This is a genomic window from Ruegeria sp. BB5 (genome assembly GCF_056539405.1).
In genome coordinates this window covers 1-49665 of sequence record NZ_JBQFUX010000013.1, presented here as the reverse complement: position 1 = coordinate 49665, position 49665 = coordinate 1, and the positions used below count along the sequence as shown (strand labels likewise).

The following is a 49665-nucleotide window of genomic DNA, read 5'->3' as shown; positions in this document are numbered from 1 at the left end:
AAAAACCGACCGTCACCAGCGGCATCCGCCTGGGCTCGCCCGCCGGCACCACCCGCGGCTTTGGCGAGGTCGAATTCCGCCAGATCGCCGACTGGATCATCGAAGTGGTCGACGGGCTGGCCGCTAATGGCGAAGACGGCAACAGCGCCGTCGAAGCCAAGGTCAAAGCCGAGGTCGCGGACCTCTGCGCGCGCTTCCCTCTCTATCCGAACCTGTAAGACGAAGGACCCTTACCCATGAGCTTTCATAACATCGACCAAGCCCCTGCTCGCCTGAACCGCAGCGAACTGGCCGTTCCGGGCAGCCAACCCGGAATGTTCGAAAAGGCCGCACAATCAGATGTAGATGTGATCTTCCTCGATCTGGAAGACGCGGTCGCGCCTGATGAAAAGGAACAGGCCCGCAAGAACATCATCGAGGCGCTGAACGATATCGACTGGGGCAACAAAACCATGTCGGTGCGGATCAACGGGCTGGATACGCATTATATGTATCGCGACGTGGTGGATGTGGTCGAACAGGCTGGCGAACGGCTGGACCTGATCATGATCCCCAAGGTTGGCACCGCTGCGGACGTCTATGCTGTCGATATGCTGGTAACGCAGATTGAGGACGCCAAAGGCTACAAGAAACGGATCGGGTTCGAACACATCATCGAAACCGCGCTTGGGATGCAGAATGTCAGCGAGATTGCGGCAGCTTCCAAACGCAATGAAAGCCTGCATTTCGGAGTGGCTGACTATGCGGCCTCGACCCGCGCACGAACCACGATCATCGGCGGCGTGAACCCCGATTATTCCGTGTTGACCGACGCAGATGCCGATGGTGGCCGTCTGACCCATTGGGGTGACATGTGGCACTATGCGCTGGCGCGCATGGTGGTTGCGGCACGCGCCAACGGACTGCGTCCAATCGATGGGCCATTTGGCGACTTTCAGGATCCCGACGGCTATCGAGCGGCTGCCAAACGCGCGGCGGTTCTGGGATGTGAAGGCAAATGGGCCATCCACCCCAGCCAGATTGCCCTGGCCAATGAGGTCATGTCGCCATCCGAGGCCGAAGTCACCAAGGCACAGCGCATTCTTGTCGCCATGGCCGAGGCTGAATCGGCGGGCAAAGGCGCGGTTTCTCTGGATGGCCGTCTGATCGACTATGCCTCAATCCGTCAGGCCGAAGTGCTGGTCGAAAAAGCAGGCCAGATCGCAGCAGCTTGATCCGAAGGGCTTAGGCTACCTAAATAGGTCAGCGCCAAACGGTTTTGTGGATCGGCCACTGGTACAGTTTGGCGCTGCGTTTTTCTGGTCACTCAGCGAGAAGACTTGAAAGTTTGTCCGCGCCCTGCCGCAGTGTTTCCAGAAACGACATCAGGCTGCCGACATCATGGCGTTGGGTCGGGGCGTGAACCGATAGCGTCCCTACCAACCTGCCCTGCCCGTCCTGAACAGGCACCGCAAGCGCGGACATTCCGGTCATGAATTCCTCATCATCGGTAGAATACTGATTGTCGGAAATGCGTTGGACTTCGGCCTTTACTGCCTTGGGGTCCGTCAGCGAACGCTCGGTCTGCGGTTGCAATTTTCCGGCCGAAAGAAACCCGTCCAGCGTTTTCTGACGCAGCGTGGACAGGTACATTTTGCCACTGGCCGTGCAGTGAAACGGAACCTGCGTGCCCACGGGCAACTGAATGCGCAGGGGCCATTTGGTTTCGACCCGGTCCAGATAGATCATCCCCTCGCGGTCGGGAATGGCGAGGTTGCAGGTCTCTCCCACCTCCTCGGCCACGCTGCGCAATATGGCTAGGCGTGCAGTCCGCAAATGTTCGGCAGACATGGTGTTGACGGAGAGCAGTCGCAAACGACGGCCAGGGCCAAAAGACCGACCGTCCAGATCGCGTTGCAAAAACCCCTCGGCCTCGGCCGTTTGCAGCAATCGGTGAACAGTGGGTTTTGCCAGACCCAATGCATCGATCAGGTCTGACGGCTTAACAGCTACCCCGCGCCGAGCCACCTCTTCAAGGATCAGCAAAAGGCGCAGGTTCGTTGGGATCTGAGTTTCTTTTTCTTGTGTTTCCGTCTCGGCCATCCCGCAACATTCTAGTTATTTGGCAGCAGGATCAAGGCCAGATCGGGGACCAGCGACACCAAAATCCAGACCGACAACAGAGCCACCAGATAAGGCACCGTATACCGCAGCAGCCGGAAATAAGGCACGCCCGTCACACCCGACGCCACATACAGGTTCAGCCCGTAAGGTGGCGTGATGAACCCGATAGAAGCACCCACAAGGAAAATCACCGAGAAATGGATCGGATCAATGCCAACCGAGGCGGCAATCGGCGCCAAGATCGGGGCGAGGATAATCGTGACCGGAAGGCTTTCCAGTACCATGCCCGAGAAAAAGACGATCACCATCGAGGTGAACAGCACCGCATGATAACCCCCCATCGAGGTCACGAAGTTCCCGATGGTCTCTTGCGCGCCGAGCAGCGACAAGATTTGCTGCATCACAACCGAAATTGCGATCAGCGGTGCAAGGATGCCAGTGATCTGGGCCGAGCGGATCACGATCGAGGGGATCTCGGGGATCGTGAAGCCTTCGACCACGAACATCTCGGCATAGCTTTTCTCGGTCGGTGGAATATCGTTCCGGGCACCCATGATCCGGTTGATCGGATAACTAAGCAAACCGGCGATGACACAGAAGCCCACGGTCACACCCGCCGCCTCGGTCGGGGAAAACTTGCCCGTGTAGATGCCCCACAGCACCAACCCGATGGCGAAAAAGCCCAGCCATGCACCAAACGCGGTTTTCAACACCCGGTTCAGTTGCAACGGGATCAAATATCCCCAGCCGTTGATCCGGCAGATGATCCAGCAGGCAAATTGCATACCAAACACCATCAATGCGCCGGGCAGGATACCCGCCACAAACAGCTCGGAAATCGGCAGGTTCATCAGGAACCCGTAAACGATGAAGATGATCGACGGTGGGATGATGATCCCAACTGTACCACCCGCCGCCGCTGTTGCGGCGCTGAAGCGTTCATCATAACCGCCCTTGACCATCTCAGGGTGCAGCATCGACCCGATTGTCGCGGTTGTTGCCGAGTTTGAACCCGAGATCGCTGCAAAAAGCCCGCAGGCCCCCAGCGATGCCATTGCCAGCCCGCCGCGTATCCAGCCCAGACAGGCATATGCAAAATCACTAAGCCGCCGCGCGATGCCGGATTTGTTGATCAGGTCGCCAGTCAGGATGAACAGCGGCATCGCCAGCAGGGCGAAGCCTTTGTTGAACACATTCAGCAGCTCGGCCCCCATATTGTCCAGCGTCAGGCCCAGCACAAACGAGCAGCCAATAACCCAATAGCCGATGACCAGAAGCACTGGCACGCCCAGCATGAACAGAAAGGTGACCCCAAGCGAGATCAGTGTGACCATGGTTCCGTCTGTCATCAGTCTGCTCCAATCACGGCCTGCTTGATCAGCGGCTCACCTGTTTTCCAGTTGTGCAGATCGTCGGCGAGGTTCTGAAACACCCGCCCGACCATCAAAAAGAACGACAGCGGTGCGGCCAACAGGAACCACCACTGCATGATGTTGTCAGTACCCAGAACGATCTGAAAGTTTGATGCCGACAGCGCCACCAACCGTGTGGTGGTCACAATGACGATCACTGCGAAGATGAACCAAAGGACAGCATCTAGGAACAGGCAAGCCAATTGCCCGCCGCGCGGCATAGAGGTGCGAAATTCGCTAAAGCTTAGATGCGTGCGTAGCCGCACGTTATAAGACGCGCCGAACCACGCCATCACCATGAACAGCAGCGGCGGGATCGTTGTTGACCAAGGCTCCTGATCGTTGAACACGAACCGGTCAATCACGCCCCAAAAGATGATGAAGGCAATCGCAAGGTAGGAATAAACCATCACGGCACGTTCAAAGTGGCGTTCGACAAACGGCACTTTTTGGTAAATCCACATGATGAGGAGCCCACCCAGGGCCGAGACGATTGCGCCTACGACCCATGTTGCGTCGGATTCCAGCGCGGATTGAATCTCGAATGAATCGAAGGTGAGTAAAGCACTGAATATCGCGCCGACATCTGCCCAAAATGACATGAACCCCGTCCTCCCAGTCGGTGTTTAGTGGAACCGGCCCACCCGGGCCGGTTCGTATTAAGCTTAGGTTAGGCTTCGCCTCTCCACCAACGGCGTGGCTCGACGTTTTCCGCAATTGTATCAGCGGGAATCTCACGCGCGATGTCGTAGATCTCTTGATAGGTGTCGATACCACCGGCCCATTTGTTAATGCGCTCGCGCCATTGCGCCCAAGGCTCGGGGTTGTAATTGGGGGCACACATTTCTTCGGCCAGTTTAATTTGGTCGTCCGCCAGGAAGGCCGGGCGTACGCCGTTTTCGGCGAAGATCGTATGCGGCAGTTGCGGTTCCGAGAAACCCACGGTGTTCAACAGTGCGGCTTCGTTCGCACCTTGGATCAGCGCCTGCGTGAAGTATGAAGACTCCATCACCGCATCCTGCAACTCACCGCCCAGGCTGTCGAAGACCTTCGAAGACATGGACGTATGCTCGGTACCGCAGAAGAATTTCAGGTTCACCGATTGTGACACCACAGGCGCCATGTTGGCGTAGGCCACAGCCGATGCCCAAGTTTCGGCGCCGTCGATCAGGCCGGTTTTCAGCGCGTCCAGCGTTTCTTCCCACGCGACAGGTACCGGATTCAGGTTCAGCAGTTGCATGGCGATACGGCCAAGTTGCGTGCCCGTCACACGGTTCTTGGTGCCAAATAGTTCTTCCAGCTTTGTGACGGTTGGCTTGTCGGCAAAGTTCGCGCCCATCTGCAGACCGCGCAGCTCACAATGAGTGAACAGGAATTTCAGACCGTGCCGTTTTTCCAGCGGATCGCGCAGGATGCGCTGGCTCGCCGGACTGTAGAAGAAGTGGTACTGCGCCGCGCGGCTGGGGAACATATAGGCATAGTCCAACACGTTCAGATACGGCGCACCACCGGCCGAGTTCTGGGTCGAGGCAGCATAGATATCGACAATGCCCTGCTGGGTTTTCTCTACACAGCTCAGCTGACCACAGATCTGGTTGTCGCCGATGAACTCGATGCGAATCTCGCCATCGGTGCGCTCTTCCAGGTCACGCGCAAATTCGATTGCACCCGCACGCTCGATCAGCAGGTTGCGGGTATTAAAGCCCGATGCGCCGAATTTCAGCGTATGCTTCGGCTCTTTCGAAAAGCGCTTTTCGTAGGTTGATTCGGCTGCCTGCGCTAGATTCGCAAGGCTCATCGCCCCACCGAACCCACCTGCAGCCAGTAGAGTCGAGCTCATACCGTAACGGCCTGCCACGCGGAAAAAATCCCGCCGTGAAATACCACTTAGTTTCCGTCCGATCTCCATTGCTTACCTCCCTGATCGCAAATAATGAGACGTTTTGTATCAAAAAAGGCTAGTATATTTCTCATCGTTTGGCTAGAACTTTTTGAAACCAGTTTCAGGGAGGTGATCATGGAAGTAGACTATGCAGTTGTCGGGGCCGGGTCTTCGGGCTGTGTCATCGCCAATCGCCTGAGCGCCGACCCAAACGTGACCGTTGCTTTGCTCGAGGCCGGCGGTCGCGATACCAATCCGTGGATTCACATCCCGGTGGGCTATTTCAAAACCATGCATAACCCTTCGGTCGATTGGTGTTATCGTACTGAACCTGATCCAGGGCTGAATGGGCGCTCTATCGACTGGCCGCGTGGCAAGGTGCTGGGCGGGTCCTCGTCGCTGAATGGGTTGCTGTACGTGCGCGGCCAGAAAGAGGATTACGACCGCTGGCGTCAGATGGGCAACGAAGGTTGGGGGTGGGAAGACGTTCTGCCCCTGTTCAAACGTTGCGAGGATCAGGAGCGTGGCGAGGATGAATTCCACGGCGTTGGCGGGCCATTGTCGGTGTCAAACATGCGCATCCAACGGCCCATCTGTGACGCGTGGGTCGCAGCCGCGCAGGCCGCAGGGTATCCGTTTAATCCAGACTACAATGGGGCTGAGCAAGAGGGTGTGGGGTATTTCCAGTTAACCACGCGCAATGGCCGCCGCTGTAGCGCTGCCGTGGCGTATCTGAAACCCATCCGCGACCGACAGAACCTAAACATCATCACAAAGGCCCTGGTGACACGGATCACGTTGGAGGGCAAAAAGGCAACCGGTTTGGTCTATCGGGATCGTTCGGGCACCGAGCAAACCCTGAAGGTTCGTCGCGAAATCATCCTGTCCGGTGGTGCGATTAACTCGCCCCAAATCTTGATGCTGTCGGGGATCGGCGACCCGGACCACCTGAAGGAAAACGGCATCGAACCGCTGCACGCCCTTCCCGGTGTCGGCAAGGGATTGCAGGACCATTTGCAGGCAAGACTGGTGTTCAAATGCAATGAACCCACGTTGAATGATGAGGTCCGCAGCTTGTTCAATCAGGCGCGTATCGCTCTGAAGTACGCCCTGTTCCGTGCCGGTCCGATGACCATGGCTGCCAGCCTGGCGACGGGGTTCATGAAGACCCGCCCCGACGTTGAAACTCCGGACATTCAGTTCCACGTCCAACCATGGTCCGCCGACAGCCCCGGCGAGGGTGTGCATCCGTTTTCGGCCTTTACCATGTCGGTCTGTCAGCTGCGCCCGGAAAGCCGGGGTGAGTTGCGCCTGAACGGGCCAGACCCTTCAAAGTACGTCAAAATAATCCCGAATTACCTGTCGACCGAAACGGATTGTCGAACCATCGTCGACGGCGTGAACATCGCCCGCGGGATTGCTAAGCAGAACCCGTTGCATTCGAAGATATCCGAGGAATTCAGGCCCTCGGCGGATCTGAGCTGTGAAGATTACGAAGGCACGCTGGATTGGGCCCGGTCAAATTCGACCTCGATCTATCACCCGACAGGCACCTGCGCGATGGGCAACTCTGAGGCATCGGTTGTCGACGCAAAGCTAAGAGTCCACGGAATTGCCAATCTGCGGGTGGCGGATTGTTCGATTATGCCCGAGATCGTCAGCGGTAATACGAACGCTCCTGCGATCATGATTGGAGAAAAGGCCAGCGATTTGTTGGCAGCGGATGCCTAGAAAGCAGCGCGAACTGCTTTGTAAAGCGCGCGAAACCGGCCAAGCCGGTCCGACAATGCGCCCATTTCCGCAGGATCGAACCTGACAGATCCTGCGGGCTGGATGGCAAGGTCCTCAATAGTCAGCGCTTTGTCACCGCAAGCCGCCAAACGTGCCGCGCCATAGGCGGGCCCGGAATCCGCCCCCTCAGATCGAAGGATGGGTTTGCCTGTCACCGTTGCAATCAACCCAAGCAGCAGGTCGGACCGGCTACCGCCACCGATGGCGGCCAAATCCGAAAGGCCGTCTATCGAGTCGCCAAAACTCTGGGCGGCGTCGGCGAAACAAAAGGCGATGGCTTCAACCACCGAGCGACAAATTTCTGCACGCGTTGTCGCGTCCTCAAGATTAAAGAAACAGGCGCGTATATGCGGGTCGCCGTGAGGGCTGCGTTCGCCTGTTAGATAAGGCAAGAAAATCGGCACACGGTCTTGCGGGGCTGTTTCGGCCATTGCGATGACTTCTGCCGCAGACAATCCAAGCTGCCCGCCGATCCACGCGATTGGCCTGGCGCCGTTAAGCATTGCCGCCATCTGGAACCAGCGATCTGGAAGTGTATGCGCAAACGCATGCACAAATCGTTCTGGGTTTGGCTTATACACGCGATCCGCAACGAAAAGCTGACCGGAGGTGCCCAGCGAAATAAACCCTCGCCCCGGTTCAGTCGCCCCCAGCGACACTGCGCCGGTGGCCGCATCCCCACCTCCTGCTACAACAGGTACGCCGGGCTTCAGTCCGGTCTGGTTGGTCGCATCTGCCGAAATTGTGCCCACAACTTCGTGCCCATCGGAAATTTGCGGCAGCCAGCGGGTCGCAACATGGGTCGCCTCGGCGATCCCGCCGTGCCACTGCCGCGCGGCTTGATCCAGCCAAAGGGTGCCCGCCGCATCACAGGGATCCGTCGCGAGGACCCCGTGCAGGCGCAGCCCGATATAATCCTTCGGCAACAGGATATGAGCGATGCGGTCATAGTTTTCAGGCTCATGCCGCTTCAGCCATGTAATCTTGGGCGCAGTGAATCCCGGCAGGGGCAGAACGCCCGCGATCTGACCGATCTGCGGCAACGCATCGCGAAGTTCACCGCATTCCTGCGCCGAACGGCTGTCATTCCACAAAATGGCCGGACGGATTGGGTACAAGTCCTGGTCAAGCAGTACGGCTCCATGCATCTGACCCGACAGACCGACAGCCCGAACGTCCGCCAACGTAATCTGTTCCCCCAGCTTGCGTAGTGCGTTGCAGGTGGCGCGCCACCACAGGTCAGGATGCTGTTCCGACCATCCAGGCTGAGGCGAAGAGGTTTGCATTTCAACCGATGCCGTCGCGATTATCCGCGCCGTGTCGGCGCAGACAACCTTGACCGCTGATGTGCCGATGTCGATCCCGAGATACATTTACAACCCTTGCCCTGCGTCCGAGGTGCGGCACATGTCCGGCTATTGATTTTTTTAGCGCGCGCAAAGAATATGTAAAGCTATGATAAGATCAAAGCGGCAAAGATCCGCAGGTAGATTGGCATGACCAAGATTAAAAACATGGAAGAGTTCGCGGCCCTCAGCGGGATATCCCGGCCGACGGTTTCGAAATACTTCCACGACCCGGACAGCGTGCGGCCCACAACGCGGGCGCGCATCGAAGAGGCGTTAGAGCGTTTTGACTATCGCCCTAATATTTACGCCATAAATCAGAACCGGAAGCTGACCAAGAATATTGGTATCGTCGTGCCCTATCTGGCTGATCCCTTTTTTGCCGAGATCGCGCGCTATCTAGAGCAATCCTGTATCGCGGCGGGGTATCGCCCGTCTCTATTCAGCTCACATGGCGAGCAAAAACTGGAGAATGAGATACTCGACAGCTTACGGTCTCTGAAACCAGCAGGTGTTCTGTTAGCACCGCTGGGCCGCGCGTCGGATCAGTCAGCGATTGAAAAATTCTGCGCCGATGTTCCAACGGTTTTGTTCGACAGTAACCTTGATGGTATGGGGGCTGCTTTCATCGGTTCAGACAATTTCAGCTTTGTGTCACAAACCGTAGAATACATGACCCGCACCGGGGAACCACCATCGTTCTTTGAAATGCGCACCCCAGCCAACCCAAATGCCAACAAGCGGCGCATAGCCTATGTCGACGTTATGGAGCGTTTGGGGTTTGAACCGCATATCATCAAGATTGACGGCACAGGATGGGCCTTTGAAGAGATCGGTCGGCAAGGTGCGCGAAAAGTGCTGGAAGAACGCAGCCTGCGGACCGACTCGGTGCTATGCAGCAATGACCGTCTCGCCATCGGATTTCTGGCGGCCTGCTACGAACAGGGGATTCGGGTTGGGCGCAAGGAAGATTGCACGTTGCGATTGGCCTCAAATGACGATCATCCCTTCGCAAAATTCACATGTCCGTCCCTGACAACGGCCGCGCATGACTATGACAATGTGGCTGCCCGCAGTGTCGAAACACTGTTCGAACTTATTGAAAGCGGTGGGAAATTTGAAAAACGAACAGAAACTTTGTTTCCCGCAAGACTTGTTTTACGCGAGTCCGCCTGAACAATAAACTTAACGCGCGTAAAGTTTTTATTGACGCCGCGACAATTTATGAACTAGGCTTCCTGCACAGCATCCAAGCTCAGGGAGGACAAGGATGTATCTGAAAAACGCACTTCGTGCGGCGACGGCGTTGACATTCGTCGCCACGGCAGCGGCCCACGCGCAATCCATCACCATAGCGACCGTGAACAACGGCGACATGATCCGGATGCAGGGCTATACCGACAAATTCACCGAGGCGACCGGCATCGATGTCGAATGGGTGACGCTAGAAGAAAACGTGTTGCGCCAGCGCGTGACCACCGACATCACCACCAAAGGTGGCCAGTTCGACATCATGACCATCGGTATGTACGAAACCCCGATCTGGGGCGCCAATGGTTGGCTGGTGCCGCTGGAAGGAATGTCCGCTGAATATGATGTGGATGACATCCTGCCCGCGATGCGCAACGGGTTGAGCCATGAGGGGACGCTGTTCGCGGCTCCGTTCTATGGCGAAAGCTCGATGATCATGTATCGCACTGATCTGATGGAGAAAGCCGGTCTGGAAATGCCTGATGCGCCGACCTGGCAGTTCATCCGAGAGGCGGCTGCGGCGATGACGGATCGAGACAACGACATCAACGGTATTTGCCTGCGTGGCAAAGCCGGTTGGGGTGAAGGTGGCGCGTTCATTACCGTGACCGGAAATTCCTTTGGTGCCCGCTGGTTCGACGAAGACTGGAAGCCCCAGTTTGATCAGCCGGAATGGAACGAAGCGCTGACTTTCTTCGTCGACATGATGAGTGAATCCGGCCCCGCGGGTTACGCTACTAACGGGTTCAACGAAAACCTGTCGCTGTTCCAGCAGGGCAAGTGCGGCATGTGGATCGACGCCACTGTCGCGGCATCATTTGTAACCAATCCTGACGACTCGACTGTGGCCGACAAAGTGGGCTTCGCGTTGGCTCCGAATTCGGAAGGCGTTGACAAGCGCTCCAACTGGCTTTGGGCATGGGCGCTGGCCATCCCTGCAGGCACCGAACAGGCGGATGCTGCCAAGCAGTTCATCGAATGGGCAACCTCGAAAGACTACATTGAGCTGGTGGCCGAAAACGAAGGCTGGGCCAACGTCCCGCCGGGTGCGCGTACATCACTGTACGAGAACCCCGAGTATCAGAAGGTTCCGTTTGCCCAGATGACACTGGATTCGATCCTGTCGGCTGATCCAAATGATCCGACGGTGAAACCGGTGCCCTATGTCGGCATCCAGTTTGCTGCGATCCCTGAATTTGCAGGCATTGCTACGCAAGTAAGCCAGGAATTCTCGGCCGTTTACGCCGGACAGCAATCGGTGGAAGAGGCGCTTGAAAAAGCGCAGGCCTTCACCGCAGAAGAGATGGAAGCCGCAGGTTACTGACGTCTTCTAATTGCGGGTGGGCAGAGGTCTGCCCCCCGCCCTACCCTTCCACAATCCACGTTTTTCTCGCAGGCTGGTATGCGCCTGAACAGAGAGGTCTTGCGCCATGGCAACCCAACATTCCCGATCAGTGGCCCGCCTAATGATGGCACCCGCCGTGGTCCTGCTGCTTGGCTGGATGCTCGTGCCGCTGACAATGACGCTGTATTTTTCCTTCAAGAAATACCTGCCCCTACGCGGTGGTGATCTGGGTTGGGTCGGCTTTGACAACTACGTCCGGTTTGTGTCCTCCAGCTCGTTTTGGCCTGCCGTGCAGGCGACGCTGATGATCGTTGGTGGTGTACTGGTGATCACCGTGATTTTGGGCATCCTTCTGGCCATTCTGCTGGATCAACCAATGTGGGGTCAGGGTGTTGTCCGCATCCTTGTGATTGCACCTTTCTTTGTGATGCCTACGGTCTCTGCGCTGGTCTGGAAGAACATGTTCATGGACCCGGTGAACGGTCTTCTGGCGCATCTGTGGCGCTTTTTTGGGGCCGAGCCGATTTCATGGCTGTCCGAGGCCTCGATGACGTCTATCATCATGATCGTGTCGTGGCAGTGGCTACCCTTCGCCACGCTGATCCTGCTGACTGCCATCCAGTCGCTGGACAGCGAACAGCTGGAAGCAGCGGAGATGGACGGCGCGCCAGTTCTGAAGCGCTTTTACCATATCGTCTTGCCGCACCTGAGCCGCGCAATCACGATTGTGATCCTGATCCAGACGATCTTTCTATTGTCGATCTTCGCCGAGATATTCGTGACCACCGGCGGTGCATTCGGCACCCGCACACTCACCTACCTGATCTTCCAGCGCGTGTTGGAAAGCCAAAACGTCGGCCTTGGATCAGCCGGAGGTGTCTACGCCATCATCCTTGCCAATATCGTTGCCATCTTCCTGATGCGCATCGTCGGCAAAAACCTGGACGCGTGAGGAGATAAGACCCATGGCCCGCACCGTCACACCCCGCCGCAAATCGCTGAACACCGCCCTTGCCTGGGCCGTTGGACTGCTGATCTTTTTCCCGATCCTCTGGACCATTCTGACCAGTTTCAAGACCGAGGCACAGGCGATTGCCAGCCCGCCCCTGTTCCTGAATTTCGACTGGACACTTGAGAACTATGCCATCGTGCAAGAACGGTCTGATTATATGCGGTTCCTGTGGAATTCCGTCATCATCGCAGGCGGATCGACCATTCTTGGCGTAATCATCGCGGTCCCCGCCGCATGGGCGATGGCCTTTGTACCATCCAAGCGCACAAAGGACATCCTGTTGTGGATGCTCTCCACCAAAATGCTACCTGCCGTTGGCGTATTGTATCCGATCTACCTGCTGTTCATCCGTCTGGGACTGCTAGACACACGCGGTGGACTGGTCGTGGTGCTGATGCTGATCAACCTGCCGATCATCGTCTGGATGCTCTACACATATTTCCGCGAAATCCCCGGTGAAATTCTGGAAGCCGCACGGATGGACGGGGCGACACTGAAAGAAGAAATCCTTTACGTATTGACGCCCATGGCCATCCCCGGCATCGCCTCGACAGTTCTCCTGAACTTCATTCTGGCGTGGAACGAAGCATTCTGGACCCTCAACCTGACCGCCGTCGACGCGGCACCGCTAACTGCCTTCATTGCCAGCTACTCCAGCCCCGAGGGCCTGTTCTTTGCCAAGCTCAGCGCGGCCTCGACCATGGCGATCGCACCAATCCTCATCCTTGGCTGGTTCAGCCAGAAACAACTTGTCCGCGGCCTGACCTTCGGCGCTGTGAAATAAGGAAGACGACGTATGGGACGTATTCAACTTAAATCCGTGACCAAAAGCTTCGGCGACGTGCAGGTCATTCCGCCTCTGGATCTGACCATCGAGGACGGCGAGTTCACGGTCTTTGTCGGCCCTTCGGGGTGTGGCAAGTCCACCTTGCTGCGCTTGATCGCGGGGTTGGAGGATATCACCTCGGGCTCTATCGATATTGACGGGGCAGATGCCACTGACGTGCCCCCCGCCAAACGTGGCCTGGCGATGGTGTTCCAATCTTACGCTCTGTACCCGCATATGACGGTGCGCAAGAATATCGCATTCCCGCTGCGCATGGCCAAACTGGATAAGGCGGAAATCGACAAGCGCGTCGAAGGCGCTGCAGGTGTACTGAACCTTGCAGACTATCTGGATCGTCGACCTGGCCAGTTGTCTGGTGGGCAGCGTCAGCGCGTTGCCATTGGCCGCGCCATTGTGCGTGAACCTGCGGCGTTTCTGTTCGACGAACCGCTGTCCAATCTCGATGCGGCGTTGCGGGTGGGCATGCGGCTTGAGATCAGCGAGTTGCACGAACGTCTGGCCACAACAATGATCTACGTGACTCACGATCAGGTCGAGGCGATGACCATGGCCGATAAGATCGTGGTGCTTCAGGCCGGTGTCATCGAACAGGTCGGCAGCCCACTAGAGCTGTACCGCACTCCGCGCAATTTGTTTGTTGCAGGCTTCATCGGCTCGCCCAAAATGAATTTTATCGAGGGTGAAGAGGCCGCGAAACACGGGGCCCACACCATTGGTGTGCGCCCTGAACATATCACGGTATCCGAAAGCGACGGGCCATGGTCTGGTGTCGTTGGCGTATCCGAACATCTGGGGTCGGACACCTTCTTTCATATCCACGAAACCGGGTTGGCCGAAACCATCACCGTGCGCGCGGATGGAGAGGTCGGCTTCCGTCATGGAGATCGTGTCCATCTGGCCCCACGTGCAGATGTCATTCATCGGTTTGACGCACAGGGATTGCGCATCGAATGACGCGTTTGGCCGGCAAAACAACCCTAATTACGGGGGCCGCGCGTGGTATCGGCCTAGCCTTTGCCAAAGCCTATGTTGCCGAGGGCGCGCGTGTTGCGATTGCCGATGTCGACATTACCCGTGCGCGAAAGGCCGCAGCCGAAATCGGTGATCCTGCGCTAGCCATCGAGATGGACGTAACCAACCAGTCCAGCATCGACCAAGCAGTCGCGCAAACACTCGCGCATTTCGGACCCATCGACATTCTGATCAACAACGCCGCGATATTCACTGCCGCCCCGATCACCGAGATCGAGCGCGCCGATTTCAACCGCGTTTTTGACATCAACGTCGCCGGAACCCTGTTCACCATGCAGGCGGTTGCACGACACATGATCGCGCACGGGGTCAAAGGCCGCATCATAAACATGGCCTCTCAGGCCGGACGGCGTGGTGAACCTCTGGTTTCGGTCTATTGCGCCAGCAAGGCGGCGATTATCTCGCTGACGCAATCGGCAGGGCTGAACCTGATCCAACACGGGATTAACGTGAACGCCATCGCACCGGGCGTTGTTGACGGCGAACACTGGGACGGTGTTGATGCGTTCTTTGCCAAACACGAAGGCAAAGCCCCCGGGCAGAAAAAGCGCGAAGTGGCGGCGGCTGTTCCCTATGGCCGTATGGGCCGCGCCGAAGATTTGACCGGAATGGCCGTTTTTCTGGCTTCGGACGAGGCCAAATACATCGTCGCGCAAACCTATAATGTCGATGGCGGAAACTGGATGAGCTAATGGATCCTCTGGCGAACGCAAAATCTCCGGTACCGCTGGGTCGTAATGCCCTTACGGACTTGCCCACAGCAGTCAGAAGGCCAACGTATCGCCATGCTGAATTGCGACCGGGTATCGTTCATATCGGTCTTGGCAATTTCCACCGCGCACATCAGGCCTGGTACATCCACCGTTTGATGCAGCAGGGCCTGGCAAAGGACTGGGCGATTATCGGCGCAGGGGTTCGGGCTTATGATGCCGGAATGCGGGAAAAGCTGGTCAACCAGGATTGTCTGACAACGCTGATCGAACTTGACCCATCCGGAATGTCCGCTGAAATCATTGCCCCGATGATTGACTATCTGCCGATCGAACCCGGGAACGCGCCGTTGATCCAACAAATGTCCGATCCTGCGATCCGCATCGTGTCCCTGACTATCACCGAAGGGGGGTATTTCCTGGACGCCAATACCGGGGCGTTCGACACTTCCCACCAAGATATCCGCCACGATGCGCTAAACCCTGACCAACCTTGTACAGCTTTCGGCGCCATCGTTGCGGCGCTTGGGCAGCGTCGAGCGCATGGCTTGAAACCTTTTACCGCGCTCAGCTGCGATAATCTGCAAGGCAACGGAACGATCCTGCGTAACTGTATCGTCGGATTGGCGCGGTTGTCTGACCCTGATCTGGCCGACTGGATCGAACAGAACGGTGCATTTCCGAATTCGATGGTGGATTGCATCGTGCCGGCCACAACACATCAGGTGATCTCGCAATGCCGCGCCCTGGGTATCGAAGACCGCGCCCCGGTTTCGCATGAGAATTTTCGCCAATGGGTGATCGAGGATGATTTCTGCGCTGATCGTCCCGCGCTTGAAAAGGTTGGTGTGACCCTGACCCGCAATGTACATACGTACGAGGCCATGAAGCTGCGTGTTCTGAATGGCGGCCATCAACTGCTTGCGAATGTTGGGGAAATACTGAATGTCCCGACGATTGCAGACTGTATGCAGGATGACGATATCACAGCCTTTTTCAAAAAGGTTCAGGCTGAGGGTATATTACCTAATGTCGCGCCGGTGCCTGGAACACCACCTGCTGACTATCTTGAACTGGTCGCGAGACGTTTTGCGAATACTGCCATTCACGACACAACACGCCGGGTTGCCTTTGACGGCTCGTCCCGCCATCCCGGATTTTTGCTGCCGTCGCTGCGTGACGCACTGGCGTCAGGATCGCCAGTGAACGGGCTCGCCCTGGCCGAGGCGTTCTGGTGCCGGATGTGCGCGGGCCTTCGCGAAGACGGAAGCGAAATCGCGGATAATGACCCCTTTTGGACCGAATTGCATGACGCTGCTCTAGCCGCGAAAGCGGACCCCTTGATCTGGATCGCACAAAGCAAATTCTACGGAGATATCGGTCGGGAAGAACGTTTTGCAACAGCGTTTTCCCAATGGCTCAGGACCATATGGCAACGGGGAAGCCGGGCGGCAATTGCGCAATACCTCGGGTAATCCGGTGGCTGGCTTTCGGCTTTCGAGGTCAAATATTCGCGATAAATTTTGAATATCGTGCAAATTCGGGCAAAACTACTGGCAATGTCTGCAAATAGGTTTCATCGGGTAACCTATGTTGCGCTCGGAGGTTGGCTTGAAACCCACAATTTCGCAGGAAACCATCGCCAAATGGCAGCGGATCGTCGATCTGATTGCCCGGGTTGCCGATGTCCCTGCAAGTCTCGTGATGCGGACACATGCGCCTCATCATTCTGTTTTTGTCACAAGCAGAAGTAACAACAACCCCTATGAGGTAGGATGCGGTTTTACCCTGAGTGAGAAACTTTATTGCTATGGCGTTCTGAAACGCGATGGCGAACTGACGGTCGAAAATGCAACCCAAGACCCGGAATGGTGTGACAATGACGACCTAGAACACGGGATGAGTTTCTATATCGGCTATCCGCTCAAATGGCCCGACGGTACGATTTTTGGAACAATTTGCGTTTTGGATTCGCGCCGTAACCAACGCGCAATGCTGTTCCGCGAGGGCCTGCAGGAATTCGCGAGGGTCATAGAATCCGATCTTTCGTTGCTGGTTGAGATTGACCGCCGCACCGCGCTTGAGGCCGAATTGCAAGCCACGCTGGATCAACTGGAACAGCGCGTGGCCAACCGGACCGCAGATCTGGAAGAGGCAAATGCCGCGTTGCGGGTATTGCTGAGCAGTGTCGAAACTTCGCGGCAGGAATATGATGCCAAGATTCTAAGTCAGATAAAGGGGTTGGTGGTTCCGCATCTGGCAAAGCTGCGTGGCCGAATGGACAGCGACCCTGCCGGTCGGATTTATCTGGACCTTGCTGAAGAAAGCTTGAAATCCATCACCTCTGAGATGAGTGGGCAACTGACCACGATCTTTGAATCCCTGACACCAACCGAACAGGAAATCGCACAGTTGATCATGCGGGGACAGACGACCAAAGATATTGCGAGAACGCTGTCACGCGAACCCAGCACGATCGAGTTTCACCGCAACAACATACGCGCAAAGCTTGGATTGAAACGCAGCGGTAAGAACCTGCGCAGCCTGCTGTTGTCGATCCAGTGAACATGGGGAATCCCCCCATGTTTCCCCCGTAGATTTTCGATGCACTGTTTAATAAACCGGCTTGGTACCCTGTTTCTGTTCCGGCAAAGACCGGAACGAGAGACAACAGGGAACACCAAAAATGGAAAGAGATGACCTGGACCTTAAGCCAACGGTATTGCGTGGTGACAAGGATGAGTTGACGCCGGGCCTGTCGCGGCGATCCTTTTTTATGGCGGCGGGTGCTGCCGGTGTTGGTGGGGCGGCCTCGCTGCTGACCACGACATCTGCCAAGGCGCAATCCACCGACTGGACACAACCCGGCAACAATAACGGCGTGATCGAATTGCAGAAAACCACGGGACAATCCGTGGATGGGACCGTCGGGATCGACTATTACGGTCACTGCGCCATCAAGATCACATCACCCGGTGGTGCCACCGTTCTGTTCGACCCCTGGCGCGATGACCCTTCGGGTGCGTGGGGTCTGTGGTTCAAGAATGAATTCCCGGAAACGCCGGTCGATATCTGCATGTCCACGCATACGCATTTCGACCATGACGCCATTCACCGTCCGGTTTCGACCATGGTTCTGGACCGGATGGTCGGGAACTTTGAATTCGCCGACATCAAGATCACCGGTTTTGCGGACAAACACGTGTGCCGCGCGCCGGGCTGGTACGACTGGACCAACGCACTGGGCGAGTTTGGAGTTCAAGCCTGCCCGCCGGACAATGTCAGCCACATGGACATGGTGGTTTATCTGATTGAAACCGGCGGCATCCGCACACTGATCTGGGGCGACAACCGGCACGATCCGCCACAGGAATTCTGGGATGCGATTGGCCAGGTTGATGTTCTGACATTGCCCGTCGACGGGTCGCAGCACATTCTGGACTATAAACAAGGCAACGACATCGTCGAAAAGCTGAAGCCCAAGATCGTCATTCCAACGCATTACCTGAGCGAGACCACAAGCTATACGCTGACCACGCTTCAGAATGCGGATGAATGGGTGAAATCGCAGAAAAGCTACAAGATGCTGGATTCGGCCAGCCTGTCTCTCGAATCGGGTGATGTGGCCGGAATGGATCGCGAGTTCCTGTATTTTGGGCACAACGCACACACAGCCTGACCTAGGCAGGCCGGTAGGGCGGTTACCTTCGCGCGGGCCGCCCTGCCACAAACTCACGTAAAGCTGACGTAGCCTCAGGGCGAATTCACCTTCAGCCGTTTAGCCGTTGCTGAACATCTTCGTCGTATTCACCCGCCGCCATCCGCTTGAACGCCCTTTTCCAACCATCCGCCAATTCCTCGGCCTCGGCACGGGTCGCTTTTCTGAGCAACCGGGCCGACGTCAGCCGCGCGATTGACTAATTCGGCTGTGTCCGTGCGATCAGCGAAATATCATCTCCGATGGATACCTGGCCCTCTTCAATCACCCGGTAATACCAACCCGTTCTGGACGTCTTCTCGAACAGGTAAGCCATCTTGCGATTCTGCGTATATTCGCTGACTTTCCAGCATGGCGATCAAGCCCGAAGGCGGCGGGAAGCGCGGCTTTGCGGGCATCATCGACTCGTATAATTCCCAGCGCGTCGGCTCTGCCGCCGTGTGTCAGAGGATCTCGCAAGGCGCTTTGGAGACGGCCGTGGGCTATGCCAAGGTGCGCGAACAGTTCGGCCGCCCGATTGCCGAATTCCAGGGCATCCAGTGGATGCTGGCGGAAATGCAGGTCAAGGTGAACGCGATGCGCAACTTCGTGTATCAGGCCGCGCTCAGCGCGCCGGGCACGCGCAACGGCTTCCCCGAGCCCATGCTGGCGGCACAGGCCAAGCTCTATGGCTCAGAAACCTCGAAAAAGGTCACTCATGACGCGCTGCAGAACCACGGCGCCGAGGGCTATTCCCGCGAGCGCCCGCTGGAGCGTTACTATCGTGACACCCGCATGTTCTCGATCGGCGGCGGCACCGCGCAGATCCTGCGCAACACGGTCGCCGGCGAAGTGCTGGGCATGCGCCTGCCGCAAACGCGCGACGGATACCCAAAACTCGCAGCCCGAAACGCAGCAAAAGCGGCAAAGTAAAGCAAAGGCCAGAGGCCGAAATGAGTTAACGCCCCTGGGCGACACGTTGCGCGGTGAAAACCCAATTTCGTTAACCAGGGGCGTTTTCTTATCGAAAACAAAGATGCTCTGTTGTCAGAGCTTCGACCGTTTCAAGGATGTCCTTCTCCAATTTGCGCGCGGCGGGTGACAGCGCCGATCCCGCTTTGCGCAACAGATGAATGTGGCGCTTTAAGGTCTCATTGGCCAGTGGACGGAACACAAGGTCGCTCGGACCTGAAGAGATTGCGGCCATTTCAGGCAGGATAGTCACGCCAATACCAGCCCTGACCATCCCCAGAATGGAGGTCAGGTTATGGGCCGATAAACGCGATCTGGCGTGTATCTTTTCGGATTCTGGACCCGGAATGCCGTCGGATAAGCTATTGGCGATCAGACGTTCATTTTCCAGCGCTTTCCAGTTGACGGGGCCGGTGCCCGTGGCCAACGGATGATCTGGGGCAACCAGAACGCCGAACCGGTCGGTCAGCAAAAGCTGGCTGTGCAGATTGGACCCGTTGACGCCCAGTGTTGCGATACCGATATCAATTCGACCGCGTGACAATTCATGCAAAACCGATTTTGAATCCATATCGCGCAGGTCGATCCGGACTTTGTCATATGTGTCTATTTTACGGGCAAAAACCTGCGGAATGATTGTGCCAGCCACTGATGGTACTGTGGCAATTCGAACATGTCCCAAACTGGCGTCAGCGAAATTTTCGATGGCCCGTACAGTATTGTCGAAATGCTGAACTTCCTGCTCTGATTGTTCGAGAACAAATTCTCCTAGTGCAGTGAGCTTGTTTTTCCGGTCCGTTTCGAACAGCGGTTCCCCAAGATGGGTTTCCAGCTGTTTCATCATCATCGACACCGCAGAAGGTGTTCGTTTCAGGACCAAAGCCGCGTCCGTCAGGTTGCCGCAACGCGCGACGGCGACAAAGCCACGAAGCAATTCGATTTTGAGTGTCATCCGATCATTTCAACTTATCTGAAGTAATGTTCAATAATTTTAGTTTGATTGATTACCCCAAAGAGGTCCATACCTGATCGATACTTTCTGAATGAGGCGACACAGCTATGGCTGACATCCAAAAGAACCTGATCGCTGGCGAGTGGCTGGCAGGTGAAAGCGAAATCGAAAACCGCAACCCATCTGATCTGAGCGACTTGGTTGGTATGTTTGCTCAGGCCAGCGCCGATCAGCTAGAGACAACGCTGGATCAGGCGCGTGTCGCACAAGCCGAATGGGCGGCTTTTGGGCTTGAGCGCAAACAGGCAGTTCTGAACGCCATCGGCAACGAATTGATGTCCCGTGCCGAAGAGCTGGGCACCCTGCTCAGCCGGGAAGAGGGCAAGCCTCTGGCCGAAGGCAAGGGCGAAGTCTATCGCGCCGGTCAGTTCTTTACCTATTACGCTGCCGAATGTCTGCGCCAGATTGGTGAGAACGCTGATTCAGTACGTCCCGACATCGAGGTTGATGTGCGCCGCGAGGCCGTAGGCGTTGTCGCCATCATCAGCCCGTGGAACTTCCCCACGGCAACCGCTTCGTGGAAAATCGCTCCGGCGTTGTGTTATGGCAACGCCGTTGTGTGGAAACCTGCCAACATTACGCCCGCCTCAGCGGTGGCCCTGACCGAGATCATCAATCGTCAGGATATCCCTAAGGGTCTGTTCAGTCTTGTGATGGGATCGGGCCGATCAATCGGTCAGCGTCTTGTCGAAAGCCCTAAGGTCAATGCGATTTCTTTCACCGGTTCGGTTCCGGTCGGCAAGGGTATCGCGGCGGCGGCCATCCAGAACCTAACCAAGGTTCAGATGGAAATGGGATCGAAAAACGCTCTGGCCGTTATGGACGACGCCGATCTGGATCTGGCGGTAACACTGGCCCTTGGCGGGGCGTTCGGTGGCACAGGGCAAAAATGCACGGCCTCCTCCCGCCTCGTGGTTCACGCAGGCATTCACGACGCGTTTGTAGAAAAGCTGGTTGCGGGTGCGCAGGCGATGAAAGTCGGCCACGCGCTCGAGGAAGGGGTTCAGATGGGCCCCGTCGTCAGCCAGCAGCAGTTGGCTGAAAATTTGGCCTATGTCGATCTGGGCAAATCCGAAGGCGCGGAACTGGCTTGTGGCGGGCAGCGTTTGGATATGCCGCATGAAGGCTTTTACATGTCGCCCGGCGTGTTCCTGAACACGCGCAACGATATGCGCATCAACCGCGAAGAAATGTTCGCGCCACTGACCAGCGTCATCAAGGTTGGCAGCTATGATGAAGCGCTGAGCGTCGTCAATGACACTAATTTCGGCCTGACCTCGGGCGTCGTGACCAAATCGCTGGCTCGGGCCACGCATTTCCGCCGCAACGCGCGCACCGGCGTTGTCACGGTGAACCTGCCCACCGCAGGCACTGATTATCATGTGCCGTTCGGTGGCCGCGGCGACAGTTCGTACGGGCCGCGCGAACAAGGCAAAGCCGCGGCTGAGTTCTACACAACGGTCAAGACCGCCTATATCAGCGCCGGAAAGCCGGATTGATGCTGATCGATTGCTTGCAATACGCCAACTGGTCGGAGAAAATATTCCGTCAATTGCGCGAAGGGGGCGTGGACGCGATCCACGTCACCATCGCCTATCACGAAAACTTCCGCGAAACGGTTCTGAATTTTGAGAAATGGAACCGTTGGTTCGAGAAATACCCCGACCTCATCATGAAAGGCCGCTGGGCCGGCGACATTGACGTGGCCCGAGAAACGGGGCGGACGGCGGTGTTCTTTGGCTTCCAGAACCCCTCGCCCATCGAAGACGATATCGGTCTGGTCGAAATCCTGCACGATCTGGGCGCGCGGTTCATGCAGCTGACCTATAATAACCAGTCATTGCTGGCGACGGGCTGTTACGAGGCCGAAGACACCGGCATCACCCGTATGGGCAAGCAGGTCATAAAAGAGATGAACCGCGTTGGTCTTGTGGTGGACATGAGCCATTCAGCAGATCGTTCAACCATCGAGGCGGCTGAGATTTCCGAACGTCCCATCGCCATCACCCATGCCAATCCGCATGAGTGGTCGCCTGCCCTTCGCAACAAGCGGGACATGGTTATTCGGACCGTAACAGAAAACGGTGGGATGCTGGGCTTTTCGGTCTACCCTCATCACCTCAAGGACAAATCCGACTGCACGCTTGAGAGTTTCTGCGAAATGATCGCGCGGACTGCGGACAAATACGGCGTTCAGCATTTGGGGATCGGCACCGACCTGTGCCAGGATCAACCCGACAGCATCGTGGAATGGATGCGCGTCGGTCGCTGGACCAAAGAGATCGACTATGGTGAGGGCTCTGCCTCAGCCCCCGGTTTCCCGCCCATGCCAGATTGGTTCCGGGACAATCGTGACTTTGGAAATATCAGGAATGGCTTGGGCAAGACCGGCCTGAACGCCGACGAAATCGCCGGAATAATGGGAGGCAACTGGTATCGCTTCTTTAATGACAACTTCGGGCCGCCGGAAAACTGAGGAGGCATGGCCGAATGACTGACGTTTCCCAACGCGACCCTAAGCTGGTGATGCGCCTTGCGCGCCTTGGATCGATGCACCAATCGCGCCTATCCTTCATGCGTGTTTTGACACGGCGTCTGGCCCGAGAAAACTGGCGGTTCGAGCAGACTGCTTTCGAGATTGATGAAAACGGCGTCGGCCATGCTGTTTATACAGCGCACGGGCCTGATGCGTCATATTCGTTGATCGCCTATGCCCATGACCTGCCGCCTGAAAAACGGTCTGATCGGGTGATTGCCGAAGCCTGGGACGCCACATTCACATTGTTCGATGGTGTGCCGACTGCGGATGACATCGAACGCCTGTCGCATAATATCCCGGTTCAGGAAGCCGGGCGCGTGACTGGCACAGAACTATCGGTCTCACGCGCGAACCGGTCGGTGCGCCTGTGGGAGCATGTCGTCAGCGAACTGGCTGGCGGACGCCAGCCGTCCGTCGCGAAAATCGAAGACGTCGGTTACCTGATGCGCACGACAGCCGTTTACGGCTCGGGCAAACTGGGTGCTGCGGATCGTGAGATGATCGCCGACCGCCCCGAATTTCGTGCGCCTTTCCAGGTTGAGATGTTGTCGGTCTATCTGACGCGCTGGTTTGTGACCGATCTAGTGCAATACATGGCAGACCTCCGCGCGGCAAAAGACGGAACCCGCGCGGCGCGGCTGGACCCAGGGATTGCCCGCTCGATTGGCATCGGCAACTCGACAGGTCTGGGCATGGCGCCGTTTCTGTTGAACCACCCGGTGCTGTTCAACAATTGGATGGCAGCACGCGAACGGGCTATTCAGGCCGTCCGTGCGGTTAAAAAGGCGACCGAGGCTGAAATCACCCTGCTCCGGGAAATGCTGACGCGCAACACGCAGATCGTCGAAACCTGGCATTCGGAACACCCGATCCAGATTGAGAAACTGGCGGCCCTTCGTGGGGATGTCGCCAAGGTTACCGACTATCTGGCCAGTGCCAATCTTGATGCGGATTATCCCTGGGATACGCTTTACACATGGGCCGAGACGAACCTGACCCTGGAAGGGCAGGAATGGATTGCCTCGCTTATTCTGGAACCTTACGGGGACCTAGTAGACGGGTTTGCCGAAAGTATGGCGGCAGATAACACCGCGACCTTCCGGATAGCGGGTGCGATGAAGATCGGCGATTTGCGGACGCTGCTGAAGGACATTTATGGCTGGGCGATCGAGACAGATTGGACCACTCCGGCCAGCAAGGCTCGCGCTTGGTATGTTTCCGAGGAAAAGCTGGAACCGCGCCTAGGTGAACGCTTTGAAGAACCTATTGAAGAATATGAACAGCCTCTGGCCCCCGGGCGAGATGCCGCACTATTGTATCAGGCTCTGGCTCATTGGTCGGACGAGGCACAGGTTGCGGATTTTCTTTTGCGCCACCCTGAACACCGCCACGTCCTGCGTCGGGTCCAGATCGTAGGTCGCGCACCCTATGCCGAAATTCGGGACAATACGATCTCGGACCGAGTACTTCCGATCGACATGTTGCGCTGCAAGCTATCCTTCTTTGGCGCGACCAAGTTTGATCCTCGCTCGGACCGCTGGGTTCGGATCTGCATGTATGGGAATGCTCCCCTGCCCTACGAATTGGCTTCTGAAAACGCCGATTTCTGGGTATTCCCCGAACTTGAAGAGGCCGTGGCATGAGCCATTCGTTGAATGAAATCGAAGCCATGAGCAAACGCGCCGCGCGCGGTGCCGGCCTGTCATGGGGGCTGGCCGAAGAGGCGGCCAAAGGCACGCGCTGGCTGTCGGCTTTCGGGTTCTCGGGGGCTGGGATGTTGGCCGATCTGCTGGAAATGAACGACCATATTCCGTCGATTGACGTGTCGCCCGTCTCTCTTAGCGCCGAAGTATGGCATGCTCCCACACGGCGTATGAGTCCGCTGATCGCCGGGGCATCGCTGAGCGATTGTGCCGTGCGGCTGATGAATCGGGGATCGATCACCATGGAGAACGTCAGCCTGCCCCTGTTGGCAGTGCCGTTCATGGGCGGTGCCGCGTTGCGTCTGGGCGTGCCGGTTTCTGCCGAATGGCAGGGGGTCCGCTTGGCCACCGACGGACGACAGGTTTGCGTAAAAGCCACGCCCGATGCGCTTGAGGCGCGCCACGCAAACAAGCTGGTCTTTTCCGCGCCCGCCGAAATGACCGGGCGTCGTGAACCGGTGCTACGCGCCGATGTGTCAGAGGAAAACTGGAACAGGCTCAGCGCCTTTGCCCATCGCACGTTCGCCCCCGCAACCGAGGAAAGCCGCTTGCGCGGCGCCGGTGCGGGATTGAGCGACAACGACTGAAATGCGGCTCCTGCACCGGGGCGCTTACAACTCTTACGAACGGGAATATATGATGATCGCCACTGAAACCCTGTCACTGTCCGAGATTGAAGACCTGGCCTTTCGCGCGCTTGTCAAAGCCGGAACATCCGAGGAAAACGCGCGTCCTTTGGCGGTCGCCACTGCGATGACCGAAGCGGATGGGGTGGCGTCACACGGGTTGGCTTATATTCCGATCTACGCTCAGCATGTCGAATGTGGCAAGGTGGACGGCACTGCAAAACCGGTGGTCACACAGCCTCGCCCTGCCGTTGTCACAGTGGATGCCGCCACTGGCTTTGCCCATAGTGCTATTGATTTGGGGTTCGAGAAACTGATCCCGCTGGCGCGCGAACAAGGCGTTGCAGTTCTGGCTGTCAACAACTCGTATAATTGCGGTGTTCTGGGCGTGCATACACAGCGGTTGGCGCAGGCCGGGCTGCTTGGGATCGGATTTACCAATGCCCCTGCCTCGATTGCCCCGTCGGGTGGCGCGAAACCCGTTGTCGGCACCAATCCATTTTCGATTTCCGCCCCCGATGCCGATGGCAATGCCGCGCTGCTGATCGATCAATCCGCCAGCACAATTGCCAAGAGCGAGGTGATGAAGCACGCCCGCGAAGGCAAATCTGTGCCCGAAGGCTGGGTGCTGGACGCCAATGGCCAACCCACCACCGACCCCGAGGCTGGCCTGAAAGGCTCGATGGTGCCATCGGGCGGTTACAAGGGTGTCGGCATTGCCCTGACCGTCGAACTAATGGCTGCCGCGATGGCGGGTGCGACGTTGGGTTCCGTGGCCAGCCCATTCTCGGGTACGGCTGGTGGCCCGCCAAAAACCGGTCAATTCTTTATTGCCATTGACCCGCAGGCGACTTCGGGCGGGCTGTTTCAGGACAAGCTGGCCGCTCTTATCGAGTCGGTCCGCTCGCAAGACGGTGCCCGCCTGCCAGGCGACGGTCGCAAGACATACAGAGAAGGGGCTGCAAAGGAAGGTGTCGCAGTGAACGCTGCCCTTCTTGAAAAGATCCGTGCGCTTTTGTGACGCGAAAGGGCAATAAACGGACGGAGAATAACAAACTGATATGCGCACCCCCTATAGATTTGGCGGGAATGGCGCACTTCAAAAAATAATAAGGCCATTTACCGACAAGGGAGAACAGAGATGTCGATAAAGGAACCGTTTACGGACTTAGAAATAAAGACCGCGGATGATGGTTTTTATGAGAACTACAGCGTCCCGATTGCGCTGATAAGCAAGGCGATCATGGTTGCTTTGGTGCTTTGGGCTTTGGTCTTTCCGGCCAATGCCAACGGCACCCTGGGCAGCTGGAACGGCAAATTGCTGGAGAGTTTCAACGGCTTTTACGTCATCATCGTGGGCTTTTTCTTTTTGTTTCTGGCGGTGGTGGCCATCCTTCCGGGCACCGGTAAGCGTGTCATGGGCACACCCGGAGAAAAGCCCGAGTTTTCGAACTTTTCGTGGTTCTCGATGATGTTCGGGGCCGGTCTTGGCGTGGGCCTAATGGTGTTTGCAACGGCCGAGCCGTTGGGGTTGTGGGGCTCAAACCCCGTTGTGGTTGCCGGGGATGTTCCGGGCAATGAACCCGAGGCGATCCAATCGGCCTATCGCTATACGTTCCTGCACTATGGTTTTCACGCCTGGGCGATCTATGTGGTGACGGGCCTGTCTTTGGCCTACTACGCCTATACGCGTAACATGCCACTGACGATCCGCGCGGCGCTGACGCCGCTGTTCGGCAAGCTGATGAACGGTTTTCTTGGTCATGTGGTTGACGTTTTGGGCGTGGTTGCGACCATCCTGGGTGTTTCGGTCACCATTGGTTTTGGTGTCAGCCAGTTTATCGACGGGGTCTATGCAATCACCGGTATGCAATGGGTAATGGACCTGAGCGGAGACGTTCCGGCACCATCCAAGGTGGGCTTGATCGCGGGTCTGGTCGTTATCATGGCACTTTCGATCATTTCGGCGGTTTCGGGTGTCGGCCGCGGGGTTAAGTATCTATCAAACCTGAACCTTGTGTTGTCGATTATCCTGCTTGGAACTTTTGTGGTGTTCGGCTCGTTTGTCTTTGCAATGACCACCTATGGTTCGGCGATGGTCGACTATATCTTCCACTTCCTCTCGCTGAGCTTTGGCGCTTATGGGCCGCTGTCGGCAGAAGCTTTTGCTGCAGCACTGCCCGCAGAAGCACAGGCCCATGCGGCAGACCTGATGGGGGGTGCTACCAACGCCTGGGGCAGCTTTGACGGCTTCAAGAGCGGTCTGGAAGGTGCAGCAGCTGAACTGGACGAAGCAACTCTGGCCGCAGCTTATGCCGCCGGTGAACAGGGCCGTCAGTTTGGTTGGCAGTCGGGCTGGACCACGTTCTATTGGGCTTGGTGGATCGCGTTCTCGCCGTTCGTTGGCTTGTTCCTAGCACGCATCTCAAAGGGTCGTACCGTGCGCGAGTTCATCCTGGGTTGCGTGTTCGCACCGGCATTGGTGTGCTTTGCCTGGATGACAGTCCTGGGCGGCACCGCGATCGATCTGGAACTGGCAGGCGCGGCCGAGGGCGCGATCATTGGGGCGTCGAACACCAACAAGCTGTTCGTGACTTTGTCTTACATGATCGACGGTGGGTTGTTGTCAATGCTGAACGTCATGTGCGTGATCCTGATCATGACCTTCCTGGTTACCTCTGCGGACTCCGGGATTTTGGTGATGAACACAATCATGTCGGGTGGCAGTCAGGAGACCGGCGTCAAACATCGCATCATTTGGGGTGTGATTCTGACCGCCGTAATCGGTGCGCTGATCTTGGCAGCGGGTGAGAACAACCCGATGGACGCATTGCGCAATGCGATGATCATCGGTGCGCTGCCGTTCACTATGGTGATGGGTTTGATGTGTGTTTCTCTGGCCAAGGCGCTTTATCGCGACGGGCAGCGGGACAGGCACGAAGACGCCGGAACACAGGCAGCTGAATAACCTAAGCCAATAATCCAATCAGCAACGCCGCCCCCTAGGGCGGCGTTTTTTTGCGTCTGTCCAGCTCTTATTATGGGTCTGGAAACTATCGTAAATTTGCGGTGGGTTCAGTATCGACAGGGCTGCGTAGGTCGCCCGCGTGGACCTAGACGTGGTCAACCAAATCACTTTGCCCGCCCCGAAGCATGAGCTGTGCAAGCCTAGTTTGATCTCAGCTTATTCATAAACAGCTGCGGCACCTTCCGCGCGTTTTTCATGATCAGAGTGGGCGCACCGCCAACCTGATTGCGCCGGATTGCCTTATAATCTTCCGTCGATTTCCTGAGAATTCGACGGACGCTGCCGTTGCTGGCCCCGCCAAGGCGCATCTTGGCCAAAACTTCCGGAAGATAGGCTGCTGAAATGCAGCCCTGGCCGAAATAACGCAGTATGCTGTCATAATCTGCTGAGATCTGGAAGCTGTCATCATAGCCACCCCACCGCGTGATGACATCGCGTTTGATAAATAAGCTCGGATGTGGTGGCATCCATCCACGTTTCAGATTGTGCGGGCCATAGGGTCCAGAAACCCAATGGCGCACCACCTTGTTGGTATCCCGCGCGGACACATATTCCAGATCACCATAGACCGCGTCTGCGCCGGTTTCCTCAAAGACCTGTGCAACACGAGTCAAAACCTCTGCATGTGCAAAAAAGTCATCAGAATGCAGCAACCCGACTACATCACCGGTTGCTCGGTCCGTGGCGCGGTTCAGTGCGTCGTAAAGGCCCCGATCTGTTTCACTGACCAGCCGCATACGCGGATCGTTTCGGGCATTGAGCAGCTCTAGCGTGCCATCACTAGAGCCTCCGTCCTGAACCACATGTTCGTAGTTGTCGTAGGTTTGTGTATCCAGGCTTTGCAAGGCATCTGGAAGGGTGGCCGCACGGTTCCAAACTGCTGTAAGGATAGAAAATTTCATGCATAATTCCAAAGAATAACAAACGTGAATATCAATCTTTCACAACGTCGTAACCGCAGCGTACTTAGCCTTGCTGAGGTTCGACCAGAAAGCGAGGCTGGTTACCTTTTTGCATCCCCGCAATGATCCGTCCTGCCAGCAACGACTGAAACGTCAATCGCACGTTAAACCAAGACGTTTTGACAGCCTTAATCGCTGTAATATTTGGACGCATATCTTCCGTAGGAATATCCGTAATGCTTGGCGCTATGGACATTGATCTGACCCAGAATAAGACCGGTTAAGCGCTGATTATCGGTGTGGAACAGGCGCATTGCCTCGGTGATGTCTTGCGCGGATGTGTCATTCCACTTGATGGTCAGCAGCACCGCATCCGCATTGCGTGCAATCAGGCGTGCGTCGGATACCAGCAATGTTGGCGGCGTGTCGATCAGTATGACGTCATAGAGCTTGCGCATGTCGTCCAGAAAAACCTTGAACCGTTCTGATGCAAATAGGTCCGCCGCATTCACCGAGGTCTCTTCACCAGCCAGAATATCGCAGTTCAGCAACGGGTCCTGAAAGATGACCTCTTGTGGCGTGGCGTCCCCGGACAGAACCGACACGATCCCTTTTTGGGGTGCGCCCTTGAGCTGCGCTGTCATGGTCAGGCGTCGGATATCGCCTTCGACCAGCAAGACCTTTTTGCCGATACCGACAAAGTTCTGGGCCAACGCCAGTGAATTTGTCGTCTTCCCCTCGCCCGGCAGCGATGAGGTCATAACCACAACTTGTGGCGGGCGGTCCACGTTGGACAGCATCAGCGAAGTTCTCAGGTTGCGCACCGCCTCGGCCGTGGCAGAGGACGGCTTGTCGGCCAGATATTCCAGAACCTTGCGGCGCCCGCGTGCAGGAAAGATCGGGATCTGACCCAAAACGCTGTAGCCGGTCTTGCGTTCCAAATCCTGCGCAGAGCGATAGCCTTTGCGTCGCGCTTCAGCCAACAAGACGAACCCGCCGCCCAGCATGAGGCCCAGTATGGCCGAGAGCATTAGCATTCGGGATTTTCGGGGCGAAGTCGGGATGCTGGGAATAACGGCGCGTGACAATTGCCGACTATCCGCCTTTTGAATCCCTTCCTGCGCCGATGTCTCTTTCAGCCGTGCCAGAAAATACTCATAAAGCAGCCGAACCGCTTCGGCCTCACGCACCAATTGCTGCAGCGTAATCAGGTCCGCATTCTGCTGCGCGATCTTTTGCCCAAGGTCTTCTGCCGATTGTGTCAGGGCCTGAACCTGCTGCGTCGACCGCCGCACTTCAAGCGCTGTGCGCGCGAGAAGGCGTTGAAAAGCGGTGTCAAAGACTGTCTCGCCCGTACCGGAATCCTCGATTTGCGTGAAAAGACGTTGCAACTGCGGGTCCTGGCTGGCTTCAGCCTGAGCCGCGCGGTTGTCTGCGGAAGACAGTGCGTCATACCGGGACTGTGCCGTGACACGGGTTGCCTCGGCAGATACACGACGTTCACGAAGATCTTTCAATTGCACTTCCTGCAACTGTAGAGCTTCGGGTGAGATCAGCGCAGTCGTCCCATTGAAGTCGCTGACTTTTGCCTCAGCCGTTTCCAATTCGACTTGCAGCTCGGCCACACGGTCGGTCAGCCACGCCGTCGCCTGTTCGGTGGCCTCAAACTTTACCTCGATCTGGTTCAGTACGTATAGTTCGACGATCGTGTCGGCTATCAGAGCTGACTTGCGTGCCGATTCCGTCTCGACCGTAACTTCGAACACCAAGCTTTGCGGCACGATTTTGACCGAGAGCTTCTTGAGCAGGGCAGTAATCACGCTGTCCCGGGTTTTCTGCTGGGTCAATTCCTCGGCCACCTGCTCGGGGTCGCTTCCGGCGCCAAGCACTAATTTGACGAACTGTTTGACTCCATCGAGTGCCGAGTCCGGCAGAAGATCGGAATTGAACTCGGGATCAGAAACGAGGTCCAGCTTGTCCACGACCTTGCCTATCAGGCCGCGGGACTGCAGCACTTCCAATTCGGAATTGACTTCAGCGGTGTCTCCGGCCAGACCGCCCACTACGCTTTGAAGGTCAACCACGCTGGCTTGATCGGTTTCCAGCATGACCACCGCAGTCGACCTGTATAGTGGCACGGCGACGACAAAGGCGTAATACCCTCCGATCAAAATGGCTATGGCGGTGGCCAGGGCAATGATCCACTTTCCACGCCATAATGTGCCTATCAAAACTCCTAAATCGACCACGTCATCTTCTGGCGCGTCACCCATTGGTGACCGGCTCGAATTGAACTGTGCTTCGTGTATTGGAGATTGCTTCATATCAAATAATTTATCCCAAATGCCGGATACACGCGAAACGCGTTTGAAGCCGCTCTCTACAAGGTTCCAGCGCATAAATAAAGGCCCGCCCGTATGCCAAACTGCCAGTTCAAAAAGCCGCGGTGAAAACCACCTTGCCCCTGCATTTCATGACTGCTGTTTGGGTCGGTTCAAACCAGGCTTCTAGCCACTTCCCCCTTATCTGACTATGGGCGCATGACTTCCGATCAACCCGTACGGTCGCCTAATTAAAAATCAATAATCTTAGAAAATTATTCCGGGTGAAGAACGATCAAGTCTCAACCCATGACTGAATGCTAACGTCATGCATCAAGTGAGAATGAGTACCCGCAAAGCCCGGGTTTCTGAACACGCAGCTACGGAAATCTGAGGGCAATTGGCATCTCATCCAATGAAGTCGCACCAATCCAATAAGTTGGAGATCAACAGAATGTCCCGCGCAGTAATTGCCAGCAAGGCTGAACCAGCCTTTGTCAATCAACCCAGGCATCAAACAACCGATGAAGTGAAAGGGGTTGTTAATAATGATTAATCTTGGCCTTTCCATCACATCATTGGCGACGCGCAATGGTCCTGGCGGTATTAAAAACTTGAACCCGTCGCTTTGGCTCGACCCCGCCGATATGCGCTCACTGTTTCAGAACTGGGCAGGGACGATGCCCATACTGGGTCCGGGTCAACCGGTGGGGTTGATGCTGGATAAATCGAACGATCTTAAACCTGGCCCTGACGCTGTCACGGACGGGGGGTTAAACGATGGTGAGGCTCATTGGAATACGAACGGTGATGCAACCATTTCAAACGGACAAGTGCGCATCCACTCACCCGATGGGTCGTATTCAAACGTCGTGCAGACTGATATTTTAACGGTCGGAGAATGGTACCGACTAGAATATACAGTGACCGCATATGGCTTTGGTGGCCTGTCTATCAGCGGTGTGACGGGCAACCCGCCCTTGCCTACCACAATAGGCCGGCACAGCGTTATTATACAATCGAAGGTAGAATACCTTAGCATCAAGCGGCGATCGGGACCGACGGATATAACCATTGCTGATATAGCGGCCCGTAGCATTCCCGGATACCACGCCGCGCAGAAATTTAATGACGACCAGCGCCCTTTTCTTGCCCGGCACCCGATGAGTGGGATCAGGAACTTGATGGACAACTCTGCGAGTTTCGCAGGGTGGAACGATAGTGCTGGATCTCTTACTGCGACTGCACTGGGAATGCCAGAAATAGAGATGGTGAAACTGGCCGCGAGGGTCGGCCAAAGTGGTCTGACATTTGTTGCCCTGCCTTCGGCTGTCCAAGCCGCACAGACTGTTACATTCTCTGTTGTTGCCTCGGCGGCGGAATATCCAATCCTGCACTTTACCGGTGGCGACGGGTTTGCTGCGTCGCGCGGGGCCTTCGAAGTCGATTTGACGACGGGCGCAATCCTGTCCGGTTCAGCTTATGTTGAAAGCCTTGGCAGCGGTCTTTTCCGGGTATCCAAACAACTGGACTACAGCGGCACGGGCAATAAAAACCTCTATCTTCGACCCCGAGAGGAAATGGGGGTCGATGTTCTGGGGGATGGTGTGAAGGGCATTCTGCTTGCACAGGCTCAGCTTGAAATCGGATCCGCACCGACACCGTACCAGAACCGTATCAATCAGTATGACGTCACTGAATCTGGACAGCGCGCTTTCTGGTATCTTTCGAATGATCAAATTGACGACGAACTTGTCGTTGAGTTCCCTGACCTGGGATCGGACGTCACTGAATTTTGGGCAGATGAGAACGGGGTCACGATCCGTGGCGGCCAGCTCATCGGGGCGGGTAACAGGGTGGTGCCGGGTGGTGCGTCTCTTTATGCCTATGGCGCAATTGGACGCGCATTGTCAGGACCGGAAACCGAGCAATTGCGGAAATTTCTTGAGCTGAGGGCGGCGGTCAGTAGTTAAAGCGCAAACTGGTACTCTTCGATGAGTGGATTTGCTTAGAAATCGCCTCTTGCGGTTGACCGCAGGAGGTATTCCGCCAAACCGAAACCAATGTGCGGGTTTAAGCTCGGGCCATGGTTGGGCGAATTGCTGTCCGCTGATTGGCCAGGTCTGGGATCGGTCAGCGCTCTTGCTTGTCGACCGAAACAAGGCAAGTGCAGCCGAATGTCAGACGGCCGCGCCACCTGTCTATGTAATCGAGTGACCAGCCCAAAAATTCTGGACAAGTTAAATTTCGGATTTCCCATTTTTTCAAACTGTTTTTAAATGCCCTCGAGCCTACGTTTCGAACGACCCGTTTCCCATGTCGCCACGGCTCATGCAGGAAAGTGAACTCAATGACCGAAGCCTATATCTGCGAGTATATTCGAACGCCGATCGGCCGTTTTGGTGGTACTCTGGCCCCGGTACGCCCTGACGATTTGGGCGCGATTCCTATACGTGCCTTGATGGCGCGCAATCCACGCGTTGACTGGGATGCTGTCGATGACGTGATATTCGGTTGCGCCAACCAGGCCGGTGAAGACAATCGCAACGTGGCGCGCATGTCATTGCTGCTTGCGGGCATGCCTGTGGCTGTCCCCGGTACGACCATTAACCGCCTGTGTGGATCCGGTATGGATGCTGTGATCAACGCCGCGCGGGCGATCCGCTGTGGTGATGCCGACCTGGTGGTCGCTGGCGGGGTTGAGAGCATGTCGCGCGCACCCTTTGTTATGCCCAAGGCCGAAAGCGCCTTTTCACGAGCGAATGCTGTTTATGACACCACCATTGGCTGGCGCTTTATCAACCCGGTGATCAAGTCACAGTACGGTGTCGACTCCATGCCGGAAACTGCTGAGAACGTCGCCGAGGATTTCAATGTGACGCGTGACGCGCAGGACGCATTCGCGCTTCGCAGTCAAGAGCGCGCGGCCAAAGCTATCGCGTCGGGTCGGCTGGCACAGGAAATTACTCCGGTCGAACTGCCGCAGCGAAAAGGCGATCCAGTTCTGTTTGCAACCGATGAGCATCCCCGCAGCACGACGCTGGAAAAATTGACCAACCTGCCCGCGCCTTTCCGTAATGGCGGAACAGTCACGGCTGGCAATGCCTCGGGCGTCAATGACGGGGCTGCCGCGCTGATCATCGCCTCGGCTGATGCCGCCAGGACATACGGACTGACCCCGATGGCCCGCATTGTTAGCGGGGCGTCGGCGGGTGTGGCACCTCGGATTATGGGTATCGGTCCGATCCCGGCCACGCAAAAGCTGTGCGCCCGTTTGGGCCTGAAACCCGAAGACTTCGACGTGGTTGAACTGAATGAGGCTTTTGCCGCGCAAGGTATCGCAGTTCTGCGCGGCCTAGGTCTGGCCGAGGATAGCGCGCATGTGAATCCAAATGGCGGGGCCATTGCTCTGGGGCACCCGCTGGGCATGACCGGGGCCCGGATCGCTGGAACGGCGGCACTGGAGCTGTCGTTGGGTGGCCACAAACGCGCGCTGGCCACCATGTGCGTTGGTGTTGGTCAGGGTATCGCCATCGCGCTGGAAGCCGTCTGATCGATTTACGAAAGCTCGGTAGAGCTGAGGACGCAGAAAAAACTGGCCGATAGAGATTTCAATGCAGGTGTCCGGTGCGTAACTCCTTTGCCTCAACCTTGGGGCGATCCAACACTAAATAGATGTTTCAAAATAGAATAGCGCCGGAGCCTTTCGACTCCGGCGCAACCAGCTTCCAGATTATTGCGTCACTATTGGATGCCCATAAGCATCTTCGGGAGGAACAGTGACAATTCCGGAAGGAATGTAACCAAAAGCATTCGCCGCAAGCCGATCGGACCAACGAGACGCGAACTTTCTTGACGTTCGCCAAGAATGCACAAATGTCCGTTTTCTGTCTCAGTGAACAAAGCAGAGAGTGTCAAAGTTTCGCCTCCAAGACGCCACCTCTTCTCCAACATTTTCGCCGTTGAGACCGCGTTTAATTAGCGCGGCAAGCTGACCTGCATCGGCCGTCGTAATGCCCCAACGGACCAGTTCTGGCGTGCCAATGCGCAATCCGTTCATATCGCCGTCAACCACGGCCAATGGCAGTCCGATGCCGCAAGCTAGAAACCCATTCGGGCGCAGCTTTTTCGACGCCGCCTGACCGCCTCCAAAGGGTTCGGCCAATACGGCGAACTGGTGGGAGTTCGTAAAGCCTTCGGCCCCAGCAAAGACCGGAACGCCCTCTGTGTCCAATGCGGTCGCCAATGCTTGCGACATTGCGATCATCCCCCTGGCATAGGCTTTCCCAAAGTCCCTCCAATCCAGCATGGTCACCGCAAGAGCGGCCGTCTTCGCAGCATCGAAGTTGGCAGTCATCCCGGGGAACGCGATGGCATCCAGCGCCTTTGCGATCTCGGCGTCGTTGGTGACGATCAGTCCCCCGGCCGGTCCCCCAAGGCTTTTGTAGGTGCTCATCGTCATGAAATGCGCGCCTTCCTTCAGCGGGTTCGACCACGCCCGCCCGGCTATGATCCCGCATTGGTGGGCAGCGTCGAACATGACCTTAGCGCCGACTTCGTCCGCGATGGTACGAATGTCGGCCACAGGATGCTCAAACAGGTTCAGACTGCCGCCGATGGTGATCAGCTTGGGTCGTTCGGCCAGGGCCAATGCGCGAAGCTGATCCAGATCGACCGTGTAGCCATCCTTGTTTACGGGAGCCTCGACCGTGCGCAGGCCATAAAGCCCCGCACAGCCCGCGATATGGTGCGTCACATGCCCGCCAATCGACGCGGGCGGAGCGATAATCGTGTCACCCGGTTTGCAGGTCGCCATGAAGCCATACAGGTTGGCAATCGCGCCAGAGGGCACGCGGACCTCTGCGAAACTGGCATCGAACACCTCTGCGCAAAGCTGGGCGGTGATAACCTCGATTTCTTCGATCGCCTCCAATCCCATTTCATACTTGTCACCGGGATAGCCCAAGGACGGACGCGATCCGATACCTGACGACAAGAGCGCCTCTGCCTTGGGGTTCATAACATTGGTCGCCGGATTGAGGTTGAAGCAATCTTCCTCGTGGATCACACGGTTCCGCTCAGCGAGTGTCTGAACCCGGGCCAGAAGATCGGCCGAGGACGTGGACGCAGCCTTGTTGGCAATGTCCTGAACCAGAGTTTCACTCGTTATGGGAACCCAGTTTCGTTGTGCAAGTGTCATACGCCATCCTCCTGTTTGCACCAATCTGGCGCCTTGAGCGTGACAGCGCAAAGCAGATTTGCTATTTCTGGGCGTAGAAAAACTAAGGCTAGGAAATGAGCGTCGTCCCCAAACGCCCGAAGGGCCCACCGCTGAACGCCATGCGGGCATTTGAAGCTGCTGCGCGACATGTGAGTTTTGTTGCGGCTGCGGATGAGCTTTGCGTCACTCCCGGCGCGATCTCTCAGCATATCAAGACGTTGGAAGATTGGGCAGGCATGTCACTCTTTCGCCGTAACGCCCAAGGGGTGGAGTTGACGAAGGCCGGAGCATCGCTGGTCTCAAGGTTCACATCTGCCTTTGACGCGTTGGCGGATGCAACGCGCGCCTTGCGCAACCTTGGTCCGGACGTGGATTTTCACATCGCAGCCCTTCCTTCCGTCGCTCAGCTTTGGTTGCCGAAAAGACTGAGCAAGGTCAGAGCGCTATTGCCCATGATCAACTTCTCGGTCACCGCCATGGAAACCCCGCCGAGCCTGTCGAGAGAACTGTTCGATTTGGCGATTTTCTTCGATGTGCCCGATGGATCCCCCGATCAGGTCCCAATTTGTGCCGATGAGATTGTACCGGTGTGCGCACCCGCGCTTCTTGAACGGGTCGTAGACTTCGAGACAACGACGCTTCTGCACGACCAGACATGGGCAGATGACTGGGCCGTTTGGTCAAAGGCGACATCCACGCCCACAAGCGATCCGATACACGGTCCGAAGTTTTCCCTCTACAGCCTTGCCGTGGAAGAGGCCAAAGCCGGTGCCGGCGTCTTGATCGGGCATCTGTGCCTGATCGAAGAAGCGCTCGCGAAAGGTTCGCTGAAACGTACCAGCGAGGCTACTTGCCATACGGGGCGTCATTTGTGCGCTCGACTGCCCGAAGATTCGAGGCGAAGACCCGAAACTGATCAAGTCGTTTCGCTGCTTTACTAGAAGTTCCCAAGGCCCCCATTCGAGCGTGGTGCAGCATATCGTAGGTTTGGGCTCGCACCGGCCTTTCTCTGCGATGTGTCCCAAGAGGAGGAAGAGCCCATTGCTGCCGTTGATCACACTTCAGTCGTTCGCTCATGCAGCACGTCGCCAACCACGCAATCCGGACATTCTCTGAGTTGTACGCAGATGGCGGTGACGCGGACTTTTCTGCCCTTCGCCTGTTCGGAATCAAGAACCGCAGGCAGCCCAAACCGGACATTCACAACTAGACTTTGCAAATCCCAAACAAACGGACGAAGCCGAATTTCGCCGTCAGGGCCGAACGCCCGCAAACTAAACTTTTAACGGACTTCAAGCCATGTCTGCCAGTTGTTGTATTCCAGATCAGACAGAAAGACGTTGCTGCTCAGACCGGGTTGGCAGTACAACGCAATGCAGCGCCTGTCGCGTCTGAGAGAAGAAATTGGACTCTGATGACTGTCCGTTCAAGGGCAACGGAAACTTCTCGAAAACACGGAAGCAGACATTGGTGTACATGGAGTGAATAGCAGCAAAGTCCGCATTGCTGACATTCGCTGCAACTGCATTTTTCGTAATTGTGCACGTTCACGCAGTGCGAACAATGCAGCCAGCGCCTGATCAACAAAAAGTGCGTGCCAAGGTGTAACTTATCATCGCGGCCATGGCTTGGCACCCGCTGCCTCCCTCTCGGGACATTGTTGCCGCAATGCCCTGCCGGGAAGTGGATGATGGGCGCGGATCACGGTGCTGTCGATCATTTGCAGCTTGTGAGGAACGGCTCTGCTTTGGTTCAAAGTATCCACGATCGACTCCCATAGCATGTCGGACAGGTAAAGACCTGACAACACCGCTTCGGCGGATCAATAATTTTGCCCAAAACCGCTTGATTGGGAAGGCCTCGTTACCGAAGTCCTGACCCTAACCGACGTTTTGCTCGGTGACGATTTCCCCAAACCTGTCAAAAAACTTGGCTGAAAGTTTTTTTGCAGTCCCTGCAATCAACCGGCTGCCCAATTGCGCTATTTTTCCGCCGATTGTGACCTTGGCAGTATAGGATAAAACCGTTTCCTCGCCCTCCGTGCTAAGATTGACATCCGCACCCCCTTTGGCAAAGCCCGCAGCGCCACCTTTTCCTTCACCAGTCAGGGAAAACTCATCCGGAGCATTGGAGTTGTCCAACGTCACTTCGCCGCTGAACCGAGCCTTGACGGGGCCGATTTTGAGCACAACTTTGGCCTCCAAATGCTCGGGAGAATGCTGGATCAATTCCTCACAACCGGGAATGCACTCACGCAACACATCCGGATCATTTAGCGCTCGGTACACGACGTCACGCGGAGCAGAGATTCGGATTTCGTCATTTAGTTCCATTTGAGAGTCCTTTACTCAACAGCATCTTGGGAAAACGCGAAGTGCGGTCTCGGTCGCCTCTTCCGGGGTCTGTTCCGGCTTCACAGTCCGAAAGGACTGCAACCATTTACGCCATTTTTTCATCATGCGATGTCTCCTTGGAATTGTCTGAATTCCGCCAGAGGATGATCTCGGCGAGGATCGAAAGGGCGATTTCGTGCGGGTCGATTGCATGGATATCCAGACCGGCCGGTGACTTAAGCCGACTGGTCTGCTCGACGGTCATTCCCTGCACTTCCAACCTCTCGCACAACACCTTGGCCTTTCGGTGGCTCGCGACCATCGAAACGCGTCGTGCTGGTGATTCAAGCGCAGATTTCAGCGCTGCACCATCGCCCTTCCCCTGTGAGGCTACCACCGCGAAATCGCGTGGTTCAACCCCCAATGCGCTTAGGTCATTGGGATCAAAACCGATGAATTCCACCGAGCTTTCTGAACCTTCAGGCAAGCAAACACGCAGTCCGGTCAGCGCCGCGTGCGCAGCAAGCGCGTGTGCAATCGGAGAGTCTCCAAATATGATCAGGCGCGGAGCGTGCTGATACGGCTCGATCAACAAGTCGACAGTTCCGCCCGAAGGACAACCGCTTTTGAAGGTCTCAACACCATCCGGATCTGTCATCGCCACTACCTTTTCCGAAGGTTTCACGCGGATCATTTTCGGAATTCCAACCGCAAGTGCCTCCTGCGCCGATGCGCGTACGACGCGCTGCACGCACGCTCCACCCAGGTGCCCAAAAATACACCCGTCCCGCGTGATCACGGCCTTGCCACCTGCCTTGGCCGAGGTTGCGTCGGCAGTTCGAAGGACAGTTGCCACGCAAAAGGCGTCACCCTTTTGACGCAACTCCTCAATCGTGTCGAAAATGTCGAAACCTGCCATAGCCGTGTCCTTTCACAGTTTTCGGAATTCGGGTTCCAACACCGACAGCGCGTCGAGCGTGTTAGCCGGTAAGTGCGCATCCAGATACGGCTCCGCAGCCTGCATGGCAGCAGCAATGGGCTGATAGTCTTTCCATCCTTTAAGAGGATTCAGCCAAACAATCCGCCGCGCCTTGCGTCGAACCTGAGCCAGAGCTTCTCCCAAGGCTTCAGGTGACGAGCTGCAATAGCCGTCCGAGAGGATCAAAACGATCGTCCGTCCGTTCAATGCGCGGGCACCGTATCCGTTCAGAAACTTCTCAAGGCTTCCCGAGATGTCGGTCCCACCGCCGAATCCTTCGGCCATGAGTGATAACCGGCCGGCTGCACGCAGCGTGTCATGATCGCGCAGCGCATCAGTCACCCGCATCAAACGCGTGTGGAACAAATAGGCGTCTGCCTCAGCTCCACTACCGATCAATCCTTTCAAAAAGGCCAAAAAGACCCGCGAATAGACAGCCATGGAACCGCTGACGTCACACAAGGCCACAATCCTCATTGGGCGTGATGGGCGAGCGCGGCGATACAGATCCATCGGCTCTCCTCCTCGTGCAAGGCTGGCGCGTTGAATCCGGCGCATGTCCAAAGCAGAGCCCCGCAGAGCTTGCTTTCGCCTACGCGAGCGGCGGTCACGGATGGCGCGCGCGATGGCGGTCGCGACCTGTTCCGCCTGCCTCAGGGCGTCTTCATCCATCAGTTCGCGCAAATCCCGGCGCGACAGGTTGGCCGTACGGGTTGCGATTAGCTTCCCGTCTCTCCCCACGGCCTCCCCATCGCCGGTATCAGGTGCGGCGGCCTGATCCGTGCCAGTCTCGGATTCCTGACTATCCTGGCTCTCTTGCTGCCAGATCATCGGCTTTGCAGATTGAACCCGCACATGCGCGGTTTGGGCGGTTCCCGTGCGTTGCTTGCCAGTGTTGAACCAATAGGCTTCGAACAAATCATCGAACCGCCGCCAATCGTCGACGTCGCCAGCCAGCAACGCGCAAAGTGCCTGCTGGGCCTGTCTGACATCCGTCGCCTCAACCGCCGCCAGCGCACCCAATGCGTCCCCCGTTTCAGCCGGACCAACTCGCATCCCGTTCATACGCAAATGTTCGATGAAGCCGGACATGCGATCCGACAGACCAGATGCGCGAGAGGGGAAGCGGGTGACCTGCATCACGCCACCTTTCCGATCAGGCGATCCATCACTTCAGGCGGAGCTGCGTCATAGTCGGCTGCAGTTTTCAAAAGACAAACAAGGGTTGCCTGAACGTCTTTGCGGGACTGCGCCATGTCGTTGACGCCCAGCCCTGAAAGAGCGGCCGCCCAGTCCAGCATCTCGGCGATGCCGGGGGTCTTTTCCAAGTCCTCTTTGCGCAGCGCCTGCACAACGCTAATAATCTGGCGCGCCAACAGCCCTTCGACTGCGGGCATGCGAGCTTTCAGGATCGCCATTTCCGTTTCACGCGATGGGTAGTCGAGGAAACTATACAGGCACCGACGCCGCAGCGCGTCCGACAGGTCCCGAGTGCCATTCGCCGTCAGAATCACGATGGGCCGCGAACGCGCCTTGATGGTGCCGAGTTCAGGGATCGTGATCTGAAAGTCCGACAAAATTTCGAGCAGATAGGCCTCAAACTCCTCATCCGCCCTGTCGATTTCATCAATCAGCAGAACAGGTGGTTCTTCTTCGCTGATTGCTTCCAGCAAGGGTCGCTTTAGCAGATAATCATCGTTGAACAACTGCGCTTCGCTGGTGCCACCCTGTGCCTCGCTTGCGCGAATTGCCAGCAACTGGCGCTGGTAGTTCCACTCATAAATCGCATGGCTGGCATCGAGCCCTTCATAGCACTGCAACCGGATCAACCGCGCGGCGCGCTGTGCTGCCAACGCCTTGGCGACCTCGGTTTTACCGACACCAGCCGGGCCTTCCAGCAGCAGTGGACGCCCAAGCGTCTGCGCCAGATGCAACGCCATAGCCAATCGGTCGTCGGCAACATAGCCCACCTCGGCGAGGCCTTGCTGTATGTCCTGCAAGCTCATGCCATTCTCCCGGATTGCCGCCGCACCAAGTTTCGACGCGACGGCCTTTCCTGTTAGCCGTGCATTCCAAGACCATTGGCGATCTTCCAGATGCGCCAGTGATCATGCGGCATGTGGCTTTGAACAAGGCCAAATGGGCGGAAAGCATCATGCACCGCGTTCGAGAACGCAGGCACACCGCCGACATTCGGGCTCTCGCCCACGCCCTTGGCACCGATCGGGTGATGCGGAGATGGCGTCACCGTGTGATCAGTGGTGTAGTTGGGCGTCTCCCACGCGGTGGGCAAGAAGAAGTCCATCAACGTACCGGTCTTGACGTTGCCCATCTCATCATAGGCGATTTCCTGACCCATAGCGATGGCCAACGCCTCGGTCACGCCGCCATGGACCTGACCTTCGATGATCATGGGATTGATCCGGGTCCCGCAATCATCCAGCGCATAGAACTGCCGGACCTCCCATTCGCCGGTATCGACGTCGATCTCCATGACGCAGATATAGGCCCCGAACGGGTAGGTCATATTCGGCGGGTCATAGTAGCTTACGGCCTCCAGACCGGGTTCCAGCCCCGGAATGGCCTGATTATATGCGGCAAAGGCGATTTCTTTCATCGTCTTGAACCGCTCAGGCGCACCTTTGACTGAGAACCGATCCACGTCCCACTCAACGTCGTCGTCATGCACTTCCAGCAAGTAGGCTGCGATCATCTGCGCCTTGGCGCGGATTTTGCGGGCGGCCATCGCCGTTGCCGCGCCGGCCACGGGTGTCGACCGAGACCCATAGGTACCAAGCCCATAAGGCGCGGTATCAGTGTCGCCTTCTTCCAGCGTGATGTCATCGGCAGGCAGGCCGATCTCGCTGGCGATGATCTGAGCAAAAGTCGTAGCATGGCCCTGACCTTGGCTGATCGTCCCCAGCCGTGCGATGGCGGAACCGGTTGGGTGAATCCGGATTTCGCATGAGTCGAACATTCCCAACCCAAGGATATCGCAGTTCTTGACTGGTCCAGCCCCGACGATTTCGGTGAAATGCGTCAGGCCGATGCCCAGCAGTTTGCGGGTCTTTCCGGCTTTGAAGTCCTCGATCCGTTGCGCCTGCTCCGCCCGCAGACCATCATAGTCCACGGCCTTCAGTGCTTTGTCCCAAGCGGTGTGATAGTCACCCGAGTCATATTCCCATCCCAGCGCGGACTGATATGGGAACTGATCCTTGCGGATAAAGTTGATCCGGCGCAACTCGGCCGCGTCCATGTTCAGCTTGATGGCCAGAACCTCGATCATCCGCTCGATGAAATACGCAGCCTCGGTCACCCTGAACGAGCAACGATAGGCGACGCCGCCCGGTGCCTTGTTGGTGTAAACCCCATCCACAGCCAGATAAGCGGTGGGGATGTCATATGACCCGGTGCAGATGTTCATGAACCCGGCCGGGAACTTCGTTGGGTCGGCACAGGCGTCAAATCCACCATGATCTGCTGTGGTATGGCACCAGAGACCAGTGATCTTGCCATCCTTGGTCGCAGAGATCTTGCCTTGCATCCAGTAGTCGCGGGCAAAGGCGGTAGACATAAGGTTTTCCATCCGATTCTCGACCCATTTCACCGGTTGGCCGGTGACAATAGAGGCTACAACCGAGCAGACATAGCCCGCATAAGCACCAACTTTGTTACCGAAGCCGCCACCGATATCAGGGCTGATCACCCGGATATTGTGCTCGGCGAGACCAGAGATCAGCGACACTACGGTTCGGATCGCGTGCGGGGCCTGGAATGTACCATAAAGCGTAAGCTTACCGGTCACCTTATCCATCGAAGCCACACAGCCACAGGTCTCCAGCGGACATGGGTGGGTCCGGTGGTAATAGACCATCTCTTCGGCCACGACATCCGCCTCACCCAGCACAGCTTCCGTCGCATTTTTGTCGCCCTGTTCCCAAGTGAAAATGTGGTTGTGATGCTTGCGCGGGCCATGGGCGCCCTCGGTCTGACCCGCAAGGTCTTCACGCAGTACAACGTCCGATTTCAGCGCCTCGAACGGGTCGGTCAGAACGGGCAGTTCTTCGTAGTCAACCTCGACCAGTTCTGCCGCATCCGCTGCGATGTATCGATTTTCAGCAACGACATAGGCAACTTCTTGGCCCTGGAACAGAACCTTGCCATCGGCCAGCACCATTTGCTTGTCACCTGCCAGCGTCGGCATCCAATGCAAACCCAGCGGAGCCAGATCCTCGGCTGTCAACACAGCAACAACGCCGGGCACGGCCAACGCGGCCTCTTTGTTCACATTGACAACGCGGGCATGAGCATAGGGCGAGCGGACAAACGCGCCAAACAGCATCCCGTCCAGCTTGATGTCATCGACGTAGTTGCCCTTGCCTTGGGTAAAGCGCACATCCTCGACGCGTTTGCGCGAGCTACCCATCCCTTTGAGATTGGCGGCGCGTTCTTCGGGGGTCATGGTTTGATCGTTCATTCCGCGGCCTCCTTCTGAGCGTTCAGCATGTCAGCTGAAGCCGAGATCGCCTTGACGATGTTCTGGTACCCGGTGCATCGGCACAGGTTGCCAGCCATACCAAAGCGGATTTCTTCCTCGGTTGGGTTCGGGTTTTCCTGCAGCAGACGATGCGCGCGGGTGATCATGCCCGGCGTGCAGAAGCCGCACTGCAGCCCGTGATGTTCGCGAAACATCTCTTGCAAAACGCCAAGGCTACCATCGTCATTGGTCAGCCCTTCGACGGTTGTGATATCGGCCCCGTTCACCTGCGCCACAAAGGTTGTACAGGACTTGACGGACTTGCCATCAATATCCACGGTGCAGGCCCCACAATGGCTGGTTTCGCATCCAATATGCGGACCGGTGATTTTAAGATCTTCCCGCAGGAAGTGGATCAACAGCGTGCGCGGCTCGGCCAGACCTTCGACCTGTTTGCCGTTCACTGTTAGTTTTACGTGCATTTTTGACATGGTTGTTCCTCCCCTCAACTCGCGCGGCTTTGCGCACGGTCGATGGCGCGGCGCAGCATCACGGCGGCCACGTGTTTTTTGAATTCGACTGGGCCGCGATTGTCGGCCACCGGGTCGATTGCTTCGAGCATCGCGGCGACGCAGCCGCTGACGTCTCCGTCGGCCAGCGCATTGCTTGCGCTTTCGGACCAGATGGGCGTATCCGCCAGATTGGTCATCGCGACCGAGGCCTGTCCGTTGCCAACCATCACCGCAGCAGCTGCCGTCGCGTAGTCGCCGATCTTACGTTTCTGCTTTTCATACGCCTGCCCTACACCCACACCCGGCACCGGAATTGAGATCCGGGTCAGGATTTCCTCATCCTCACGTGCAGTAAAGTAAGCAGCCTCATAGAAATCCCGTGCCGCTACACTGCGGGTGCCGTCAGGACCGGACAGTTCGAACGTCGCATTCAGACACTGCATCAACCCCGGCATGTCGTTGCCCGGATCACCGTTGGCAACGTTCCCTCCAACAGTGCCCACGTAGCGGACCTGTGGATCAGCGATCTGCAACGCCGCCTCACGTATCAGCGGGATTGCCTCTGCCAGACCGTCATGCGTGATCAGTTCATGCTGGGTCGCCATCGCTCCCAGCGAGACGGAGTCGGCTCCAATCTCGATACCCTTCAATTCGTCAATGGCCTGAAGATCGACCAAGTGGCTCATTTCGGCCATGCGCAGCTTCATCATCGGGATCAGGCTGTGCCCGCCCGCAATGACGCGCGCCTCGTCTCCGTGTTCCTGTAGAATGCCGATGGCCGTGGCGATGTCGCCTGGCCGGTGATACTCAAAACCGGCTGGTATCATGTTTTTCCTCCCTGGGTCCGAGCGGTGTGCCTTGGGGAACCTGCGAGGTAGGAAAGAACGTGTGACTTAAGGCTTCCAGCGATCGGGAACAGGTCGCGCGGCTTGTTTCACGAAATGCGAATAGGCTGCATGAACTGCGATCAGAGGCCCAGAGCCTCGCGAATGTCCGTCAGGCGGGACCGGCTGACCGGCACTTTGGTCAACGCGTCCACCCCGTCAAAATAACAGGTGCCGTTGTCCTTGTGACGTTCAAAGCTAGAGACGTGTTTGGGGTTCACCAGATAGCTGCGATGGGCGCGCAAAAACCCGTCTGGTTTCAGGCGGTTTTCGGCCTCGGTGATCGACCATGGACAGAATAGTTTTTCAACACCCATATAGAGAACAGTATAATGCCCCTCGGCCCGGATGGCGGCAACGCTGGCGGGTTCCGTGAAATATGTCTGGCCTTCACGCTCGAACGGAACACCGGCGCGCAAGGTTGCGGGTTCCGGCGTGCGTTCGGGCGCCAGCTTTTCCTTCGGTTCGATGAACGAGATCCCGGTCAGCAGAAAAGCTCCGCAGATCAGGAAAACAGAAACGGTGACGCCCATCGCCAGAACCTGATTGTCCAGCGCGGGCCCCGCACCGCCGGCAGCGTCACTTGCCACAAAATCGGTCAGACCGGTCGCCACAAAGTGCATAGTAAAAACGGCCAACCCAAAGCAAACTGTGCCCAGCAGAATATTGCGTTGCGTGCGGTTGCCATAAGCAACCCAAATAGCCGCGACCGATAGGATCACCGAGGCCAACGTCGCCAGAGCTACGTCCAGAACATTGTATACGGGGCGGCATAGCTGCATTCCCGCCATGCCAATGTAGTGCATCACCACGATGCCCAGCCCCACGATCACCCCCGATCCGATCATCGTCTGAGGCGTACGCGGACGGAAATGCAGCAACAGCAGCGCCAGCCCAACCATCAGGATCGCTACAAGCGCAGAGATCAGAGTGATCAGAGCGTCGTAGTAAAACAGTATCGGCAGTTGCAGGCCCAGCATGGCAACGAAATGCATCGACCAGATACCGCCGCCCAGAATGACCGCAGCCAGAGCAACGACAAGCTTGCGGCGCTGGCTATCCAGCCGGGACGCGCCATGCGTCAGATAAAGGCCGGTAAATCCGGCCATCAGCGCAACGGCCAAAGAGGCCGCGACAAGCCAGGCGTTGTGCGAATAGTCCAGCATATAGGTGTACACGCCCTCCCCAGCGCGTGTCTGACGTTAGCAAACTGAAATTCCCGGCACAATCTACTCTGACCGGACTGCAGTAGCACGCGCAGAGGAATTCGACTCAGTCTCAGTGAGGCTAGCAAAGCTGTCCTGTGTCCGGCACCGAGTTCGAGCCATTCGGCAGCAGCGGCGGAACGTGTCTGCACGACGTGTCCTGGTTGAAGAGGGATCGCTCTTAGTTAAAGTGGTTGCAGTTCTAGACATGAAAGGTGGCGATTACGGTACATTCCATTCAAGTTGCGTCAAGGCAAGCTTCGCCGCTGCAGACATTTTGCCTGCCTCCTACTGCTACCGACCTATCCGGGCGATCACGATTTAGAGTTCGCGCCAGACCGGAGCAAAGATCCAGTTAGCCCAAAGGCTACGTGACCAAATAGGCGCGAACGCGTTTGAACACTTCGCGAATACACTGTTCATCTTCGGATCATTATATCGCCTTGCGACCCGTCGCACGTGCCTTGTTGTCCAGATCCCAGCCCGTGCCTCAACTGGCCCCTTGAGGAGTTTAGCGCGGCTTGGGAGGATTTCTTGGATCAATCCCGAAAGCGCCCCCTTATCGAATAAGGTGATCTTTTGCAGTCCAAGTGAACATCGGGTTATGGCTCGTCACGTCCGGGAGAGCTTTATGAGTGAAAAAGAACGCGATGACCAATAGGGCTGTAATGCTCGACTGCGTTATATTGAATAGCGCGGCGATTGGGTTGATTACCCCTGCCCTATTCCTTGGCTTGGCAATTGAATCCGACACCTTGCATCGCTGTTCGACGCCGACAATTACACGTAAGGAACACCGCGCGTAGATGGGTTCGCTAGACTGGGCTCCTTCGGGCCCTCTCCAACCTGCTTAGGACCCTTCAAACAGATCTAAAGTGGTCCGGTAAGACGGTGAACCAGACGCCTTAGAATCCGATTCATTTAAGGCTTGAGGCATATTTAGCTCAAAAATATTGACACTCTCTTGAAGTGGTTGATAAACGGTAAAAAAAAGAAGTACTCCCTTAAAACGAGTATAAAAATAATTAGTTTAAGGCTCTTGAGCAGTTATGTTTGATTTTAATTTACCCGAGCACGATCTCGGGGAATCCACCGCCTTTGCGCGGGCTCCAACCTCTACACCAAGTGTCTTTTTTGCCTTGGCAAAACGTGCGTTTGATCTTGTCCTGAGCGTATTTGTTCTGTTGCCTCTCGCGGTGTTTTTTGGAATCGTCCTGCTCGTCTTGAATCCAATTTGGAACAAGGGGCCTCTATTTTTCTCTCAGGTGCGTATGGGGAAAAACTGCGAACCATTCACAGCATACAAGTTTCGCAGCATGCGCCCGGCCAAGAAAATTGAACGGGGTGCTGATTGCCCGTTGGAAGAGGACAGAATTACCCAGCTTGGTCGCTTCTTGCGCAAGTCCCGCATTGATGAATTGCCACAAATCATTAATGTTTTCAAAGCTGAAATGAGCTTGATAGGCCCTCGACCGGATTACATCGAGCATGCCCGAGAATATATGTCGCTTATACCCGGATACCAGGCGCGTCACCTTGTGCGCCCCGGAATCAGTGGTTGGGCGCAGGTTGAACTTGGGTATATCGAAGGTACAGATGCGACACGCCGAAAAGTACAGGCAGATCTGTACTACATCGCAAATACCGGGCTGATCATGGAAGCTTGGATCGTGTGGCGCACCATTTCAATCATGCTACGCCGAAGTGGAGCTTGAGCAAACTCCGTCGGTAGAGGCTTTCGGAAGATCCAGATTTTTCCAGCGATCAAAATCTGAGACGCCTGCCGCAGACCAGGTAAGCTGATCAAGCTTGAAGAAAGTCAGGAAACTATGACCTTCTACCCTTTTTCGAAGGGGAGAGGATTTAAGTTGTACTCAACTTTAGGCTGTTTTACAAAAGTTCAAAAAATGGGTATCAAACTGTCTTTTTACAGAATTGCCACATGGTGTTTTGTGGATATTTTTTTGGCGGATTGTTTCGGGACGTTTGTTTTGAAAGTTGTTAGTGAGGCGCCGATCGAAAAAGCGATAGATTGACGTGAAGATTCGAGCGGTGTCTTTGAGGTTGAGAAGCCTGTTGGCGTTGGTATGTGCGGGTGCGGCGGGCATGGGTCAGGCGCATTCTGTTTCGACCTATGTCACACCCGGCCTACTTGAGATTCCGACCGCCGAGATGTTCGATGACGGGGCGCTGGTGTTCACCGCTGCGGGGTTACGCAATGGCGGGCGGGGGACGATGACGTTCCAGATGCTGCCCTGGGTGCATGGCAGCTTCCGCTATGCGGTGATCGACAGGCTGGATGGGCCCGACACCACCCGGTATGACCGCAGCTTTGACATCCATTTCCGGTTGCGCGAGTTCGGCGCCGTCACCGCCTGGCACCTTGATATCCGCAACGCCGCACAGCTGACCCTGGCCGAGCAATTCCAGCTGCGCTCAAACGACATCATTTTCATCGCGGAAAACCCTGTCACAAAATGGGGCCGCACCATCAGCCAGATCACCCCATCCCTTGTCACGACG

General features: G+C 56.6%; 40 protein-coding genes and 4 pseudogenes. 25 read left to right on the top strand and 19 right to left on the bottom strand.

The window, feature by feature from the left end; all coding sequences use genetic code 11:
- Both glyA and ACR0DL_RS20625 read left to right on the top strand, forming a co-directional pair.
- A pseudogene (gene glyA / locus ACR0DL_RS20630) lies at nt 1-218 on the top strand (serine hydroxymethyltransferase); the annotation flags it as partial.
- A gap of 18 nt (nt 219-236) precedes the next feature.
- The gene (locus tag ACR0DL_RS20625; protein ID WP_170400087.1) at nt 237-1214 is read left to right on the top strand and encodes an HpcH/HpaI aldolase/citrate lyase family protein; all 978 of its coding nucleotides are present in this window, start codon (nt 237-239) and stop codon (nt 1212-1214) included.
- 88 nt (nt 1215-1302) lie between these two features.
- On the opposite strand, the gene ACR0DL_RS20620 is transcribed toward ACR0DL_RS20625, so the two are convergent.
- The 4 genes from ACR0DL_RS20620 to ACR0DL_RS20605 all read right to left on the bottom strand — a co-directional run bounded on the left by ACR0DL_RS20620 (nt 1303) and on the right by ACR0DL_RS20605 (nt 5424).
- Nucleotides 1303-2082, bottom strand: a complete 780-nt coding sequence (locus tag ACR0DL_RS20620) for an IclR family transcriptional regulator (protein ID WP_480691062.1) — start codon at nt 2080-2082, stop codon at nt 1303-1305.
- Between the two features lie 11 nt (nt 2083-2093).
- Nucleotides 2094-3452 (bottom strand): TRAP transporter large permease, encoded by a 1359-nt coding sequence (locus ACR0DL_RS20615; RefSeq protein WP_170362727.1) that lies wholly within the window; start codon nt 3450-3452, stop codon nt 2094-2096.
- Entirely contained in the window at nt 3452-4117 is a 666-nt protein-coding gene (locus ACR0DL_RS20610) for a TRAP transporter small permease (RefSeq protein ID WP_170351953.1), read from the bottom strand. Before ACR0DL_RS20610 ends, ACR0DL_RS20615 begins: the two co-directional genes overlap by 1 nt.
- 68 nt (nt 4118-4185) lie before the next feature.
- Nucleotides 4186-5424 (bottom strand): TRAP transporter substrate-binding protein, encoded by a 1239-nt coding sequence (locus tag ACR0DL_RS20605; RefSeq protein WP_170351954.1) that lies wholly within the window; start codon nt 5422-5424, stop codon nt 4186-4188.
- A 108-nt stretch (nt 5425-5532) separates the two neighbouring features.
- On the opposite strand from ACR0DL_RS20605, the gene ACR0DL_RS20600 reads away from it, so the two are divergent.
- Complete coding sequence (locus tag ACR0DL_RS20600) at nt 5533-7128, top strand: GMC family oxidoreductase (protein ID WP_480691060.1); 1596 nt, start codon at nt 5533-5535, stop codon at nt 7126-7128.
- Here ACR0DL_RS20600 and xylB read toward each other — a convergent pair.
- A complete protein-coding gene (gene xylB / locus ACR0DL_RS20595; RefSeq protein WP_480691058.1) occupies nt 7125-8561 on the bottom strand; it encodes a xylulokinase in 1437 nt (478 codons plus the stop codon). The genes ACR0DL_RS20600 and xylB overlap by 4 nt on opposite strands.
- 123 nt (nt 8562-8684) lie before the next feature.
- On the opposite strand from xylB, the gene ACR0DL_RS20590 reads away from it, so the two are divergent.
- The 9 genes from ACR0DL_RS20590 to ACR0DL_RS20550 all read left to right on the top strand — a co-directional run bounded on the left by ACR0DL_RS20590 (nt 8685) and on the right by ACR0DL_RS20550 (nt 18410).
- Complete coding sequence (locus tag ACR0DL_RS20590; protein ID WP_170351957.1) at nt 8685-9710, top strand: LacI family DNA-binding transcriptional regulator; 1026 nt, start codon at nt 8685-8687, stop codon at nt 9708-9710.
- Nucleotides 9711-9804: 94 nt separating this feature from the next.
- Nucleotides 9805-11109 carry an ABC transporter substrate-binding protein gene (locus ACR0DL_RS20585; protein ID WP_170351958.1) on the top strand — a complete coding sequence of 435 codons (1305 nt, stop codon included), beginning with the start codon at nt 9805-9807 and terminating at the stop codon, nt 11107-11109.
- A 106-nt stretch (nt 11110-11215) separates the two neighbouring features.
- Nucleotides 11216-12082, top strand: a complete 867-nt coding sequence (locus ACR0DL_RS20580; RefSeq protein WP_170351959.1) for a carbohydrate ABC transporter permease — start codon at nt 11216-11218, stop codon at nt 12080-12082.
- A gap of 13 nt (nt 12083-12095) precedes the next feature.
- Nucleotides 12096-12926: a carbohydrate ABC transporter permease gene (locus ACR0DL_RS20575; protein ID WP_170351960.1), complete on the top strand. Its 831-nt coding sequence runs from the start codon at nt 12096-12098 to the stop codon at nt 12924-12926.
- A 12-nt stretch (nt 12927-12938) separates the two neighbouring features.
- Nucleotides 12939-13943, top strand: coding sequence for an ABC transporter ATP-binding protein (locus tag ACR0DL_RS20570; RefSeq protein WP_480691056.1), 1005 nt, complete (start codon nt 12939-12941; stop codon nt 13941-13943).
- Nucleotides 13940-14713: an L-iditol 2-dehydrogenase gene (locus ACR0DL_RS20565; protein ID WP_170351962.1), complete on the top strand. Its 774-nt coding sequence runs from the start codon at nt 13940-13942 to the stop codon at nt 14711-14713. The genes ACR0DL_RS20570 and ACR0DL_RS20565 overlap by 4 nt, the downstream gene beginning before the upstream one ends.
- Nucleotides 14713-16206, top strand: a complete 1494-nt coding sequence (locus ACR0DL_RS20560; RefSeq protein WP_480691054.1) for a mannitol dehydrogenase family protein — start codon at nt 14713-14715, stop codon at nt 16204-16206. Before ACR0DL_RS20565 ends, ACR0DL_RS20560 begins: the two co-directional genes overlap by 1 nt.
- Nucleotides 16207-16342: 136 nt before the next feature.
- The gene (locus ACR0DL_RS20555; RefSeq protein ID WP_254428645.1) at nt 16343-17296 is read left to right on the top strand and encodes a LuxR C-terminal-related transcriptional regulator; all 954 of its coding nucleotides are present in this window, start codon (nt 16343-16345) and stop codon (nt 17294-17296) included.
- A 121-nt stretch (nt 17297-17417) separates the two neighbouring features.
- Nucleotides 17418-18410, top strand: coding sequence for an MBL fold metallo-hydrolase (locus tag ACR0DL_RS20550; protein ID WP_170379806.1), 993 nt, complete (start codon nt 17418-17420; stop codon nt 18408-18410).
- Nucleotides 18411-18648: 238 nt separating this feature from the next.
- Here the strand turns inward: ACR0DL_RS20550 and ACR0DL_RS20545 are convergent, their stop codons facing one another.
- Nucleotides 18649-18765 (bottom strand): MOSC domain-containing protein, encoded by a 117-nt coding sequence (locus ACR0DL_RS20545; protein WP_480691052.1) that lies wholly within the window; start codon nt 18763-18765, stop codon nt 18649-18651.
- A 35-nt stretch (nt 18766-18800) separates the two neighbouring features.
- Here ACR0DL_RS20545 and ACR0DL_RS20540 point away from each other — a divergent pair, with 35 nt between their 5' ends.
- Nucleotides 18801-19361 carry an acyl-CoA dehydrogenase family protein gene (locus ACR0DL_RS20540; RefSeq protein ID WP_480691050.1) on the top strand — a complete coding sequence of 187 codons (561 nt, stop codon included), beginning with the start codon at nt 18801-18803 and terminating at the stop codon, nt 19359-19361.
- A gap of 88 nt (nt 19362-19449) precedes the next feature.
- On the opposite strand, the gene ACR0DL_RS20535 is transcribed toward ACR0DL_RS20540, so the two are convergent.
- Nucleotides 19450-20352, bottom strand: a complete 903-nt coding sequence (locus tag ACR0DL_RS20535) for a LysR family transcriptional regulator (RefSeq protein WP_480691048.1) — start codon at nt 20350-20352, stop codon at nt 19450-19452.
- A gap of 107 nt (nt 20353-20459) precedes the next feature.
- Between ACR0DL_RS20535 and ACR0DL_RS20530 the strand changes: the two genes are divergently transcribed.
- From ACR0DL_RS20530 to ACR0DL_RS20505, 6 genes are all read left to right on the top strand, one after another.
- Nucleotides 20460-21911, top strand: a complete 1452-nt coding sequence (locus tag ACR0DL_RS20530) for an aldehyde dehydrogenase family protein (protein ID WP_480691046.1) — start codon at nt 20460-20462, stop codon at nt 21909-21911.
- Nucleotides 21911-22888, top strand: a complete 978-nt coding sequence (locus tag ACR0DL_RS20525; RefSeq protein WP_480691044.1) for a membrane dipeptidase — start codon at nt 21911-21913, stop codon at nt 22886-22888. The genes ACR0DL_RS20530 and ACR0DL_RS20525 overlap by 1 nt, the downstream gene beginning before the upstream one ends.
- 14 nt (nt 22889-22902) lie before the next feature.
- Nucleotides 22903-24594, top strand: a complete 1692-nt coding sequence (locus tag ACR0DL_RS20520; RefSeq protein ID WP_480691042.1) for a hypothetical protein — start codon at nt 22903-22905, stop codon at nt 24592-24594.
- Nucleotides 24591-25241 (top strand): DUF3726 domain-containing protein, encoded by a 651-nt coding sequence (locus ACR0DL_RS20515; RefSeq protein WP_480691040.1) that lies wholly within the window; start codon nt 24591-24593, stop codon nt 25239-25241. The genes ACR0DL_RS20520 and ACR0DL_RS20515 overlap by 4 nt, the downstream gene beginning before the upstream one ends.
- Before the next feature lie 52 nt (nt 25242-25293).
- Entirely contained in the window at nt 25294-26301 is a 1008-nt protein-coding gene (locus ACR0DL_RS20510; RefSeq protein WP_170352002.1) for an Ldh family oxidoreductase, read from the top strand.
- A 120-nt stretch (nt 26302-26421) separates the two neighbouring features.
- Complete coding sequence (locus ACR0DL_RS20505; RefSeq protein WP_170362750.1) at nt 26422-28248, top strand: BCCT family transporter; 1827 nt, start codon at nt 26422-26424, stop codon at nt 28246-28248.
- 200 nt (nt 28249-28448) lie between these two features.
- Here ACR0DL_RS20505 and ACR0DL_RS20500 read toward each other — a convergent pair whose 3' ends face one another.
- Together ACR0DL_RS20500 and ACR0DL_RS20495 are read right to left on the bottom strand one after the other, a co-directional pair.
- Nucleotides 28449-29210 (bottom strand): glycosyltransferase family 2 protein, encoded by a 762-nt coding sequence (locus ACR0DL_RS20500; RefSeq protein ID WP_480691038.1) that lies wholly within the window; start codon nt 29208-29210, stop codon nt 28449-28451.
- A 188-nt stretch (nt 29211-29398) separates the two neighbouring features.
- Entirely contained in the window at nt 29399-31483 is a 2085-nt protein-coding gene (locus tag ACR0DL_RS20495) for a GumC family protein (protein WP_480691036.1), read from the bottom strand.
- Nucleotides 31484-32079: 596 nt separating this feature from the next.
- On the opposite strand from ACR0DL_RS20495, the gene ACR0DL_RS20490 reads away from it, so the two are divergent.
- Both ACR0DL_RS20490 and pcaF read left to right on the top strand, forming a co-directional pair.
- Nucleotides 32080-33504 (top strand): phage head spike fiber domain-containing protein, encoded by a 1425-nt coding sequence (locus tag ACR0DL_RS20490; RefSeq protein WP_480691034.1) that lies wholly within the window; start codon nt 32080-32082, stop codon nt 33502-33504.
- A gap of 377 nt (nt 33505-33881) precedes the next feature.
- Nucleotides 33882-35084: a 3-oxoadipyl-CoA thiolase gene (gene pcaF / locus ACR0DL_RS20485; protein ID WP_480691032.1), complete on the top strand. Its 1203-nt coding sequence runs from the start codon at nt 33882-33884 to the stop codon at nt 35082-35084.
- Nucleotides 35085-35423: 339 nt separating this feature from the next.
- Here pcaF and ACR0DL_RS20480 read toward each other — a convergent pair whose 3' ends face one another.
- Complete coding sequence (locus ACR0DL_RS20480; RefSeq protein WP_480691030.1) at nt 35424-36731, bottom strand: aminotransferase class I/II-fold pyridoxal phosphate-dependent enzyme; 1308 nt, start codon at nt 36729-36731, stop codon at nt 35424-35426.
- A gap of 95 nt (nt 36732-36826) precedes the next feature.
- Here ACR0DL_RS20480 and ACR0DL_RS20475 point away from each other — a divergent pair, with 95 nt between their 5' ends.
- On the top strand, nt 36827-37693 hold the full coding sequence (locus ACR0DL_RS20475; RefSeq protein ID WP_480691028.1) for a LysR family transcriptional regulator: 867 nt from the start codon (nt 36827-36829) through the stop codon (nt 37691-37693).
- Nucleotides 37694-38427: 734 nt separating this feature from the next.
- On the opposite strand, the pseudogene ACR0DL_RS20470 reads toward ACR0DL_RS20475, so the two are convergent.
- The 9 genes and pseudogenes from ACR0DL_RS20470 to ACR0DL_RS20430 form a co-directional block, all read right to left on the bottom strand.
- A pseudogene (locus ACR0DL_RS20470) lies at nt 38428-38532 on the bottom strand (IS5/IS1182 family transposase); the annotation flags it as partial.
- 100 nt (nt 38533-38632) lie between these two features.
- The gene (locus ACR0DL_RS20465) at nt 38633-39085 is read right to left on the bottom strand and encodes an SRPBCC family protein (protein ID WP_170352094.1); all 453 of its coding nucleotides are present in this window, start codon (nt 39083-39085) and stop codon (nt 38633-38635) included.
- Between the two features lie 106 nt (nt 39086-39191).
- Nucleotides 39192-40004, bottom strand: coding sequence for an XdhC family protein (locus ACR0DL_RS20460; protein ID WP_480639159.1), 813 nt, complete (start codon nt 40002-40004; stop codon nt 39192-39194).
- A gap of 12 nt (nt 40005-40016) precedes the next feature.
- Nucleotides 40017-41204 (bottom strand): vWA domain-containing protein, encoded by a 1188-nt coding sequence (locus ACR0DL_RS20455; RefSeq protein WP_480691026.1) that lies wholly within the window; start codon nt 41202-41204, stop codon nt 40017-40019.
- Nucleotides 41204-42070 carry an AAA family ATPase gene (locus ACR0DL_RS20450; protein WP_170551244.1) on the bottom strand — a complete coding sequence of 289 codons (867 nt, stop codon included), beginning with the start codon at nt 42068-42070 and terminating at the stop codon, nt 41204-41206. The genes ACR0DL_RS20455 and ACR0DL_RS20450 overlap by 1 nt, the downstream gene beginning before the upstream one ends.
- Nucleotides 42071-42123: 53 nt before the next feature.
- Nucleotides 42124-44541: an aerobic carbon-monoxide dehydrogenase large subunit gene (locus tag ACR0DL_RS20445; protein WP_480691024.1), complete on the bottom strand. Its 2418-nt coding sequence runs from the start codon at nt 44539-44541 to the stop codon at nt 42124-42126.
- Nucleotides 44538-45032, bottom strand: a complete 495-nt coding sequence (locus ACR0DL_RS20440; protein ID WP_093963851.1) for a (2Fe-2S)-binding protein — start codon at nt 45030-45032, stop codon at nt 44538-44540. Before ACR0DL_RS20440 ends, ACR0DL_RS20445 begins: the two co-directional genes overlap by 4 nt.
- A 14-nt stretch (nt 45033-45046) precedes the next feature.
- Complete coding sequence (locus ACR0DL_RS20435) at nt 45047-45880, bottom strand: FAD binding domain-containing protein (protein ID WP_170415127.1); 834 nt, start codon at nt 45878-45880, stop codon at nt 45047-45049.
- 140 nt (nt 45881-46020) lie between these two features.
- Entirely contained in the window at nt 46021-47103 is a 1083-nt protein-coding gene (locus tag ACR0DL_RS20430; protein WP_480664433.1) for an MHYT domain-containing protein, read from the bottom strand.
- Nucleotides 47104-48191: 1088 nt separating this feature from the next.
- On the opposite strand from ACR0DL_RS20430, the gene ACR0DL_RS20425 reads away from it, so the two are divergent.
- From ACR0DL_RS20425 to ACR0DL_RS20415, 3 genes and pseudogenes are all read left to right on the top strand, one after another.
- Nucleotides 48192-48857 carry a sugar transferase gene (locus tag ACR0DL_RS20425; protein ID WP_480691022.1) on the top strand — a complete coding sequence of 222 codons (666 nt, stop codon included), beginning with the start codon at nt 48192-48194 and terminating at the stop codon, nt 48855-48857.
- Between the two features lie 391 nt (nt 48858-49248).
- Nucleotides 49249-49488 (top strand): annotated as a pseudogene (locus tag ACR0DL_RS20420) (YjbH domain-containing protein); the annotation flags it as partial.
- Between the two features lie 6 nt (nt 49489-49494).
- Nucleotides 49495-49665: pseudogene (locus ACR0DL_RS20415) on the top strand (polysaccharide biosynthesis/export family protein); the annotation flags it as partial.

Excerpts from the sequence above, each read along its gene's own strand:
- ACR0DL_RS20625 (WP_170400087.1), top strand. The coding sequence starts at position 237 with ATGAGCTTTCATAACATCGACCAAGCCCCTGCTCGCCTGAACCGCAGC.
- ACR0DL_RS20620 (WP_480691062.1), bottom strand. The coding sequence starts at position 2,082 with ATGGCCGAGACGGAAACACAAGAAAAAGAAACTCAGATCCCAACGAAC.
- ACR0DL_RS20615 (WP_170362727.1), bottom strand. The coding sequence starts at position 3,452 with ATGACAGACGGAACCATGGTCACACTGATCTCGCTTGGGGTCACCTTT.
- ACR0DL_RS20610 (WP_170351953.1), bottom strand. The coding sequence starts at position 4,117 with ATGTCATTTTGGGCAGATGTCGGCGCGATATTCAGTGCTTTACTCACC.
- ACR0DL_RS20605 (WP_170351954.1), bottom strand. The coding sequence starts at position 5,424 with ATGGAGATCGGACGGAAACTAAGTGGTATTTCACGGCGGGATTTTTTC.
- ACR0DL_RS20600 (WP_480691060.1), top strand. The coding sequence starts at position 5,533 with ATGGAAGTAGACTATGCAGTTGTCGGGGCCGGGTCTTCGGGCTGTGTC.
- xylB (WP_480691058.1), bottom strand. The coding sequence starts at position 8,561 with ATGTATCTCGGGATCGACATCGGCACATCAGCGGTCAAGGTTGTCTGC.
- ACR0DL_RS20590 (WP_170351957.1), top strand. The coding sequence starts at position 8,685 with ATGACCAAGATTAAAAACATGGAAGAGTTCGCGGCCCTCAGCGGGATA.
- ACR0DL_RS20585 (WP_170351958.1), top strand. The coding sequence starts at position 9,805 with ATGTATCTGAAAAACGCACTTCGTGCGGCGACGGCGTTGACATTCGTC.
- ACR0DL_RS20580 (WP_170351959.1), top strand. The coding sequence starts at position 11,216 with ATGGCAACCCAACATTCCCGATCAGTGGCCCGCCTAATGATGGCACCC.
- ACR0DL_RS20575 (WP_170351960.1), top strand. The coding sequence starts at position 12,096 with ATGGCCCGCACCGTCACACCCCGCCGCAAATCGCTGAACACCGCCCTT.
- ACR0DL_RS20570 (WP_480691056.1), top strand. The coding sequence starts at position 12,939 with ATGGGACGTATTCAACTTAAATCCGTGACCAAAAGCTTCGGCGACGTG.
- ACR0DL_RS20565 (WP_170351962.1), top strand. The coding sequence starts at position 13,940 with ATGACGCGTTTGGCCGGCAAAACAACCCTAATTACGGGGGCCGCGCGT.
- ACR0DL_RS20560 (WP_480691054.1), top strand. The coding sequence starts at position 14,713 with ATGGATCCTCTGGCGAACGCAAAATCTCCGGTACCGCTGGGTCGTAAT.
- ACR0DL_RS20550 (WP_170379806.1), top strand. The coding sequence starts at position 17,418 with ATGGAAAGAGATGACCTGGACCTTAAGCCAACGGTATTGCGTGGTGAC.
- ACR0DL_RS20545 (WP_480691052.1), bottom strand. The coding sequence starts at position 18,765 with ATGGCTTACCTGTTCGAGAAGACGTCCAGAACGGGTTGGTATTACCGG.
- ACR0DL_RS20540 (WP_480691050.1), top strand. The coding sequence starts at position 18,801 with ATGGCGATCAAGCCCGAAGGCGGCGGGAAGCGCGGCTTTGCGGGCATC.
- ACR0DL_RS20535 (WP_480691048.1), bottom strand. The coding sequence starts at position 20,352 with ATGACACTCAAAATCGAATTGCTTCGTGGCTTTGTCGCCGTCGCGCGT.
- ACR0DL_RS20530 (WP_480691046.1), top strand. The coding sequence starts at position 20,460 with ATGGCTGACATCCAAAAGAACCTGATCGCTGGCGAGTGGCTGGCAGGT.
- ACR0DL_RS20525 (WP_480691044.1), top strand. The coding sequence starts at position 21,911 with ATGCTGATCGATTGCTTGCAATACGCCAACTGGTCGGAGAAAATATTC.
- ACR0DL_RS20520 (WP_480691042.1), top strand. The coding sequence starts at position 22,903 with ATGACTGACGTTTCCCAACGCGACCCTAAGCTGGTGATGCGCCTTGCG.
- ACR0DL_RS20515 (WP_480691040.1), top strand. The coding sequence starts at position 24,591 with ATGAGCCATTCGTTGAATGAAATCGAAGCCATGAGCAAACGCGCCGCG.
- ACR0DL_RS20510 (WP_170352002.1), top strand. The coding sequence starts at position 25,294 with ATGATCGCCACTGAAACCCTGTCACTGTCCGAGATTGAAGACCTGGCC.
- ACR0DL_RS20505 (WP_170362750.1), top strand. The coding sequence starts at position 26,422 with ATGTCGATAAAGGAACCGTTTACGGACTTAGAAATAAAGACCGCGGAT.
- ACR0DL_RS20500 (WP_480691038.1), bottom strand. The coding sequence starts at position 29,210 with ATGAAATTTTCTATCCTTACAGCAGTTTGGAACCGTGCGGCCACCCTT.
- ACR0DL_RS20495 (WP_480691036.1), bottom strand. The coding sequence starts at position 31,483 with ATGGGTGACGCGCCAGAAGATGACGTGGTCGATTTAGGAGTTTTGATA.
- ACR0DL_RS20490 (WP_480691034.1), top strand. The coding sequence starts at position 32,080 with ATGATTAATCTTGGCCTTTCCATCACATCATTGGCGACGCGCAATGGT.
- pcaF (WP_480691032.1), top strand. The coding sequence starts at position 33,882 with ATGACCGAAGCCTATATCTGCGAGTATATTCGAACGCCGATCGGCCGT.
- ACR0DL_RS20480 (WP_480691030.1), bottom strand. The coding sequence starts at position 36,731 with ATGACACTTGCACAACGAAACTGGGTTCCCATAACGAGTGAAACTCTG.
- ACR0DL_RS20475 (WP_480691028.1), top strand. The coding sequence starts at position 36,827 with ATGAGCGTCGTCCCCAAACGCCCGAAGGGCCCACCGCTGAACGCCATG.
- ACR0DL_RS20465 (WP_170352094.1), bottom strand. The coding sequence starts at position 39,085 with ATGGAACTAAATGACGAAATCCGAATCTCTGCTCCGCGTGACGTCGTG.
- ACR0DL_RS20460 (WP_480639159.1), bottom strand. The coding sequence starts at position 40,004 with ATGGCAGGTTTCGACATTTTCGACACGATTGAGGAGTTGCGTCAAAAG.
- ACR0DL_RS20455 (WP_480691026.1), bottom strand. The coding sequence starts at position 41,204 with ATGCAGGTCACCCGCTTCCCCTCTCGCGCATCTGGTCTGTCGGATCGC.
- ACR0DL_RS20450 (WP_170551244.1), bottom strand. The coding sequence starts at position 42,070 with ATGAGCTTGCAGGACATACAGCAAGGCCTCGCCGAGGTGGGCTATGTT.
- ACR0DL_RS20445 (WP_480691024.1), bottom strand. The coding sequence starts at position 44,541 with ATGAACGATCAAACCATGACCCCCGAAGAACGCGCCGCCAATCTCAAA.
- ACR0DL_RS20440 (WP_093963851.1), bottom strand. The coding sequence starts at position 45,032 with ATGTCAAAAATGCACGTAAAACTAACAGTGAACGGCAAACAGGTCGAA.
- ACR0DL_RS20435 (WP_170415127.1), bottom strand. The coding sequence starts at position 45,880 with ATGATACCAGCCGGTTTTGAGTATCACCGGCCAGGCGACATCGCCACG.
- ACR0DL_RS20430 (WP_480664433.1), bottom strand. The coding sequence starts at position 47,103 with ATGCTGGACTATTCGCACAACGCCTGGCTTGTCGCGGCCTCTTTGGCC.
- ACR0DL_RS20425 (WP_480691022.1), top strand. The coding sequence starts at position 48,192 with ATGTTTGATTTTAATTTACCCGAGCACGATCTCGGGGAATCCACCGCC.